54 protein-coding genes and 1 riboswitch (1 of these 55 running past the window's edge) are annotated in these 56157 nt (G+C 61.5%); of the genes, 42 read left to right on the top strand and 12 right to left on the bottom strand.

The annotated features are described in order from the left end of the window. From pseC to ACLSSQ_RS04355, 38 genes are all read left to right on the top strand, one after another. A protein-coding gene (gene pseC / locus ACLSSQ_RS04170) for a UDP-4-amino-4,6-dideoxy-N-acetyl-beta-L-altrosamine transaminase (protein ID WP_416243860.1) crosses the window boundary here: on the top strand, window positions 1-719 show its 3' portion. It extends 445 nt beyond the left edge of the window; the window shows 719 of its 1164 coding nt (coding positions 446-1164); its start codon lies off the left edge, out of view; its stop codon occupies window positions 717-719. Then, a complete protein-coding gene (gene pseF, locus ACLSSQ_RS04175) occupies window positions 716-1417 on the top strand; it encodes a pseudaminic acid cytidylyltransferase (protein WP_416243861.1) in 702 nt (233 codons plus the stop codon). The genes pseC and pseF overlap by 4 nt, the downstream gene beginning before the upstream one ends. A 10-nt stretch (window positions 1418-1427) precedes the next feature. After that, entirely contained in the window at window positions 1428-2036 is a 609-nt protein-coding gene (locus tag ACLSSQ_RS04180; RefSeq protein WP_416243862.1) for a pseudaminic acid biosynthesis-associated methylase, read from the top strand. Between the two features lie 29 nt (window positions 2037-2065). Then, window positions 2066-4189, top strand: a complete 2124-nt coding sequence (pseG, locus tag ACLSSQ_RS04185; RefSeq protein ID WP_416243863.1) for a UDP-2,4-diacetamido-2,4,6-trideoxy-beta-L-altropyranose hydrolase — start codon at window positions 2066-2068, stop codon at window positions 4187-4189. Window positions 4190-4206: 17 nt separating this feature from the next. Beyond that, window positions 4207-5253 carry a pseudaminic acid synthase gene (pseI, locus tag ACLSSQ_RS04190; protein ID WP_416243864.1) on the top strand — a complete coding sequence of 349 codons (1047 nt, stop codon included), beginning with the start codon at window positions 4207-4209 and terminating at the stop codon, window positions 5251-5253. A 24-nt stretch (window positions 5254-5277) separates the two neighbouring features. After that, a complete protein-coding gene (locus ACLSSQ_RS04195; RefSeq protein ID WP_416243865.1) occupies window positions 5278-6258 on the top strand; it encodes a Gfo/Idh/MocA family protein in 981 nt (326 codons plus the stop codon). Between the two features lies 1 nt (window position 6259). Beyond that, window positions 6260-7531, top strand: a complete 1272-nt coding sequence (locus ACLSSQ_RS04200) for a DegT/DnrJ/EryC1/StrS family aminotransferase (RefSeq protein ID WP_416243866.1) — start codon at window positions 6260-6262, stop codon at window positions 7529-7531. A 20-nt stretch (window positions 7532-7551) separates the two neighbouring features. Next, window positions 7552-8448, top strand: coding sequence for a GNAT family N-acetyltransferase (locus ACLSSQ_RS04205; protein ID WP_416243867.1), 897 nt, complete (start codon window positions 7552-7554; stop codon window positions 8446-8448). 1 nt (window position 8449) lies between these two features. After that, window positions 8450-9352 (top strand): hypothetical protein, encoded by a 903-nt coding sequence (locus tag ACLSSQ_RS04210; RefSeq protein WP_416243868.1) that lies wholly within the window; start codon window positions 8450-8452, stop codon window positions 9350-9352. Beyond that, window positions 9352-9972, top strand: a complete 621-nt coding sequence (locus ACLSSQ_RS04215; RefSeq protein WP_416243869.1) for a methyltransferase domain-containing protein — start codon at window positions 9352-9354, stop codon at window positions 9970-9972. The genes ACLSSQ_RS04210 and ACLSSQ_RS04215 overlap by 1 nt, the downstream gene beginning before the upstream one ends. 17 nt (window positions 9973-9989) lie before the next feature. Further along, the gene (locus ACLSSQ_RS04220) at window positions 9990-11399 is read left to right on the top strand and encodes a hypothetical protein (protein ID WP_416243870.1); all 1410 of its coding nucleotides are present in this window, start codon (window positions 9990-9992) and stop codon (window positions 11397-11399) included. 173 nt (window positions 11400-11572) lie between these two features. After that, window positions 11573-12373, top strand: a complete 801-nt coding sequence (locus ACLSSQ_RS04225; RefSeq protein ID WP_416243871.1) for a class I SAM-dependent methyltransferase — start codon at window positions 11573-11575, stop codon at window positions 12371-12373. A gap of 11 nt (window positions 12374-12384) precedes the next feature. Beyond that, window positions 12385-13680 (top strand): hypothetical protein, encoded by a 1296-nt coding sequence (locus ACLSSQ_RS04230; RefSeq protein WP_416243872.1) that lies wholly within the window; start codon window positions 12385-12387, stop codon window positions 13678-13680. A gap of 493 nt (window positions 13681-14173) precedes the next feature. Then, window positions 14174-15355 (top strand): glycosyltransferase, encoded by a 1182-nt coding sequence (locus ACLSSQ_RS04235; protein WP_416243873.1) that lies wholly within the window; start codon window positions 14174-14176, stop codon window positions 15353-15355. Between the two features lie 4 nt (window positions 15356-15359). Then, window positions 15360-16409, top strand: a complete 1050-nt coding sequence (locus ACLSSQ_RS04240; RefSeq protein WP_416243874.1) for a glycosyltransferase — start codon at window positions 15360-15362, stop codon at window positions 16407-16409. Between the two features lie 351 nt (window positions 16410-16760). Then, window positions 16761-17780 (top strand): hypothetical protein, encoded by a 1020-nt coding sequence (locus tag ACLSSQ_RS04245; protein ID WP_416243875.1) that lies wholly within the window; start codon window positions 16761-16763, stop codon window positions 17778-17780. After that, window positions 17780-18961, top strand: coding sequence for a glycosyltransferase family 4 protein (locus tag ACLSSQ_RS04250; protein ID WP_416243876.1), 1182 nt, complete (start codon window positions 17780-17782; stop codon window positions 18959-18961). The genes ACLSSQ_RS04245 and ACLSSQ_RS04250 overlap by 1 nt, the downstream gene beginning before the upstream one ends. After that, a complete protein-coding gene (locus tag ACLSSQ_RS04255) occupies window positions 18954-20198 on the top strand; it encodes a glycosyltransferase family 4 protein (RefSeq protein WP_416243877.1) in 1245 nt (414 codons plus the stop codon). The genes ACLSSQ_RS04250 and ACLSSQ_RS04255 overlap by 8 nt, the downstream gene beginning before the upstream one ends. Beyond that, a complete protein-coding gene (locus ACLSSQ_RS04260) occupies window positions 20195-21049 on the top strand; it encodes a dTDP-4-dehydrorhamnose reductase family protein (RefSeq protein ID WP_416243878.1) in 855 nt (284 codons plus the stop codon). Before ACLSSQ_RS04255 ends, ACLSSQ_RS04260 begins: the two co-directional genes overlap by 4 nt. An 8-nt stretch (window positions 21050-21057) precedes the next feature. Beyond that, complete coding sequence (locus ACLSSQ_RS04265; RefSeq protein WP_416243879.1) at window positions 21058-22068, top strand: polysaccharide biosynthesis protein; 1011 nt, start codon at window positions 21058-21060, stop codon at window positions 22066-22068. Window positions 22069-22072: 4 nt separating this feature from the next. Next, window positions 22073-23194 (top strand): non-hydrolyzing UDP-N-acetylglucosamine 2-epimerase, encoded by a 1122-nt coding sequence (gene wecB, locus ACLSSQ_RS04270; RefSeq protein WP_416243880.1) that lies wholly within the window; start codon window positions 22073-22075, stop codon window positions 23192-23194. 16 nt (window positions 23195-23210) lie between these two features. After that, window positions 23211-24155: a UDP-glucose 4-epimerase family protein gene (locus tag ACLSSQ_RS04275; RefSeq protein WP_416243881.1), complete on the top strand. Its 945-nt coding sequence runs from the start codon at window positions 23211-23213 to the stop codon at window positions 24153-24155. A 38-nt stretch (window positions 24156-24193) separates the two neighbouring features. Continuing rightward, complete coding sequence (locus ACLSSQ_RS04280; RefSeq protein ID WP_416243882.1) at window positions 24194-25621, top strand: mannose-1-phosphate guanylyltransferase/mannose-6-phosphate isomerase; 1428 nt, start codon at window positions 24194-24196, stop codon at window positions 25619-25621. 3 nt (window positions 25622-25624) lie between these two features. Further along, complete coding sequence (fcl, locus tag ACLSSQ_RS04285) at window positions 25625-26617, top strand: GDP-L-fucose synthase (protein ID WP_416243883.1); 993 nt, start codon at window positions 25625-25627, stop codon at window positions 26615-26617. 13 nt (window positions 26618-26630) lie between these two features. Then, the gene (gene gmd, locus ACLSSQ_RS04290) at window positions 26631-27725 is read left to right on the top strand and encodes a GDP-mannose 4,6-dehydratase (protein ID WP_416243884.1); all 1095 of its coding nucleotides are present in this window, start codon (window positions 26631-26633) and stop codon (window positions 27723-27725) included. Window positions 27726-27766: 41 nt separating this feature from the next. After that, complete coding sequence (locus ACLSSQ_RS04295) at window positions 27767-28327, top strand: sugar transferase (protein WP_416243885.1); 561 nt, start codon at window positions 27767-27769, stop codon at window positions 28325-28327. 11 nt (window positions 28328-28338) lie between these two features. Then, complete coding sequence (locus tag ACLSSQ_RS04300; RefSeq protein WP_416243886.1) at window positions 28339-29043, top strand: hypothetical protein; 705 nt, start codon at window positions 28339-28341, stop codon at window positions 29041-29043. Window positions 29044-29134: 91 nt separating this feature from the next. Next, the gene (pyk, locus tag ACLSSQ_RS04305) at window positions 29135-30580 is read left to right on the top strand and encodes a pyruvate kinase (RefSeq protein ID WP_416243887.1); all 1446 of its coding nucleotides are present in this window, start codon (window positions 29135-29137) and stop codon (window positions 30578-30580) included. 74 nt (window positions 30581-30654) lie between these two features. Beyond that, window positions 30655-30851: riboswitch (cobalamin riboswitch) on the top strand. A gap of 44 nt (window positions 30852-30895) precedes the next feature. Then, the gene (gene bluB / locus ACLSSQ_RS04310; protein WP_014235178.1) at window positions 30896-31666 is read left to right on the top strand and encodes a 5,6-dimethylbenzimidazole synthase; all 771 of its coding nucleotides are present in this window, start codon (window positions 30896-30898) and stop codon (window positions 31664-31666) included. A gap of 198 nt (window positions 31667-31864) precedes the next feature. After that, window positions 31865-32929 (top strand): class II fructose-bisphosphate aldolase, encoded by a 1065-nt coding sequence (fba, locus tag ACLSSQ_RS04315; protein WP_130459100.1) that lies wholly within the window; start codon window positions 31865-31867, stop codon window positions 32927-32929. Window positions 32930-32998: 69 nt separating this feature from the next. Further along, window positions 32999-34309 (top strand): DUF3422 family protein, encoded by a 1311-nt coding sequence (locus tag ACLSSQ_RS04320; protein WP_014235176.1) that lies wholly within the window; start codon window positions 32999-33001, stop codon window positions 34307-34309. Window positions 34310-34352: 43 nt separating this feature from the next. Then, window positions 34353-35291 (top strand): phosphoribosylaminoimidazolesuccinocarboxamide synthase, encoded by a 939-nt coding sequence (locus ACLSSQ_RS04325; RefSeq protein ID WP_130459098.1) that lies wholly within the window; start codon window positions 34353-34355, stop codon window positions 35289-35291. A gap of 166 nt (window positions 35292-35457) precedes the next feature. Then, complete coding sequence (locus ACLSSQ_RS04330) at window positions 35458-36228, top strand: DUF2189 domain-containing protein (protein ID WP_130459097.1); 771 nt, start codon at window positions 35458-35460, stop codon at window positions 36226-36228. 111 nt (window positions 36229-36339) lie between these two features. Then, window positions 36340-38421: a M3 family metallopeptidase gene (locus ACLSSQ_RS04335; protein WP_416243888.1), complete on the top strand. Its 2082-nt coding sequence runs from the start codon at window positions 36340-36342 to the stop codon at window positions 38419-38421. A 34-nt stretch (window positions 38422-38455) separates the two neighbouring features. Then, window positions 38456-38965 (top strand): DUF4124 domain-containing protein, encoded by a 510-nt coding sequence (locus tag ACLSSQ_RS04340; RefSeq protein ID WP_416243889.1) that lies wholly within the window; start codon window positions 38456-38458, stop codon window positions 38963-38965. Window positions 38966-38971: 6 nt separating this feature from the next. Next, window positions 38972-39745, top strand: coding sequence for an exodeoxyribonuclease III (xth, locus tag ACLSSQ_RS04345; protein WP_416243890.1), 774 nt, complete (start codon window positions 38972-38974; stop codon window positions 39743-39745). Window positions 39746-39770: 25 nt separating this feature from the next. Then, on the top strand, window positions 39771-40439 hold the full coding sequence (locus tag ACLSSQ_RS04350) for a Crp/Fnr family transcriptional regulator (protein WP_130459093.1): 669 nt from the start codon (window positions 39771-39773) through the stop codon (window positions 40437-40439). Between the two features lie 135 nt (window positions 40440-40574). Further along, a complete protein-coding gene (locus ACLSSQ_RS04355) occupies window positions 40575-40766 on the top strand; it encodes a DUF2892 domain-containing protein (protein ID WP_014235169.1) in 192 nt (63 codons plus the stop codon). Between the two features lie 147 nt (window positions 40767-40913). On the opposite strand, the gene ACLSSQ_RS04360 is transcribed toward ACLSSQ_RS04355, so the two are convergent. The 4 genes from ACLSSQ_RS04360 to ACLSSQ_RS04375 all read right to left on the bottom strand — a co-directional run bounded on the left by ACLSSQ_RS04360 (window position 40914) and on the right by ACLSSQ_RS04375 (window position 45063). Further along, window positions 40914-41921, bottom strand: a complete 1008-nt coding sequence (locus ACLSSQ_RS04360; protein ID WP_416243891.1) for a hypothetical protein — start codon at window positions 41919-41921, stop codon at window positions 40914-40916. Between the two features lie 38 nt (window positions 41922-41959). Next, a complete protein-coding gene (locus tag ACLSSQ_RS04365; protein ID WP_014235167.1) occupies window positions 41960-43588 on the bottom strand; it encodes an NAD(P)/FAD-dependent oxidoreductase in 1629 nt (542 codons plus the stop codon). Between the two features lie 185 nt (window positions 43589-43773). Continuing rightward, the gene (rsmA, locus tag ACLSSQ_RS04370; RefSeq protein ID WP_205230556.1) at window positions 43774-44550 is read right to left on the bottom strand and encodes a 16S rRNA (adenine(1518)-N(6)/adenine(1519)-N(6))-dimethyltransferase RsmA; all 777 of its coding nucleotides are present in this window, start codon (window positions 44548-44550) and stop codon (window positions 43774-43776) included. Window positions 44551-44652: 102 nt separating this feature from the next. Next, the gene (locus ACLSSQ_RS04375; RefSeq protein WP_014235165.1) at window positions 44653-45063 is read right to left on the bottom strand and encodes an HIT family protein; all 411 of its coding nucleotides are present in this window, start codon (window positions 45061-45063) and stop codon (window positions 44653-44655) included. Between the two features lie 85 nt (window positions 45064-45148). Between ACLSSQ_RS04375 and ACLSSQ_RS04380 the strand changes: the two genes are divergently transcribed. Continuing rightward, window positions 45149-46360, top strand: coding sequence for a CaiB/BaiF CoA transferase family protein (locus tag ACLSSQ_RS04380; RefSeq protein ID WP_416243892.1), 1212 nt, complete (start codon window positions 45149-45151; stop codon window positions 46358-46360). 86 nt (window positions 46361-46446) lie between these two features. Here ACLSSQ_RS04380 and ACLSSQ_RS04385 read toward each other — a convergent pair whose 3' ends face one another. Next, entirely contained in the window at window positions 46447-47022 is a 576-nt protein-coding gene (locus tag ACLSSQ_RS04385) for an energy transducer TonB (protein WP_416243893.1), read from the bottom strand. A 115-nt stretch (window positions 47023-47137) separates the two neighbouring features. On the opposite strand from ACLSSQ_RS04385, the gene ACLSSQ_RS04390 reads away from it, so the two are divergent. Next, window positions 47138-48187, top strand: a complete 1050-nt coding sequence (locus ACLSSQ_RS04390) for an ankyrin repeat domain-containing protein (RefSeq protein WP_416243894.1) — start codon at window positions 47138-47140, stop codon at window positions 48185-48187. A 267-nt stretch (window positions 48188-48454) separates the two neighbouring features. Here ACLSSQ_RS04390 and fliD read toward each other — a convergent pair whose 3' ends face one another. The 5 genes from fliD to ACLSSQ_RS04415 form a co-directional block, all read right to left on the bottom strand. Continuing rightward, entirely contained in the window at window positions 48455-49894 is a 1440-nt protein-coding gene (gene fliD, locus ACLSSQ_RS04395; protein ID WP_416243895.1) for a flagellar filament capping protein FliD, read from the bottom strand. A 93-nt stretch (window positions 49895-49987) separates the two neighbouring features. Beyond that, window positions 49988-50890, bottom strand: coding sequence for a M48 family metallopeptidase (locus ACLSSQ_RS04400; protein ID WP_416243896.1), 903 nt, complete (start codon window positions 50888-50890; stop codon window positions 49988-49990). A 9-nt stretch (window positions 50891-50899) separates the two neighbouring features. After that, window positions 50900-51730 carry an SIR2 family NAD-dependent protein deacylase gene (locus ACLSSQ_RS04405; RefSeq protein ID WP_014235159.1) on the bottom strand — a complete coding sequence of 277 codons (831 nt, stop codon included), beginning with the start codon at window positions 51728-51730 and terminating at the stop codon, window positions 50900-50902. A gap of 91 nt (window positions 51731-51821) precedes the next feature. Next, the gene (locus ACLSSQ_RS04410) at window positions 51822-52145 is read right to left on the bottom strand and encodes a DMT family transporter (RefSeq protein WP_014235158.1); all 324 of its coding nucleotides are present in this window, start codon (window positions 52143-52145) and stop codon (window positions 51822-51824) included. A 129-nt stretch (window positions 52146-52274) separates the two neighbouring features. Next, window positions 52275-52967 (bottom strand): Bax inhibitor-1 family protein, encoded by a 693-nt coding sequence (locus ACLSSQ_RS04415; RefSeq protein WP_416243897.1) that lies wholly within the window; start codon window positions 52965-52967, stop codon window positions 52275-52277. A gap of 141 nt (window positions 52968-53108) precedes the next feature. Here ACLSSQ_RS04415 and ACLSSQ_RS04420 point away from each other — a divergent pair, with 141 nt between their 5' ends. Continuing rightward, a complete protein-coding gene (locus ACLSSQ_RS04420; protein ID WP_130459086.1) occupies window positions 53109-53456 on the top strand; it encodes a nucleotide pyrophosphohydrolase in 348 nt (115 codons plus the stop codon). A gap of 83 nt (window positions 53457-53539) precedes the next feature. On the opposite strand, the gene ACLSSQ_RS04425 is transcribed toward ACLSSQ_RS04420, so the two are convergent. Beyond that, the gene (locus ACLSSQ_RS04425; RefSeq protein ID WP_152089749.1) at window positions 53540-54295 is read right to left on the bottom strand and encodes an LrgB family protein; all 756 of its coding nucleotides are present in this window, start codon (window positions 54293-54295) and stop codon (window positions 53540-53542) included. Continuing rightward, a complete protein-coding gene (locus ACLSSQ_RS04430) occupies window positions 54292-54654 on the bottom strand; it encodes a CidA/LrgA family protein (protein WP_416243898.1) in 363 nt (120 codons plus the stop codon). Before ACLSSQ_RS04430 ends, ACLSSQ_RS04425 begins: the two co-directional genes overlap by 4 nt. A 214-nt stretch (window positions 54655-54868) precedes the next feature. Here ACLSSQ_RS04430 and ACLSSQ_RS04435 point away from each other — a divergent pair, with 214 nt between their 5' ends. Then, the gene (locus tag ACLSSQ_RS04435) at window positions 54869-56155 is read left to right on the top strand and encodes a hemolysin family protein (RefSeq protein ID WP_416243899.1); all 1287 of its coding nucleotides are present in this window, start codon (window positions 54869-54871) and stop codon (window positions 56153-56155) included. Window positions 56156-56157: the final 2 nt, after the last annotated feature.

Here is a 56157-nt window from a genome sequence, read left to right on the forward strand (position 1 = left end):
AGTACGGCTTCCGCATCGTGGAAGATGCCTCCCATGCCATCGGTGGCCGCTATCAGGGACAGCCGGTGGGGAGTTGCCGTTTCAGTGACGTTACCGTATTCAGCTTTCACCCGGTGAAGATCATCACGACAGGTGAGGGCGGCATGGCGCTCACTAACGACTCGGTGCTGGCCAATCTCATGCGCCAGTATCGCAGTCATGGCATAACCAGCGATCGTACGGAGATGGCCCCTCGTGATGCTGGAGAAATATGGAACTACCAGCAGATTCGTCTGGGTTACAACTACCGCATGACGGACATCCAGGCAGCCCTGGGACTGAGCCAGATGGGGCGGTTGGACGAGTTTGTCCACGCCCGTCACCGGATTGCCGCAGTCTACGGTCAGGCCTTGTCGGGCCTGCCCATCACTCTGCCGTTTCAGCAAGCGTCTACGTTTTCGAGCTATCACCTCTATCCGATCCGGGTTGACCAAGAACGGTGTGGTAAGGATCAGCGTACGGTTTACCAGCAACTGCACCAGGCTGGCATTAAGGTCAACCTCCACTACATTCCCGTATATCGTCAGCCTTATTTTGAGCGGATGGGCTTCCCAACTGGTTACTGTCCGGAGGCGGAGCGTTACCATCGGGAGACCCTGAGTCTACCTATGTATGCCACATTGACGGTTGACCAACAGAACACTGTGATTGCTGTCTTGAAGGAGATAGTGAATTCATGAGTATCGCCATTATTCCTGCACGGGGCGGAAGCAAGCGCATTCCCCGCAAGAACATCAAGCTTTTTGCCGGAAAGCCGATGATTGCCTACGCGATCGAGGCTGCTCTCGGCTCTGGCCTGTTTGCCCATGTTGTAGTTTCCACCGACGACCCGGAAATCGGGATGATTGCGCGGGAATTGGGGGCCGAAACCCCATTTACCCGTCCCGTCGAGCTTGCGGATGACCATACGCCAACCGTCCCGGTGATCGCCCATGCCGCAAAGGCTTGCGAGGCATTGGGTTGGGCAGCAGAATTCGTCTGCTGCATCTATCCGGGCGTGCCCTTTATTCAGCAGGACGATCTCAAAGCTGCCTTGCAGCTCTTGCTGGAGATACCCGAGGCTGACTATAGCTTTCCGGTCACGGAATTCCCTTCTGCCATCCAGCGGGCGCTGCGGCGTAAGGTTGATGGGTGCATGGCTTCCTTTTCCCCGGAGCATGAACTTGTGCGTACCCAGGATCTGGAGCCGGCCTTCCATGATGCCGGCCAGTTCTACTGGGGGCGACGCTCCGCATGGGAGTGCAACCCTCGCATTCACAACAGTGGAGCTGGCCTGGTGATTCCCAACTGGCGGGTAGTGGATATTGACACTCCGGAAGATTGGGTGCGGGCCGAAACAATTTTCCGATCCTTGACGGCACCAGCTTCTTTAAATTGAAGATGATTTGATGAATGAACAGCAACAGTTTTGGGCCCAGGATTACGCGGAAGAGTACATCCGGAAGAACAGTCAGTTTGATCGCGCCTTGGGGGTTGAAGGATGGAGGAAGATGCTGGCGTCCAGCCAGGACATCCGCTCCGTACTGGAATGCGGCTGCAACATCGGCCGGAACATCGATTTCCTCACGGAAGCCCTTCCCGATGCGACCAAGTCGATCGTCGAAATCAGCAAGCCAGCCTTTGATTATGTGACCCGGAAGCATCATCTGTCCCAGGCTTTCAATGGCCCCATTGAGGCTTCTGCCTTCCCTGAAAAATTCGACCTTGTCTTCACTATCGGGGTGTTGATTCATATTCATCCCGATAATCTTCTGACGGTCATGAAGAAGATGTTCGATTACTCGAACAAGTACATTCTGATTGGGGAGTATTTCAACCGAACTCCGATGATGATCGAGTATCAGGGGCAGAAGGACAAGCTATTCAAGCGCGATTTTGGCAAGCTCTTCATCGAGAACTTTCCGGTGGAACTGGTGGATTATGGTTTCCTGTGGGGCCACCTTTATGACCAGGCAGGGTTCGACGACATTACTTGGTGGCTGTTTAAGAAAAATTAATTGAAGGTTTTCGAATTCAGGTGACACAAATGCATGTGGCTTTCCGGGTTGATGCGTCTCTTTCCATCGGCTCTGGACACGTCATGCGCTGTCTGACGTTGGCCGAGTCGCTGAGGACACATGGCGTTAGTTGTCTGTTTATTTGCAGAGATCATCCCGGAAACTTAGCGCCGTTGATCAGGGAACGGGGTTTTCTCCTTCGTCTTTTGCCATGTGAATCCCATACAGAGGTTGCTTTTTCCGATGCGGATTACTCGACTTGGCTGGGCGCCTCGATTGAAGCGGACGCAGATCAGACGATCCTAGCATTGGAGGGGAGGCGGGTTGGTTGGTTGGTAGTTGACCACTATGCTTTGGATGAGCAATGGGAGTCTCTGTTGAGGCCCTATTGTGACCGTTTGCTGGTCATTGATGACTTACAAGGGCGTCATCATGATTGTGACCTTTATCTCAATCAAAATTTACAACCGGCAACTGCTAAGCCGATAAAGGTACAGCGAGGATTTTCCTTGATTGGTCCGCGATATGCCCTTTTGCAGAGTGAGTACCGCAAATTACATCGACGCACACCTTACCGCTCTGGAAGGGTTCGCCGGGTACTTGTTTATTTTGGTGGGGCTGATTCGTCTAATCTGACCGGCAAGGCACTCTCTACCTTGCTCGAGCTTTGTCCCGCAGAAGTAATGATAGATGTTGTGGTCAATCCATATGGCACGCACTATCACTCAGTTTTGGATTTGGTTTCCTCCGCTCCAAATGTGGTGCTACATCAGTCGTTGCCATCATTGGCATATCTGATGGCAGAGGCTGATCTTGCTATTGGGGCAAGTGGTGCGACTTCGTGGGAGCGATGCTGTTTGGGGTTGCCCAGTGTTGTATTCACATTAGCTGACAATCAGATTCCTATTGCGAGCGAACTGTCCAACCAAGGTTACGTGTATTGGGTCGGCCCCATCGGTTCTATTGACAGTGAAAAATTCAGGGAGATCTTATCAGAACTGCTATATCAGCCGATTCCAGACTCCTGGTCCCGCAGGTGCTCTGAGTTGGTTGATGGAAATGGATGCGAAAGGGTAATTGCAGCTATGGGAATCCCTGTTCACCAGTCGGTGTCTCCTCGGCATGCTGGTCGAGATGATATTCCCGTCATCCGGCATCTAGTGAGTCATTCTGATTGGATCCCATTCAGATCGGATCCTGAAATTTTCCAGGAACTTACTGCCTCGGGCGAGGACTGGATCAATAATGCCTTGCGGTCAGTTGATTTTTGTCATTTTTTGATATTCGAGAATAGTTCTGCCGTTGAGCTTGGAGTTTCGCTTTTGATCAGGCTTCAAGGAAAATGGTACTTAGATGCCTATTTTGATTGCGCACTTGTCGATGAGAGGGCCCAGTCAGAGAGCCTTTCATTGGCACTTGCATTCCTACGAGCCGAAGAGAAGGGGGCGCTTGAGGTGGCATCTGTTTCCCTGGCCGGCTATCCAATTCGGGAAGAGACGGTGGGCGGAGGGGGGCTTGCCCTGAGTATATGTTCAGATTCCGGAAGCTGGATTAACACGAGTATCCCGCGCCTGATTCGGGACTGGATTTGCCGTGGTTATCAGGTTACATGGGTCCATGATGCTAAGGATTTGCCAGGAGGGGAACTGTGCTTCTTCTTGAGCTATAGCCGTATTGTTGGGCAAGAGATCCTCGCTAAATACGCTCATGGATTGGTCGTTCATGCTAGTGATTTACCGAAAGGGCGGGGCTGGTCGCCGACAACATGGCTCATCATCGAGGGGGCAGACAGGATTCCTGTAACGTTGCTGGAAGCAGTTGATTCTGTGGATGCCGGATCTGTATATGACCAGCGTTGGATTCAGCTTGATGGTACAGAACTAGTTGACCAATGGCGTTCCTCGTTGGCGGAAGCATCGGTTGCCCTTTGTGAAGATTTTGTTTCAAGTTATCCGGATTCCTTGTCTTTAGGAAGGTCTCAGCTTGGAGAGGCGACGTATTATCCGCGCCGTAGAGCAGACGATAGTGAGTTGAATATAGACAAGCCGTTAAGGGAGTCAATTAACTTACTGAGAGTAGTCGACAACAAAAGCTACCCGGCGTTTTTCCAGTTCAAAGGCAAACGGTTTTATCTAAGAGTATCTTCTGAATAATTGAGAATAGGAATGCCATGAGTTTTCCAATTGACGGAAGGATGATCGGAGTCGGACAGCCGCCGTACGTAATTGCTGAGCTATCTGCCAATCACAACGGGTCTCTTGAGCGGGCCTTGCAGACGATCGAGACTGCTTGGCGTTGCGGAGCTAGCGCCATCAAGCTGCAAACATACACAGCGGATACCTTGACCATAGACTGCGATGGGCCGGATTTCAGGATTCAGGGCGGGTTGTGGGAGGGCTACAAACTGTATGATCTCTACCAGTGGGCCCATACTCCCTATGAATGGCATCAGGCCATGTTCGACCATGCCAGAAAGCTGGGGATCACGGTCTTCTCCACACCATTTGATGAGACTGCTGTTGATCTCCTGGAAAGTCTGAATGCCCCGGCCTACAAAATTGCTTCCTTTGAGTTGGTGGACCTGCCTCTGATCCGTTATGTGGCCCGGACAGGGAAACCCATGATCATGTCCACCGGTATGGCATCGGAGGCAGAAATCGCGGAAGCAGTGAATGCGGCTCGAGAGTCGGGATGTCGGGATCTTGTTCTGTTGCATTGTATTAGCAGCTATCCCGCCCCCATGGAGCAGGCTAACTTGCGACGTATGCCCCTGCTGGCTCGCCAATTTGCAACCCTTCCCGGCTTGTCCGACCACACTATGGGTACAACGGCTGCCGTAGCCGCGGTGGCACTGGGAGCGTGCGTCATCGAGAAGCACTTCACCCTCAGTCGTAAGGATAAGGGGCCAGACAGCGAATTTTCACTGGAGCCCGAAGAGTTGCAACGTCTTTGTGATGAAAGCCGAGCGGTGTGGAGTGCACTTGGCAATGGGGAAATTGGTCAGCAAAAAGCAGAGGCCGGAAGTTTGGTGTTCAGGCGCTCGATTTATTTCGTCCGAGACCTGCCTGCGGGAAGCGTGGTTACTGAGGCTGACATTCGCAGGATTCGCCCTGGGATGGGATTGCCGCCCAAGCATTTTGAAAGCCTGCTGGGGCGCCGCCTTAAGGTAGCGGTTACCCGGGGGACGGCTACCCGCTGGGATCAGTTTGAGGACTAAGGAGTGGTCGATTCAGAGTGTTCGATGAAGCCGTTTTCAGCCATTGTGGTGGGGCTTGGCCAGATCGGTATGGGGTATGATCGCCACCTGCCTGAAGATACCCATGTCTTGAGCCATGTGCGAGCTCTTCGCCGTCACTCCGCGTTCCACTTGACGGCTGCGGTGGATCCAAATCCGGATCTTCGTCAGCAGTTCTCCGCTGATACCGGCTTGCCGGCGTACGATTGTCTGGAAGCTTTGCCGGGAGCGCTTCGGGCGGACGTGGTTGTGCTGGCCTGTCCGACTGTAGTTCACCCGAGCTCCCTGAATGCGGTGCTGGCCCGAATGTGCCCCCGGGCCGTCCTTTGCGAAAAACCCCTGGCCTTGTCCATCGCTGAAGGCGATGCCATGCGAAAGGCATGCGAACGCGCTGGCGTTGAGCTTTTTGTGAATTTCATTCGTCGTGCCGATCCCGCTGTGCGGGAGGTTCGGGCGAGAATCGAAGATGGTCGGATCGCGGGGCCCCTCAAGGCTGTGGTCTGGTACTCCAAGGGGATGTTGCACAACGGCTCTCATTTTGTGGATCTCATGAGCCATTGGCTCGGCCCCATTTCCGCCGGTCAGATCATTGCTCCTGGCCGACGGGTCGGAGACAATGACGCCGAAGCGGACTTTCTGTTGTCGCATGTGCGAGGAACTTCTCTGTTCTGCGCCGCCAGGGAAGAGTGTTTTTCCCACTACACCGTGGAAATCGTCGCCGCGAATGGTCGTTTGCGTTATGAGCGTGGTGGGGAAATCCTCTGGCAGGGCGTTGAGGCGGATGCGCAGGTTCCCGGATATCACCGCCTGGCACGGGCCGCTCAGCCGATTGCCAACGACATGGACCGCTATCAGCTGAATGTGATGACGGAACTTGCCCGAGCACTGGATGGCGAAAGTCACGGCCTGTGTTCCGGTGAGGAAGCCCTGGTATCCCAGGGGTGGCTGGACCGGCTCTATCGGGAAAGAGATTCAACAAAGGAATGACATGGATGAATTAGCCCTTTTCGGTGGCCCCCCGGCCATCCAGAAACCCTTTCGCAAATACAATCCGCTCGGCCCTGAAGAGGTCGAAGCGGCCAAGGCTGTGATCGAAAGCGGGGTGTTGTCTCAGTTCATTGGGGCTTGGCATGAAGACTTTCTCGGTGGTCCCAAGGTGCGGGAGTTTGAAAGGGCCGCTGCGACGTATTTCGGTGTGAAGCATGCCGTTACGGTCAACTCCTGGACCTCCGGCCTTGTGGCAGCCATAGGTGCCATCGGCATCGAGCCTGGAGACGAAGTCATTGTTACGCCCTGGACCATGAGTGCAACGGCAACAGCCATCTTGCATTGGAATGCCATTCCGGTTTTCGCGGATATCGACCCCGACACCTATAACCTTAGTCCCTCCGCTATTGAACGCTGTATTTCGCCCCATACCCGTGCCATTGTGGTGGCCGACATTTTTGGCCAGTCTGCTGACATGGACGAGATCATGGCGCTGGCAGCCCGACACGGACTGAAAGTGGTTTCTGACACGGCTCAGGCTCCCGGCGCTCTGTACAAAGGCCGTTATGCCGGGACCTGTGCTCATGTGGGGGGCTACAGCCTCAACTATCACAAGCACATCCATACCGGCGAGGGTGGCATCTTGGTAACAGACGATGATGATATCGCCGAGCGTCTGCAGTTGATCCGCAACCATGCGGAAGTGGTGGTTGCGGGAAAAGGGGTGAAAAACATTTCAAATATGATCGGATTTAATTTCCGACTAGGTGAAATTGAGTGTGCAATTGGTATTGAGCAACTAAAAAAACTGAAAGATCTTGTCGCTTCGAGGCAAAGGATTGCAGAAAATATCACGAAAATTTTAGGAGATCTTCCTGGATTAAAAACTCCGGTTGTAATGCCTGACCGGTCTCATGTTTATTACATATATCCGATTCAACTGGATATTGTAGCGTTGGGGGTTTCGCGGGATCGGATTTGTGATGCGTTAGAAGCGGAAGGGGTTTCTGTATACAGAAGGTATCAAAACATCCACCTGCTTCCGATGTACCAGAAAAAACTGGCTTATGGGAATGAAGGATTTCCTTGGAACCAACCGTTCTGCAAACGTGAAATAAGCTATAAAAAAGGTATTTGCCCGATTGCTGAAGCATACAATGACCTGACCTTTATGGGTTTGGGGCTATGTGTTCATGACCTCGGGGATGCCGATGTTGAGGCCATTGGTAAAGCTTTTGTGAAAGTATGGGCGCATATCGGGCGGTTGAGATGATCGGAGAGTACGATATAGACTTGGCCGCTAAAATGAGTGTTGGCTATTCAGACGCTTATTTTGATTACTTTATTCCTTATGGGGTAGTGAATAAGAGCTTCTCTCTTACGTTAGGCGATGGAAAATTACTATGCCCTGTTCTAGATCTGAATGGTGAAATTGGCGGGGGGCGTTTAAGTCTTCTCCCAGTGCCGGCTGTAGTAGGGGAGGTGGGGAAAAAAACGATCAGCAGGCTTTATGGCGATTACATTGATGTGGTGTCGTCTGAGGCCAAAGTTATAACTCTTCGAGTTGATCCGATAGTTGGAATTGACCCGGATTTGCTTTCTTGTTTTTTGAAAGATGGGTTTGATATTCAAAACCAATTCACAACAGTTATTGATCTGAATAATGATTTGGATGTTTTGTGGGGGCGGCTAAGAACTAGATTTAAGGGTCAAATTAATGGTTTTAACAAGTTGTGTGATATAAAAGTGTTGTGCAGGAGTGACCAGGGTTTTGAGGAATGGATAGCGTTATACTCTTTTTTGACATCGCGTGGTGGGGCCACTCCGCCTGACGCAGTGTTTGATAAAATACGTTCGAGCGTTTTGAGTGGAAAAGCAGCGCTTTTTCTTGCGTATCAGGCAGGAACGTTGGTGGCAGGAATTTACGTAATGTTCACTCGTGGAGCGGCGTACTACTTCTCCGGAGGGGTGAATCCGGATTATGAAAAAAAGGCGGCTTATACTCACGGGCTGTTTTGGGCTGCGTTTGGTTTTTTAAAATCGGTAGGTGTTCGATACTTTGAAGTGGGGCCAATTGATTTTCCGCAGTTGGGAAAGTCTGTGTCTGACAAAATTCTTGATATATCTGATTTTAAAATGGGTTTGGGTGGTCGCCTTGTGCCAAACTTAATACTCAAAAAGGAATTCTAGTTTGAATGTCGACCATTTTATGGTTTTTTTGCGTAACAAGCGTATCGCTATTGCTGCGAATGATGCGGGCGGTGCAAATCAGCTATATTGTTTATTAAAGAATAGTTCCGTTCCTGTTGCTAAATCCCTGTTGGATGGTCCTGCTCAGACGATTTTTAGGGATTTGATCCCGGCTGCTAAAACGTATAATCGTTTGGTGCCCTCTTTTTTTGATGGCATTGACTTACTTCTTTCTGCTACGAGCTGGTCATCAAATTTAGAACACCTCGCTCGAAGAGAGGCTAAAAGGAGTGGGGTTTTTTCTGTTTCCATTTTGGATCACTGGGTAAATTACCGGCAGAGATTTTCCTTTTCTGGGGAACAGGTTTTTCCAGATGAACTAATTGTTGTAGATGACTATGCAAAAAAAATAGCTGTTGGTGAATTTCCTGGTATGCCTGTTCACCAGGTTCCGGATTTTTATCTTCAAAGCATTCTCGATGGAGTGGGGAGGAGTAAAGACGGAGCTATATTGTATGTTTTAGAGCCTGCGAGGTCTGATTGGGGCTTGGGTATTCCAGGGGAGTTCCAGGCGCTGGAGTTCTTCCTTTCAAATTATCATTTACTCAGATTCACGGCTGGTGCTCGGGTCTTACTCAGGGCTCATCCATCGGATCCTCCGGGTAAGTATGATTTTATACGCATGAAGCATCCTGAAATAATCATCGAGCCGGATGTTGAAAGTATTCAGTCTTCCATGTCAAAAGCACAATGGGTGATTGGGTGTAATACTTATGCGATGGTAATTGGATGTGGGGCGGGCAGAAATGTATTGTGCTCCTTGCCGCCTTGGGCTCCTAGATGTGTGTTGCCTCATCAAGGAATACGGTATCTGTCAGATTTGATCGTTGGCAAGGAGGAATAATGAGTTCTGGGATTGTTGAAAAAATTAAACGTATTATTTTTGATTTGCAAGACTTTTTTTTTGAAAAATGGCATGGGCTCGAGTTTTCTGGGATTGTCACTCAGCAATCTTTAATTACCAAAGATGTTGAGTCTGTGAAACATGCTACTGCCTATCATGCGGTATGGTGCAGAAATCTTCGGTTTCTTCGCAAGAAGGTATGTGAGCTTGGATATTTTCCTAAGATTTTTGTTGATATCGGTTCGGGAAAAGGTAAGGCTTGTTTGTATTTTTTTTTAAAAGGTTTTTTTGTAAAGTATATTGGGGTTGAGTTTTCTCCTCCTCTCGTGCTTGTCGCTAACCGTAATAAAAAAATATTGAGGGCCGACGCTGTTTCGTTCGTAGAAGGGGACGCGTCGCGTTATTACTTGCCTGACGAAGATTGTTTTGTCTTTTTGTTCAATCCGTTTGGGCCGGTTATATTGCGAGAATTTGTTATGAATAACATCGCACATTTCAAGACTCGTCGTTCAATAATTGCGTATGCGAACGATTTGCATAATGATGTTTTGTTGGAGAGTGGGTTTTCCTTGCTGTTTCGTGACGAAACAAGAAAATTATCTGTATTTTCAATGAAATAAATGGCCGTGGACTCTTGATGTCAAAGCGTATTTTTTTGGTGAGTGCCAACCGAAGCGTCTCAATGCTTGATTCGATGCAGGCTTCGGTTTCAAAAGTATCGATTGCGGGTGCGTTAGTCTACGAGCCATGGGATTATCCAGAGTGGAAGCAAGAAAATACTTCCGTTGATACATGGGGTTGGATGCAGATTGCTACGGAGCGAATTGCTGCCATCTTTGATGTGAAAAATTATGAAAGAGCGCTTGAGCTAATTTTAAAGGACGAAAGAGTTTATTTTCTTTTTGAGCGCCATTTTGGCTGTGGTTGGGATAAAAGTTCTTTCAATAATGTCGGCCGTATTGAAAATGTTGTTTGGAATTCGCTTGCGATAATTGAATTTGCTAGACCGGATGTAATTTTCTTTTCTGCGCCTCCGCATAATCCAATCTCATGGATATTTGGTCGGGTTGCTGAGATAATGGATAAGGAGACGCTCATGCTTAGTGTTTCTCCTTTTTTTCATTTGAAATGGTTGGTGCGAGGGTTAGACCTACAGCAACCGGTTTATGTGAGGCGAAGCCAACAATCGAGTGTGCACAATTCCGTTCTATCTTTTTTTGAGAAAACTAGGAGCACTTACAGGCGTGGTGCGCCACTCTATAGCCGTGCTGCTCTGGGCAATATTTGGAACTGGCGACGAGAACTGATTTATCTTCTGAAGAGTCGTCCGTCAAATTATCAAATAAAGTTAAAACGTCTTTGCCTCAAGTATTCGTTATTCAAGCGATATGAGGCACTGGCAACCCCTTTCAAAATTGAAGGAAATTACTTTGTTTTTTTTATGCATTATCAACCAGAGGGTACGACGCTTCCTTACGGGTTGAGCTTTTGCCAGCAATGGTTGGCGGTCTCGAGGTTGCGGATATCCTTGCCGGAAAATGTCACGTTGGTTGTAAAAGAACATCCGGGAATTTATACGCGAGAACTATTTCGGCCCGCAGTCAGAGACTCCTATCTGTATGAGAATATTAATCGCCTTCCCAACACGGTATTGGCTCCCCTTGGGTATGATTCATTTGATCTAATTGATGGGGCAGTTGGCGTTGCAACAATAACCGGAACGGCGGGTTTTCAGTCTATTATCAGGGGTAAGCCTGCCATTGTTTTTGGATGTGCGCCCTATCGCGGTTTTCCAAATGTCTTCGCTGTCAAGTCCGTGTCAGATATTTGCTATGCCTATGAGTCGATTCGGTCCAATAATGTTGTTTGCGATAATGAAAAAATTGAAGTGGCAGCTGTATCTGTCCAGGAGATCTCCTATGGTGAGGATGATGCTTGTGAGACGGAATGGTTCTCGCCTCGCTACTATGAAAAATGCCTGAATTCCGCTATTCGTGACCTGAATGAAAATGACTGGATGTTCCAAGATTTCATTCTCCCCCTCTGATTGGTCTTAATTGGGTGTTTTTATTGGGTTTTCTATTGATTAGACGCAAAGATCGTCTATTTATTTCAATCCCTATTCTAATGGGCGAAAAATATGGCATCTAGTGTTTTGTCAGTAATGCGTCGTGGAGAGAATGTGGGGTCCGCAGTTTCGAAACTAGAGGTGATCAGGCGATGAAGTACTACGATCGGGAAGGTTCTCGATTACTGCAGGTCAAGCGCAAGGCGACTGCGGATTTCTGGGATCAGAAGTGGACATTGGATGAGGTTGGAACCTTTAATCCCCAGTCGGTCGCTCCGTTCCTGGACCTGACTCGCCGCTACCTCGCTCCAGGTAGTCTGGTTCTTGAAGGAGGGTGTGGTACCGGTGGCAAAGTTGCGGCTCTGGAGTCCGCCGGTTTTCGAACGATTGGAGTTGATTACGCAAAGGAGACCGTTGCCCGCTTAAACAACGCCTGTCCTCAACTCGACATTCGAGAGGGGGATGTGTTTTCCCTCGGCTTTGCTGATGGTCATTTCGATGGCTATTGGTCGTTTGGCGTCATCGAGCATTTCTGGGGCGGCTATCAGTCAATTTTTGACGAAGCCAGGAGAGTTTTGCGTGATAACGGGTACTTTTTTCTAACTGTCCCTTGTATGTCTCCTTTGCGAAGACTGAAAGCGACGCTGGGGTTGTATCCGAGTTGGGGTGGTGGGGAGCGGGAACCGGAAGGGTTTTATCAATTTATGCTACCCCTGGATGAGATTCATGCTGCTTTGGCGAATACCGGATTTCAGGTCTTGGAATCCTCAGTTATTCAGGCAGCGTCAGGAGCAAAACAGGAGTTTGCCGCCTTATGGAAGCTGGCGGAGATTCTTACTAAATTGATGGGGGGGGAAAATGTCCTGTACTCCCATTGGGCTGAAAATATGCTCGGAGGTGCTATTGGGCATATTGCGGTAATTGCTACGCAGTTGAAAAAAACTGATCAATGAGTGTTTCTAGAATGGCGGAAATGGATCCGGCTAAGCGTAATGCTCTGCGCTTGATGAATGAGGCTGGGGTGCCTTATGTGCTCCTTTCCGGATTTTATGGTGACAGTGGTGGGGACCTGGATATTCTCATTCCCATGGACGGGATTGCGGCGTTTTCCCGTTTCTGCCAACAGAAAGAGGTGCTTCAGCAGAGGCGGCCGGCCCAGTTTTCGAACCATTTTTTTTACTTCCTGCATGCACAAGGCCATCGGCCACTGCGCATTCATGTGAAATATGAATGTACGTTCTTCGATGCACGCAAGAATGCTTTCCGGAGTTTTACCGAAGCAAACGGGGTCATAGGGGCTCGGGAACGGTATGAGGATTGGTTTGTGCCTGTGGCTTGGCATCTGATTTTGCTTTATGCAGCGAAATGCGCATTTGTAGAAAAAACAAGCGTGTCTGCTTCTCAGTTGGCGAAACTGTCAGACTTTGTCCTGCGTAATCAAAATAGCCTAACCGATCCGGCTCAGTCGCGATTTATTGAGCAGTTGCTCAAAGCGACGGCCATCGAGGCGCCGAAAGCAGCTTCAGATGCTTTGGCGCACCTGCTTTTGCCTTATTTTCCTTTGGCTCACGCCTCTGCGGTTAGCCGTCCGCTTCGTCTGTGGGATAGGACAGGTTTTCCTGCCTATACCTTGCTGTTTGTGGGGTGTGACGGTTCCGGCAAAAGTTCGTTGCTGCATCTCCTGCGTCATGAACTCGAGTTGCCTGCGGAGCGCCTATATGGTGGTCTTGGGCCTGCAGAGTGGTTGTTCCCCTGGATTGACAGCTTTCGTCATCGGGTGGCGTTGGCCAGCCACGGCATCCGCGAACTTGGGTTTCTCCTGTGGATGCTGGTACTGTTCCCCCTCGAGCTAACTGGACGGGTAATGCGGCGAGCTGGTTTGGCTAAGCATGCGGTCTTGCTGGTAGATCGATTCCCTGAGTTCGCCTTTGTTGGGAAATGGGCTAGGCTGACGGCGAGAATCTACCGCGCGATCTTGCCCAAGCCTTCCATGGTTATTGAAGTGATTGCCCCTATTTCGGTGTTACTAGAGCGGCGGGGCGATGAGCTTGATATGGAAATGGCCGTTGTGAAGTCCAACGAGGCCCGTTTGTTGGCCGCCTATTTTCTGCAGCGCGGCGCCAGAGGTTTGAAGATCGATTCATCCATTCTGAGCTTAGAGGAATCGGTTGCAACCGTTCTACAGCACCTTTGGGCTGATCCTAGATTCGCTGCCCGCATGCTGAAACCAGCGACCTTCCCTCCCTATGCAGTCTCCTAAGTTTTGTACGCTAGTTGGGCGTGTGACCAAGGGGCGAGGCTTCGCTAAGGACATTTTTGCCTTGGAGCCGATACCAGGGGCCTTGTCGGATGGGGGGCGGTTTTATCCTGGGTCGCTAAATGTCGTTCTCGATGGGCCAGTTCGGCTTGATATCGGCAAGGCGATTCCCTTTGCAGGGGGCAAGCGTTATCTCTGGCACGTATCAATAAATGGAGTGGGAACTCCCGTGTTTGCCTATCGCTGGAAAGGGTGCCCTTTACACGTGTTGGAGATTGTTAGTCCCCAGCGGTTAAGAGATTGCTTGGCTTTGGACGACGGAGCCGCACTTGAAGTGGTGTTGTCTTGCGATCAGATTCGACGTGTCGGGTATATGGCGAACATTGCTTGGCATTTGCTTTGGTGGAGACGGGAGTCCTGGTACTACATCAGGGACCGTTATAAGCGTCTGGTTTACCTTTCTCGTTTGAATCGTTTTTGTTCCCAGTAGATGAACTTGTCGCCCAAGGCTGCTCCTTCCGTACTTTTTGTCCTACCTCATCTCGAGTCGGGGGATTTCGAGAAGCTACGCCGAGAGCGTATCAATCGTGAGCTGGCGTTGGTTCGGTGGACGAGGGAGCTGGGCGGAGAGTGTCAGCTTTGTTCTCTCTCTTTTGACTCAGAGCCGGCGTTGGAATGTGGGGGCCAGGAGACGCTTCGTTTTCCGGTAAGCAGTACAAGGAGGGGGCGCTTTTCTTATGTTTCCCCCCAGTTGCTGCATTATGTTCAGGAAAAGCGTCCGGACATCGTAGTTTTCAAGGGAATCGGCTATCGTCTAGCCCGATATTTACTAACGCAGTCCAAAACAACATTTCGCTTAGCGTTCATCGCAGCAGGAGGTATTCGAGACCCGCTTCTGCCTTACGCAGATTACGTTTTGGCGGAAACACCTGCGCAACTCGAATATCTCCGAAATTATCTTCCGCAAGATAGGCTTTCCATTCTGCCAAAGTTGAATCCCTCCTCAAGCGTTTTTGGGATTTGCGACAAGGTTTTTGATGTGGTGAACGTCGGTACCTTCAATCCAAACAAGAATCAGGCTGCGCTCCTGCCTTTGGCCGATCGTTACCGTCTGGCCCTTGTTGGGGATGGGGAATGCTGGGACGGAGTGCGTAGTCAGGCGGCTACTGCGGTCTGTCCGGTCTTCATGCCTGGCAATTTGCCTCGGGAGCAGGTTGGGGGGGTGATTGCCCAGAGCCGCCTGATGGTGCATTCCGCCAAATACGAAGGGCTGCCGCGGGTTGTGATGGAGGCCTTTGCTGCCGGGGTGCCCGTGGTGGCCTCCCGCCGGGCCATGCCAGGGGCTTTTGAACACGGCGTGCAAGGGCTGCTGGTGGAACCCGAGGACTTGTTGGAGGCCGCCCGCTCCCTGCTGGAGGACCCCCCTCGCTTGGCGGCAATGGGGCTGGCTGCAAGTGCCTACGCAGAGCGCTGCTGTTCTGAGCAGGCGGTTTTTACGGAGGTTTCCCGAATGTATGCCAAAGTGATGGAGCGGCCTCCCCTTTATACCGGGAGCTGGTGGCAAAAGGCACATATTCTTGTCCGCTCCGCCCGTATGGGGGGGCTTTCCCGGGCGCGGGAGCTGGCTGTTGCCCTCGGGTTCAAACGTGTTCTGATATGGCTTGGCATGCGAAAATAACCCCATGTCAGAAAAAAATGTAGTTTCCCTGAACGGCCTGCAATACCCCGATAGCAAGAATCCCTATACCCGCCTGTGGCGGGAGTCCTTGGGGCTCCAGGGGGTCGAGTTTTCCGTGGCCTCCCGCCCCCAGGATTTCCTATTGCGGGCCTTGTCCCCCGCTTCCCTGGATCTGGTGCATCTGCACTGGGTGCATCCGGTTAGTCGTAACTTTCTGCTGGGTCTGCTGAAGTTCCTGATGTTTCAGGTAGCACTCCTCTTTTTCTGGCTGCGGGGAGTGAAAATCTACTGGACGGTGCATAATCTGCTGCCTCATGAAAGGCAGCATCTATGGCTGGATCGCCTGAATAACTGGCTGGTGGCCCGCTTCGTTACCGGGGTCTTCGTCCATGGACAGAGCGCGATTCCTTTGGTTAGCCAAACCCTTGCCCTGCCGGAGTCGCGCATCCACTGTGCGATGCATGGCAACTATGCCGGCGTGATGCCCTCTGTCGCCGTGACTGAGGTTGATGTGGAGCCGATGCCGGGACGCCACTTCCTGTACTTCGGCCTGGTGCGCCCCTACAAGGGGGTCTTGGATCTCCTGGGACAGTATGCAGCTATCCCGCTACCCGGATCCCTGACTATTGCGGGTGATCCGCAGGGGGCTGCGATGCGCCAGGCTGTCGAGGCTGCTGCAGCCGGAGATTCCCGGATCGTGCTGCACCTGGGCTATCTGGAGGACGAAGATTTGGCGCACCTGATCCATTCGGCTGACGTCGTAGTCTTGCCGTTTCATGAAGTATTTACTTCCGGCAGTCTGGTCATGGCCCTTACTATGGGCAAGCCGGTGATACTGCCCCGGGTAGGGTTGCTGTCCGAGTATGTGGATGAGGACTGCGCCTTTTTCTACCAGCCCGGGGAAGTCGATGGCCTGGCCGCCGCACTGCAGCGTGCCGCCGCTTGCGACCGAACGGTACTGCACCGGATGGGGCTGGCTGCCGCCCAACGGGCCCAGGCCCTGGATTGGTTTCGGATTGCTGAGGGTATTGCCCGAGTCTACCGCTCGGGTTGATTACGGTTGTTTTAGGTTAAAAAAAGCACAGGGACGGGGACCTTGAAGGCCACCTGACCCGGCGAGGGGGTGAAGTGGAAAAAACGCGACTTCTTGATCGCGGGCGTTGGGTCGTCGCGCTGGTAGTGTTGTCAGGTTTTGGGCCCTATCTGCTTTCTGTGGGGCTACGCCTAGAGCATGTGGTCATTTATGGCCTCTCGGCCATCGCCCTGGCAAACATCTTGCGCTGTCGCACCAGCCCAGTCAGCGCACCAGTGGCGGCTGGCGTACTTTTGCCACTTGCAGTCGCAGCCTTATGGGGGGGGGCTCGTCGCCTGGTGGTCGTTGCCAGCAGAGAATCCGGTGCTGGTCATGGCGTCCCTGGATAACTACCTGCAGCCCATTGCCCTGTATTTGCTGCTCGTCTGGGGGGGCGCGCGGGCCTCTGTGCCTGAGATGCGGACCAGCCTGGTTTTTGGCTATCGCCTCATGTTGCTGGCGTTGGCGCTGAATGCGCTGTTGGCCTTGTCCCACATGTTTGTGGATACTTGGCCTCTGGTACGGTTTTTCGTCCAGGGAGAGTCCGAGCCAATGGGGACCGTCTGGCAACGAGCTGCCCGTTTAGGGCGTTATTGCGGAATTTTCAACCAACCGGTTGAGGCTGGTATTGCCTATGGCCTGGGGCTGTTTGCATGGGGGCAATTGTTTCTGGCCGAGCGGCGACTGAATCTTTCCTTGTTCTACCTGCTAGCCATGCTGCTACTTGGCGGACTACTTTCTGTTTCCAAGGTATTCCTGATGGTGGCAGTTCCGTTATTCGCCTGCTGGGTGCTGATTAATCGTCAGGAATTGCCCCTGAAATGCCTTCAGGCTACCCATGGTTGGTGGGCCATCGGTGTTGTGACGGTTTTCGTGGCGCTTATGGCTTGGCGCTGGCAGGGGGTGAACCGCCTCAAGAAGACCTTGGGACTGGCAGATCAAGTGGGTAGCCGCGGATTCTGGAGTCGGCTGACGGGAAAGCGTTTCGGCGAGGCCGACTCAAATGTCCTGACGGCATTCCGGGAGGTATGGGAAAATGCGCCTTTGCAGGGGTTCGGTTTCGGCCTGCGTCGGGGATTCGACAACGCCTATCTCGAGTTTTTCTACCAGGGGGGCAGCGTAGGCCTCATGCTATATCTGGCAGTCTTGGTCTGGCTGGGGCTCCTGGGGCGCCGAGTCCTTTCATGGAGCAGGTCCGAAGGCTCCATGCTCCTTCTGATCCTGATATTCGTGGTTGTGGCGGGGCTTGGGGCTCCCGTACTTACCATCAACCGCAGTTCTATTTTGCTTTGGCTGCTGTTGATCATGTTTTTGGAGCTTGATGCCCGACGATACCAGGTCGGGAATTCGTAATGACCCCTCCTCGCATCCTCGTTTTTGTCGATTACTTCCTACCTGGCTTTCGTGCCGGGGGGCCCATTCGTACGATCGCCAATATGATCGCCCATCTGGGGGATACTTTTGCCTTTCGGGTGGTGACGAGGGATCGTGATTTGGGGGACGAGGTCCCCTATTCCTCGGTGCAGGTGGATAGTTGGAATGCCGTAGGCAACTCCGAAGTGTTCTACGCGTCGCCGGCGAATGATCGGCTATCTGGGCTGATGCGTCTAATGCGACAGACTCCCCACGATCTTGTCTATCTGAACAGTTATTTTTCCTGGCGTAGCGCCGGTCTTCCCTTGCTGCTCCGTTGGCTGGGGATCGTTCCGTGTAGACCTGTGGTTCTGGCTCCGCGTGGTGAGTTTTCCCCCGGTGCCCTGGCCCTCAAGGCGGGCAAGAAGCGCTTGTACATTCGGCTGGCTGGTTGGCTTGGCCTGTACCGCCAGGTCTGCTGGCAAGCTTCCAGCGAACAGGAAGCGGAGGATATCCGCCGTGCCCTAGGGGACTCCGCATTACGGGTGATGGTGGCCCCCAATTTGCTGCCCCCCCTGGCGCCGGTCGAGGCAGGCTCGACAGCAAAAATACCGGAGATGGTTCTGCCATCCAGCTCAGCTTTGCGGTTAGTTTTCCTCTCCCGGATATCGCCGAAGAAAAATCTGGCCTTCCTGCTTCAGGTCCTGGCAGGGGTGGATTTCCCCATATCGCTGACGATCTACGGCCCGCAGGAGGATATTGCATACTGGCAGCAATGCGAGGCATTGATGGCGGCATTGCCGTCCCATGTGGCAGTGCGCCACGCCGGGGTTTTGTCGCCGGAGCAGGTGCCTGCAGCCCTGGCAGGACATGAACTGTTCGTATTTCCAACCCTGGGCGAGAATTTTGGCCACGTCATTTTTGAGGCGCTTAAAGCAGGCCTACCGGTCTTGCTGAGCGACCAGACGCCGTGGCAATCGACCCCCGACGGTGCAGTGCAGACGCTTCCCCTGGACGCGCTGGCGCCATGGCGTGAGGCCATCCAGGCCCAGGCGGGGTTATCGCCGTCCGAGCGTCAGGTCCGGCGCCAGGCGGCGGCAGCTCTGGCAGACACGATGATGCACAGTTCGGATCGGGTGGCGGCTAATCGCCAGCTTTTCCTAGAGGCGCTTGGTGGCTGACGCTGTCCTGCCTTTGCGTGTCCTGCTGGTCAGCCAGTATTTCTGGCCGGAGGGTTTCTATATCAATGCCGTGGCCCGTCATCTTGCTGCCCGTGGACATCTGGTTGAGGTCCTGACGGGCAAGCCGAACTATCCGGCCGGCCGTTTTTTTCCTGGATACCGGGGAGGCGGATGCCAGGAGGAGACCTACCATGGCGTTCGCGTACATCGCCTGCCCATGTTGGCGCGCGGTCACGGTGCCCTGCGTTTGGCGGCCAATTATCTGTCCTTTGTCTTTTCCGGCCTGCTGTTCGGGCCCTGGCGGCTACGCCGCAAGCCATGCGACGTCATTTTTGTATACGCGCCGTCCCCAATTTTGCAGGCCCTTCCCGCGATTTTCCTGGGATGGCTGAAGCGTCGTCCGGTGGTCCTTTGGGTGCAGGATCTCTGGCCGGAGAGCTTGTCCGCCACCGGCTACATCCGTAATCCTGTGGTACTTTCCCTGGTGGCCCGGGTGGTGCGCTTCATCTATCGCCATGTGGATTTGTTGCTGGTTCAATCCAAGGCCTTCCGCGATGCCGTGGGGCCGATGGCTTCCTCCACCCCGGTGCTTTATTACCCAAATTCGGTGGAGGATGTCTTCGATGGAGAGGCCGCTCAGGCGCCGTTGCCCGTGCCAGGGGTAATGGATGGGTTTTGTATCCTATTTGCCGGGAATATCGGCAGTGCCCAGGCGGTGGAGGTCATCCTGGAGGCGGCCGAGCGGCTGACTGATCTGCCGGAGGTGCGCTTCGTCGTAGTCGGGGATGGAAGTCGGCGCGATTGGATGTTGGCGGAGGTGGCCCGGCGGGGGCTCGGGAATGTGGTGCTGCCCGGACGCTTTCCGGTGGAAAATATGCCAGCCTTCATGGCACGGGCCGAGGCGTTGCTGGTTACACTCTCGGACCGGCCCATTTTCCGCCAAACCGTTCCTAGCAAGGTGCAATCCTATCTGGCGGCTGGTCGCCCCATCCTGGCCTCACTGAACGGTGAAGGCGCCGAACTGGTGGTTGAAGCTGGGGCCGGTCTGTGCTCTCCCGCCGAAGATGGCAGGGGGCTGGCGGAGAATGTACGGCGTCTGTACGCCATGTCACCCGAACAACGGGCGGCATTGGGTGCAAACGGTCGGCGCCATTACGAGCGCCATTTCGCCCTGGATGTATTGATGGATGAACTGGTCGGCCATCTCGGCACGGCAGGAGTATCAGGAAAAAAATGAAAGTATTGGTTCTCGGTGCCAGCGGAATGCTGGGAAACGCCATGGTCAGGGTGTTGGGGAAGCAGCCGGAATGGCAGGTTTTTGGCACGCTGCGTTCGGACGGCGGGCGCCGGTATTTCACCTCCACCGAAAACGATCGCCTGATTTCAGGTGTGGACGTTGAGCAGATCGACTCCCTGGTTAAGGTGTTCTCCCAGGTGCGCCCAGATGTCGTAGTCAACTGTATTGGTTTGGTCAAGCAGTTGGCAGATGCGAAGGATCCCCTCCTTGCCCTACCCATCAATGCCATGCTGCCGCACCGTCTTGAGCGCTTGTGTGAACTGGCAGGAGCCCGCCTGGTGCACATGAGCACCGATTGTGTTTTTTCAGGCCAACGGGGGCGATACGCCGAGACTGACCTGCCGGATGCCATCGACCTGTATGGGCGTTCCAAGTTGCTGGGCGAGGTTTCTGGGAATCGCTCGATTACCTTGCGTACGTCCATCATCGGCCATGAACTGCAGAGTCAGCATGCCCTGATAAACTGGTTCTTGGCTCAGGAGGGCCGCTGTTTCGGGCATCGCAAGGCTATTTTCTCCGGTTTTCCCACCGTGGTTCTGGCCGAAATCATCCGAGACGTCATAATTCCCCGGGATGACCTGGCGGGAGTTTTCCACGTCGCGGCCGAGCCGATTTCCAAATACGACCTGCTGAAAATGGTGGCGGAGACCTATGGAAAAGAGATTGAGATCATTCCGGACGATTCCGTCGTGATTGATCGTTCTTTGGATTCGAGCCGTTTCAACAAGATTACCGGTTTTGTCCCGCCGTCATGGCCTGCCATGATCGCCAAAATGCACGAAAGCAAATAGAGATAGCAATGTTCAAAGACAAGGTACTGATGATCACCGGGGGCACGGGCTCCTTCGGTAATACCGTGCTCAAGCGCTTCCTGACTACGGATGTGCGTGAAATACGCATTTTCAGCCGTGACGAGAAGAAGCAGGAAGAAATGCGTATTGCCATTAACAACCCCAAGCTGAAGTTCTACATCGGGGATGTTCGCGACTACAACAGCATTTACCAAGCCATGAAGGGCGTGGACTACGTTTTCCACGCTGCCGCGCTAAAGCAGGTCCCCTCGTGTGAGTTCTACCCGATGGAGGCGGTACGCACCAACGTTCTGGGCTCCGAGAATGTCATGAATGCGGCCATCGCCCGTGGGGTCTCCCGGGTGGTTATGCTGAGCACCGACAAGGCGGTGTATCCCATCAATGCAATGGGCATCTCCAAGGCCATGATGGAAAAGTTCATGGTGGCCAAGGCCCGCATGCAGGGTGAAGGCGAGACGGTATTATGCGCGACTCGTTACGGCAATGTGATGGCTTCCCGGGGATCGGTCATTCCCCTGTTTGTTTCCCAGTTGAAGGAAGGCAGTCCCCTGACCATCACCGATCCCAACATGACCCGTTTCCTCATGTCCCTGGAGGAGTCGGTGGACCTGGTGCTTTATGCCTTTGCCCACGGACAGCAGGGAGACATTTTTGTCCAGAAGGCACCAGCTTCCACCGTTGCCGATCTGGCCCAGGCCCTGAAGGAACTGTTCAAGATGGACAATCCGGTTCGCGTGATCGGTACCCGTCATGGCGAGAAGCTGTACGAGTCCCTGATTTCGCGGGAGGAAATGGCCAAGGCCGAGGATATGGGCGGTTACTACCGGATACCGGCCGATAATCGTGATTTGAACTATGCGCAGTACTTCAGCGAGGGGGAGGAGAAAATTTCCCACCTGGAGGACTATACCTCCCATAACACCCGTCGGCTTGATGTGGCCGAGGTGAAGGAAGTGCTGCTCAACCTTCAGTACATCAAGGATGAACTCGGTGCTTAAGGTCATGACCATCGTCGGCACCCGGCCGGAACTGATCAAAATGTCCCGGGTGATTGCCGAGTTCGACCGCCACTGCCAGCACGTTCTGGTGCATACCGGCCAGAACTACGATTACGAACTGAACCAGGTGTTTTTTGATGATCTGGGCATCCGCCGCCCAGATCATTTTTTGGAGGCGGTGGGGGAAAACGCCGCCCAGACCATTGCCCGGGTGATCGAAAAGGCCGATGCGGTAATGGCCAGTGAAGCGCCGGACGCGGTCCTGCTCTACGGTGATACCAATTCCTGCTTGTCCGTGATCTCAGCCAAGCGTCGAAAAATTCCCGTTTTCCACATGGAGGCGGGTAATCGCTGCTTCGACCAGCGGGTACCGGAGGAACTGAACCGCAAGGTGCTGGACCACCTCAGCGATATCAACCTGGTTTTGACCGAACACGCCCGTCGCTATCTGATTGCCGAAGGTGTCCGACCGGAAACCATCATCAAGACCGGTTCCCACATGAGGGAGGTGTTGGACCACTACCTGCCAGCGATTCGCTCTTCCGACATCCTTGATCGTCTTGGCCTGACTGGTGGGCGTTACTTCATCGTCAGCGCCCACCGGGAAGAGAATGTGGACAGCCCGGACAATCTGTGGGACATGGTGGACACGCTCAATGCCCTGGCGGCGACCTACGATGTACCGGTCATCGTTTCCACCCACCCCCGGACCCAAAAACGCCTCGATGCTCTGGACCTGGGGGCGCTTGATTCCCGAATCCGTTTCCTTAAGCCCTTTGGCTTCTGCGATTACGTGAAGTTGCAGTTGGAGTCCCTGTGCGTCATCTCGGACAGTGGCACCATCACCGAGGAAGCATCCCTGCTCAACCTACCTGCCATCACCATTCGCAATGCCCATGAGCGTCCGGAGGGCATGGATGTCGGCACCCTGATCATGGCGGGATTGAAGCGGGAGCGTGTACTCGATGCGGTTCGGGTGGTGCTGGCTCAGCATGACCGCTCCCGTCCCTGGGGGCTGTCGGTGTCTGATTACGAGATGCCGTCCGTTTCCAAGCAGGTGCTGCGGGTGGTGATGAGCTACGTGGACTACGTCAACCGCACTGTCTGGTCAAAGGCCAGCGTCTGAGCAGCGGAGGCTTCCCATGGCCAAAGTGCTGGTGACCGGAGCCGACGGATTCGTCGGTCAGGCCCTTTGCAAGCGCCTGTGGCAGGCCGGGTATGTTTGTGTCCGGGCTGTGCGACAGGGGCAGGGAGCGGATGTCGTGGCCGTTGGTGACATCGGTTCCCATACCGACTGGCAAGCGGCGCTGGCCGGTTGCGATACCGTGATTCACCTGGCTGCCCGGGTCCATGTCATGCAGGAAACCTGTGCCGACCCCCTGGCTGCGTTTCGCGAAGTCAACGTGCGGGGTAGTGCCGTGCTAGCCCAGGCGGCAGCACGGGCCGGAGTCCGTCGTTTCATCTATCTCAGTTCGATCAAGGTGCTGGGAGAGTCCACTGCGCCCGGGCAGCCGTTTTCGGCGGAGTCCCCCCCCTGTCCCCAGGATCCCTACGGCATTTCCAAGTGGGAGGCAGAGGAAGTTCTGGCGCAAATTGCAGCCAATAGCGGGATAGAACTGGTGATTATCCGCCCCCCCCTGGTCTATGGCCCAGGGGTGAAAGCCAATTTTCAGGCGCTCATCCGCCTGGTGGCCCGGGGGATTCCCTTGCCCTTCGGTCGGATCCGTGGCAACCGCCGCAGCTTGGTGTATCTCGGTAACCTGGTGGATCTCATCGTGCGCTGTGTTACTCATCCGGGAGCTCCGGGGCACCGTTTCCTGGTTAGTGATGGCGACGACCTTTCTACAGCCCGTTTGCTGGAGATTTTGGCACGGGCCCAGGGATGCCGCCTCCGGCTACTGCCCTTACCAGCTTTCTTCCTTTCTCTGGGCGCTCGCCTGCTGGGGCGGCCTGGTGTGGCAGAGCGACTGCTGGGCAATCTGCAGGTCGACATGGACTTGACCTGCCGCCAGCTGGACTGGTCTCCTCCCTACACAGTGGCTGATGGCATGGCGGCGACAGTGTCCACTTTGCCGGGGTCCTCTTGATATGCTTCTGTCAGTCCTGTTCTGCCGCGGTGAAAAACATGCATGAGCCCCTGATAACGCCGGTCATTCTTTGCGGTGGTTCCGGAACCCGCTTGTGGCCTCTGTCCCGCAAGAGCTTTCCGAAACAGTTCGTTCCCCTTCTGGGCCAGAAGAGCCTTCTGCAGCTCACCCTGGAACGGGTTGCTCATCTCGGTGACTCCGTTCTGGCCGTGGCCGCCGAGGAGCACCGTTTCATGGTCTGTGATGACATGGCCTCGGCCGAGGTGCCCGGTGTCTTGCTCCTGGAGCCGGTGGCTCGCAATACGGCAGCTGCCATGGCGCTGGCCGCATTACAGGTGGCCGGAGACGTGCTGCTGCTGTTCTGTCCTGCGGACCATCACATTCCCGATGTGGATGGCTTTACCCGGACCATCCGGAGCGGCCGTGCTGCAGCCTTGTCCGGGGCACTGGTAACCTTCGGTATCGTGCCTTCCTTCCCCAGCACGGCTTACGGGTATATCCAGCAGGGAGCGTCCCGGGGGGCAGATGGCAGTTTTCGCGCCAGCCGCTTCATCGAGAAGCCGGACGGTGAGTTGGCCAGGCAGTTGCTGCTGGCCGGCGACAATCTCTGGAATGCCGGCATTTTCCTTTGCCGTGCCGATGCCTTGTTGACCGCCTTGCAGCAGCATGCGCCGGATATCCTTGCCGTTTGTCGGGAGGCCATGAGGGCGGCAAAGTCTGAAGTGGCGCCGGGGGGCTACACTTTCATTCGGCCTGAAGCCGAGACATTCGCAGCCTGCCGCTCCCAGAGCATTGATTACGCTGTGATGGAGCGGCACAACGATGTTGCCGTGGTCCCGTTTGCCGGCCAGTGGAGCGACGTGGGCAGCTGGAATGCTGTAGCTGACCTGTTGCCGGCGGATGCGGAGGGTAACCGGGTCGGTGGCCAGGGGCTGGCTCATGCTTCTCACAACACCTTTATTCATGCTCCCCATCGTCCCGTGGTGGCGCTGGGAACGGAAAACCTGCTCATTGTGGATACACCGGATGCCGTCCTGGTGGCACACCGGGATCGGGCCGAACAGGTGCGGGAAGTGGTGGCTCGTCTCGAAGCCAGTCAATGTATCCAAGCCGTTACCCACCGCAAGGTGGCGCGCCCCTGGGGATGGTACGACAGCCTCGACGTTGGCGAGGGGTTCCAGGTCAAGCGTATCGGTGTCAAGGCCGGTGCCAGCCTGAGCTTGCAGAAACATCTCCACCGGGCGGAACACTGGGTGGTGGTGAAGGGCTCCGCCGAGGTCACCTGCGGCGAGCGGGTCTTTCTCCTGGAGGCCAACCAGTCAACCTACATTCCCATCGGCGAGGTCCATCGCTTGCACAATCCCGGTATGGAAGAACTGGAGATCATCGAGATCCAGTCCGGTAACTACCTGGGCGAGGACGACATCGTCCGGCTGCAGGATACCTACGGCCGGGTGAGTGCCTGAACCATGCCCGATACTTCCCGTTTTCCCCTTATCTACATCGCCGGCCATCGAGGCATGGTGGGTGGTGCCATCCTCAGGCATCTGCTGCAGGCCGGCCATCCCGCGGAACGTATACTTACCCGCAGTCATGCAGAACTGGACCTGACGGACCAGACCCAGGTACGTAACTTTTTTGCCCGCGAGCGTCCGGACCAGGTCTATCTGGCTGCGGCCAGGGTAGGGGGCATTCACGCCAACAACACCTATCCGGCTGACTTCATCTATGAAAACCTGATGATTGAGGCCAATGTCATTGATGCCGCCTTTCGCAGCGATGTCAGAAAGCTGCTGTTCCTCGGCTCAAGCTGCATTTACCCAAAATTTGCCGAACAGCCCATCACCGAGGCGGCCCTTTTGACCGGGCCGCTCGAACCTACCAATGAACCCTATGCCGTAGCCAAGATTGCCGGGATCAAGCTGTGTGAAAGCTACAACCGCCAGTACGGCGTAAGTCATGGTGTGGATTTCCGTAGTGTCATGCCGACGAATCTGTATGGCCCCGGGGATAATTACCATCCGGAAAACTCCCATGTCATTCCGGCCCTGATCCGGCGTTTCCATGAAGCCAAGGTTGCCGGGGCTGCCGTCGTTACCGTATGGGGAAGCGGTAGCCCACGACGGGAGTTCCTCTTTGTCGATGACATGGCGGCCGCCAGCGTCCACGTGATGAATCTGCCGCCGACAACCTATGCAGCCCATACCCAGGCCATGCTTAGCCACATCAACGTCGGCTACGGTGAGGATGTAACTATTGCCGAGTTGGCCCATGCCGTGGCGCAGGCAGTAGGTTATGGCGGTGGAGTGGCCTTCGATGCCAGCAAGCCGGATGGTGCCCCCCGAAAACTGATGGACAGTACCCGCCTGCTGACCCTGGGCTGGCAGCCCAGAGTTACGTTGAAAGCCGGTCTGGAACTGGCCTATCAGGATTTTCTGACAACCCAATCACTCCGTTCCTGAAGGAATTGCATACATGGTCGAAAAACAAAAGGTTGCCCTGATTACCGGCGTCACCGGCCAGGACGGCGCCTATCTGGCCGAGTTCCTGCTGAACAAGGGATACATCGTGCATGGCGTGAAACGTCGCACTTCCCTGTTCAATACGGACCGAATCGATCATCTCTACCAGGATCGACACGAGGCAGGGGTGTGCTTTTTTCTGCATCACGGTGATATGACGGATAGCTCCAGCCTGATCCGCATCATCCAACAAACCCAACCCGATGAAATCTACAACCTGGCGGCCCAGAGCCATGTGGCCGTCAGTTTCGAGGAGCCGGAGTACACGGCCAATTCTGACGCAATCGGGGTGCTGCGGCTTCTGGAGGCCATTCGTATCCTGGGGCTGGAAAAAAAGACCCGTTTTTATCAGGCCAGCACCTCCGAGCTCTATGGCTTGGTGCAGGAAATTCCGCAGAAGGAGAGCACGCCCTTCTATCCCCGCAGCCCCTACGCGGTGGCCAAGCTCTACGGCTACTGGATTGTGGTGAATTACCGGGAGGCCTATGGCATTTATGCCTGTAACGGCATCCTTTTCAATCACGAAAGTCCCAATCGGGGCGAAACCTTTGTTACCCGCAAAATTACGCGGGCATTGGCTCGCATCAAGCTGGGGCTGCAGGACTGCCTGTTCCTGGGCAACATGGATGCCAAGCGGGACTGGGGGCATGCCAAGGATTATGTGGAAATGCAGTGGCTGATGCTGCAGCAGGAGAAGCCGGAGGACTTCGTCATTGCCACTGGCGTGCAATACAGCGTACGGGACTTCGTCAATGCGGCTGCTCAGGAGCTGGGCATGCAGATCCGCTGGGAGGGCTGCGGGATTGAAGAGAAGGGCTACGACGTTCACGGCAAGTGCATCGTTGCCGTAGACCCCGCTTATTTCCGTCCGACGGAAGTGGAAACTCTGTTGGGAGATCCTACCAAGGCCAAGGAGAAACTTGGCTGGACGCCGAAGACCAGTTTCGCCGAACTGGTGGCCGAGATGGTGCGCGAAGACTTGAAGAGCGCCGAGCGCGACGAACTGGTCAAGAAGCACGGTTTCAAGGCTCTCAACCATCATGAGTGACGCCGTTCTGATGCTTCTTTCCTGTCGCATGGAATCCTGACGTGAAGCGCCTGTTCGATCTCCTGCTCGGGCTGCTGGCCCTGGCCGTGCTGTTGCTGCCCCTGCTGCTGGTGGCCCTGCTGGTGCGTTTCACCTCCCCCGGGCCGGTCCTTTACTGGAGCGACCGGGTGGGGCGGCATAACCGCATTTTCAAGATGCCCAAGTTCCGCAGCATGCGGGTGGGCACGCCGGCGGTGGCCACCCATCTGCTGACGGACCCCAAGGTCTACCTGACGCCGGTGGGCTCCTTCCTGCGCAAGTCCAGCCTGGACGAGCTGCCCCAGCTGTGGAGCATCCTCAAGGGCGACATGAGTTTCGTCGGTCCCCGGCCGGCCCTGTACAACCAGGACGACCTGATCGCCCTGCGCACCGAGGCCGGCGTGCATGAGCTGGTGCCCGGCCTTACCGGCTGGGCCCAGGTGAACGGGCGGGACGAGCTGCCCATTCCCCAGAAGGTGGCTCTGGATGCGGAATACCTGCGCCGGCGCTCCCTCGCCTTCGATTGCCGCATCATCTGGCTGACCTTCCTCAAGGTGGTGCAGCGGGACGGCGTTTCCCACTGAGGTTGCGGGCGATGCTCTCCCCGCACCAGCCGTTCGACGCCAGCCTGCTGGATGAGGCCGGCCTCAACCTGCAGGCCGTCTTCGACGTGGCGGCCCTGCCGGAGGAGGTTGCCGCCTCCCTGGAGCGGGCAGCCCCGGGCCACGGCCGGCGCCAGCTGATCCTGCTGGGCCACGGCGGCCGCCGCCTGTGGCAGGCGGTGCAGGCCGCCGGGCTGGATTCGGACCATCCCATCGACGACTTCACCATTGCCAGCGTGGGCCGCTGGTTTGCCGCCGTCTGTCCCGGCCGGGACTTCCTCCTGCTCTATCCCGGCGATGCGCCGGTGGGGCTGCAGCAGCTGGGGCGGCTGGCGGGCTGGCACCATCCCTCGCCCTTCATGGTCGGGGTGCGGCAGCAGTGGGGCTCCTGGTATGCCTACCGGGCGGCCCTGCTGGCGGACAGCGACTTCCCGCCGACGCCGCCCCTGCAGGAAACCTCGCCCTGTGCCAGCTGCGCGCCCCGGGTCTGCATTGAGGCCTGCCCGGCCGGCGCCCTGGCCGGCGGCCGTTTCGACCTGGCTGCCTGCGTCGCCTGGCGCCGGCAGCCCGCCTCGCCCTGCCGCCATACCTGCCTGGCCCGGCTGGCCTGCCCGGTGGGCCGGGAGCACCGCTACGAGCCGGCCCAGATCCGCCACACCTATGCCAAATCGCTGGCGGCCATCGAGGCCTACTACTGAAGCGCCCCGCCGCCGGGAAATGGCCTGGGGGCCAGCAACGGCGGGGAGGCTGCGCTAGAATGGCCGGATAGACCAACAACAGGAACCCGCCATGGCCCGCCATACCAAGATCGTCGCCACTCTCGGCCCCGCTTCCACCGATCCCGTCACCCTGGAACGCCTGATCCGCGCCGGCGTGGACGTGGTGCGCATGAACTTCTCCCACGGCACCGCCGAGGACCACATGGCCCGGGCCCGCACCGTGCGCGAGATTTCCGCCAAGGTGGGGCGGCCGGTGGGCATCCTGGGGGACCTGCAGGGACCGAAGATCCGCGTCGGCAAATTCGAGAACGGCAAGATCCAGCTGGAGAGGGGCGACAAGTTCATCCTCGACGCCAACTGTGCCCTGGGAAACCAGGAGCGGGTCGGCCTGGACTACAAGGACCTGCCCCGGGACGTGGAGCCCGGCGCCGTGCTGCTGCTGGACGATGGCCGCATCGTGCTCGACGTGGAGCGGGTGATCGGTGCCGAAATCCACACCGTGGTGCGCCACGCCGGCGAGCTGTCCAACAACAAGGGCATCAACCGCCAGGGCGGCGGCCTTTCCGCCCCGGCCCTGACCGCCAAGGACATGGACGACATCAAGACGGCGGCCCAGATCGGCGTCGATTACATCGCCGTCTCCTTCCCCAAGAGCGCCGCCGACATGTACATGGCGCGCCAGCTGATGCGGGCCGCCGGCAGCCGCGCCCTGACCATCGCCAAGATCGAGCGCACCGAGGCCGTGGCGGCCCTGGATGAAATCCTTGACGCCTCCGACGGCGTCATGGTGGCCCGGGGCGACCTGGCCGTGGAAGTGGGCGATGCCGCCGTGCCGGCCCTGCAGAAGAAGATGATTCGCCACGCCCGGGAGAAGAACAAGCTGGCCATCACCGCCACCCAGATGATGGAATCCATGATCCAGTCGCCGGTGCCGACCCGGGCCGAAGTGTCCGACGTGGCCAATGCGGTGCTGGACGGCACCGACGCGGTGATGCTTTCCGCCGAGACCGCCAGCGGCCGCTATCCGGTGGAAACCGTGGAATCCATGGCCCGGGTCTGCATCGAGGCCGAGCGTTCCGCCGAGGTGACCCTGGACCGGGAATTCCTCGACCGGGTGTTCACCCGCATCGACCAGTCCGTGGCCATGGCCGCCATCTGGACCGCCCACCACCTCAAGGTGAAGGCCATCGCCGCCCTGTCGCAATCCGGTTCCACCGCCCTGTGGATGAGCCGCCTCAACTGCGGCGTGCCGGTCTATGCCCTGACGCCGGATGCGGAGGCCCAGACCAAGATGTCCCTCTACCGGGAAGTGACGCCCCTGCTCATGAGCCAGCAGCATTCGGACCGGGACGTGCTGCTCTACGAAGCCGAGCAGCTGCTGATGCAGAACGGCGCCGTGGCCAAGGGCGACCTTATCGTGCTGACCATCGGCGAGCCCATCGGCACCCCGGGGGGCACCAACACCCTGAAGATCGTCCGCGTCGGCGAGCACCAGATGCCGCCCCTGCGGGCCTGATAGCGCCCTCGCGGGCCTCGGGCCTCGGGCCTGATTCCGCCGCCTCTGTTAAAATTCCCGTCGCCCCGGTCCGCCGGGGCGAATCGTCTCCGGGTGCCCGCAAGGGAGAATCGGGAACGCGGTGCGGCAGGCCTTGGGGCCGCCCATTCCGCGACGTGCCCAACGCTGTGAGGGGGACTGGGCCGGCAGATGCCACTGATCCGCGGATCGGGAAGGCGCCGGCGCAGAGTGATCCCGAGTCAGAAGACCGGCCAGGAGACCCTTTTCGGCACGCACGGCCAGGCGCGCCGCCACCGATCTTCAGAAGGGGACTCCATGAAGACCGACCCCACCGTCAACAAAGTCATCTCCCTCGCCGGCTACCAGAACGAACACGAGTTCTCCGACGCCGCCCGGGACGCCATCTACCACGCCATCTTCTCCCGCCGCGACGTGCGCGGCCAGTTCCTGCCCGACCCGGTGCCCCAGGAGGTGCTGGCCCGGGTCCTCACCGCCGCCCACTTCGCCCCTTCCGTCGGCTACATGCAGCCCTGGAGTTTCCTCCTGGTGCGTGAGGCGGAGACCAAGGCCCGCATCCACGCCGCCTTCCAGCAGGCCAACCAGGAGGCGGCGGAGAAATTCGAGGGCGAGCGCCAGGCCATCTACAAGGAACTGAAGCTGGAGGGCATCCGGGAAGCGCCCATCAACCTGCTCATCACCTGCGACCGGGACCGGGCCGGCCCGGTGGTCATCGGCCGTACCCACATCAAGGCCATGGACCTCTATTCCAGCGTCTGCGCCGTGCAGAACCTGTGGCTGGCGGCCCGCAGCGAAGGCCTGGGGGTGGGCTGGGTCTCCATCTTCCACCAGCAGGCCCTGCGCGACATCCTGGGCCTGCCGCCGCGCATCATCCCGGTGGCCTACCTGTGTCTGGGCTACGTCAGCCACTTCAAGGAAAAGCCGGAGCTGGAAAGCGCCGGCTGGCGCCAGCGCCTGCCCCTGGCCGACCTGGTGTACGACGGCCAGTGGGAAAAGCCGGTGGAGGAGGAACTGCGCCAGGTTCTCAGCGAGCACCAGGCCAGGGCCCAGGAAAAACGCCGCTTCTAGGCATGCCTGCCCGAAGAGGGCCGTGGTTGGGGCGTCTCCGGCGCCCTGGTTGCGGCCTTTGTCTTTCTTTTGCTGCCCGGCGGTCGCAGTACTCGCCCGGGGGGCAAAGCCACGATAAAATCACGGTCTTTCCCGAGCGCCACGACAGCGGGCGCCGATCACGCCAGAACAAACCGCATTGCCCATTGGAGGAACACCATGCCCATCGTATCCATGCGCCAGCTCCTGGACCACGCCGCCGAGAACGGCTACGGTCTGCCCGCCTTCAACGTGAACAACATGGAACAGGTCTGGGCCATCATGGAGGCCGCCAATGAGCTGAACGCCCCGGTGATCATGCAGGCCTCCGCCGGTGCCCGCAAATACGCCGGCGAAGCCTTCCTGCGCCACCAGATCCTTGCCGCCCTGGAAGCCTATCCCCACATTCCCGTGGTGATGCACCAGGACCACGGCCAGTCCCCCGCCGTCTGTATGGCGGCCATCAAGTCCGGCTTCTCCTCCGTGATGATGGACGGCTCCCTGCAGGAAGACGGCAAGAGCGTCGCCTCCTACGACTACAACGTGGCCGTGACCCAGGAAGTGGTGAAGTTCTCCCACGCCATCGGCGTCTCCGTTGAGGCCGAACTGGGCGTGCTCGGTTCCCTGGAAACCATGAAGGCCGACAAGGAAGACGGCCACGGCGCCGAAGGCCACATGACCCGGGAAGACCTGCTCACCGATCCGGACCAGGCCGCCGACTTCGTCGCCCGCACCAACTGCGACGCCCTGGCCATCGCCATCGGCACCAGTCACGGCGCCTACAAGTTCACCAAGAAGCCCACCGGCGACATCCTGGCCATCGACCGCATCAAGGAAATCCACGCCCGCATCCCCAACACCCACCTGGTGATGCACGGCTCCTCCTCCGTGCCCCAGGAACTGCTGGCCGAGATCCGGGAATTCGGCGGCGACATGAAGGAAACCTACGGCGTGCCCGTGGAAGAGATCGTGAACGGCATCAAGCACGGCGTGCGCAAGGTGAACATCGACACCGACATCCGCCTGGCCATGACCGGCGCCGTGCGTCGCTACCTGTTCGAGAACCCCTCCAAGTTCGATCCCCGCGACTTCCTCAAGCCCGCCCGGGAAGCCGCCAAGAAAATCTGCGTCGCCCGCTACCAGGCCTTCGGCTGCGAAGGCCGGGCCGGCCAGATCAAGCCCATCTCCCTGGAGAAGATGGCCGAGCGCTACAAGAAGGGCGAGCTGAACCAGATCGTCAAGTAAGGCGGTCCGCCTTCCCAACCGCTGCCAGGCGCCGGATACTTCTCCGGCGCCCTTTTCTTTTTATCCGCCATGACCCTGCCCCTCGCCGAACACCCGCTGCGCCAGCGCCTCAATGACGAGGTCCACGCCCGCCCGCCCATGGCCCTGGAAGGGCCGGAGTGGATCAGCTACCTGGCGGTGCTGCACGAAGGTACCGAGGCGGCGGCCGAAGAAGCCCATCTGCAGCGCCTCTGCGCCGCCCTGGGGGCCAATCTCTGCCCGGTGATCCAGGGCGACCACTGGGTCATGGACGCGGGCCGCCTGCGCCTCAAGTGGGAGCGGCACAACGAATTTTCCGGCTACACCTTCTTCCTCGCCCGGGAACCCGGCGACGCCCCCGACACCACCGCCATTTCCGCCCTGCCGGCGGACTGGCTGGCGGGCCTGCCCGGCTCGGTGATGGTGGCCACCCATGTGGAATTCCGCTCCGCCGCCGACCTGGACCCGGAAGAACTGCTGGCCGACCTGCACCGCTCCGGCGACTCCTGGGTCGCCACCACGGTGGCCGACGGTGCCGCCTGGGTCGCCTCCGATTTCCAGCTGCACGACGGCTGGAGCCGTTTCCTGGTGCTGGACGAGCGCCTGCGCCACCGCCAGGCCGGGCGCACGGTGCAGCGCCTGCTGGAGATCGAGACCTACCGCATGATGGCCCTGCTGGCCTTCCCCGTGGCCAAGGAGGTGAGCCGCCTGCTGGCCAGGGCCGAGGGCGAGGTGGCCGACCTCATGGACCGCATGGGCGAAGCCCGCGGCCCCGAGGACGAGCGCCTGCTGCTGGCCCGCCTGACCCGGCTGGCGGCGGAGATCGAACGCTCGGTGACCCGCACCGCCTTCCGCTTCGGCGCCGCCGAGGCCTACTACGCCCTGGTGCAGCAGCGGGTGCGGGAACTGCGGGAACACCGCCTCAACGGCTTTCCCCCCATTTCCGAATTCATGGACCGGCGCCTGGCCCCGGCCATCAACACCTGTCTTTCCGTGGCCCGGCGCCAGACCGACCTGTCCACCCGCATCGCGCGCAAGAGCGCCCTGCTGCGCACCCGGGTCGATATCGAACTGGAGCGCCAGAACCAGCAGCTGCTGGGGCAGATGAACCGCCGCGCCAAGCTGCAGCTGCGCCTGCAGGAAACGGTGGAAGGCCTGTCCGTGGTGGCCATCACCTACTACGCCTCCCAGCTGGTCAGCTACCTGGCCAAGGGCCTGTCCAAGACCGTGCTGCCCCACCTGTCGCCGGAAATCGCCTCCGCCGTTTCCATCCCCCTCATCGCCGCCGTCGTGGCCGTCAGCATCCGCCGCATGCGCCGCGCCCTGGCCGCCGAGGAGCTGGAGCAGGGCGAAGGCCACTGATCCTTTATAATCCGTTTTTTCCCCTCTTTTTCGGGACCCTGCCGTGACCGCTCCCCTTTTTGAATCCACCATCACCAGCCTGCCCCTCGTCGCCCGGGGCAAGGTGCGCGACATCTATTCCGTCGATGCCGACCACCTGCTGATCGTTACCACCGACCGGCTCTCCGCCTTCGACGTGATCCTGCCGGACCCCATCCCCGACAAGGGCAAGGTGCTGACCCAGGTGGCCAATTTCTGGTTCGAGAAGCTGGGCCACATCCTGCCCAGCCAGCTCTCCGGCATCGCCCCCGAATCCGTGGTCAAGCCCGAAGAGCGGTCCCAGGTGGAAGGCCGCGCCCTGGTGGTGAAGCGCTTGAAGCCCCTGCCCATCGAGGCCGTGGTGCGCGGTTACCTGATCGGTTCCGGCTGGAAGGACTACCAGGCCACCGGCGCCGTCTGCGGCATCCAGCTGCCCGCCGGCCTGCAGATGGCGGCCAAGCTGCCCGAGCCCATCTTCACCCCGGCCACCAAGGCCGACGTGGGCGACCACGACATCAACATCTCCTACGAGGAATCCAAGGTGCGCTGCGCCGAGCACCTGGCCGCCGACCTGGCGGGCACCGGCAAGACCGGCGCCCAGCTGGCCGAGGAAGCTAAGAACGCCGCCATCGCCCTGTACACCGAGGCTTCCGCCTATGCCCGCACCCGGGGCATCATCATCGCCGACACCAAGTTCGAGTTCGGCATCGACAAGGCCGGTACCCTGCACCTCATCGACGAGGCCCTGACCCCCGATTCCTCCCGCTTCTGGCCCGCCGACGGCTACGCCGAAGGCATCAGCCCCCCCAGCTTCGACAAGCAGTTCGTCCGCGACCACCTGGAAACCCTGACCTGGTGGGACAAGAAGGCTCCCGGTCCGCAGCTGCCGGCCGAGGTGATCGAAAAGACCGCCGCCAAGTATCGCGAAGCCTACGAGCGCCTCACCGGCCAGACCATGGCCTGATCGGGCCGGACTGCCGCGGGCCGCACCGCTTGTGCCGGTCGGCCTGGGCTTCCCCCAAAAGGGGCGGGAGATTCTCCCGCCCCTTTTGTTTTTGCCGGCCGGAAACCCGGACGGGCAGTTGCGGTCCAACCCATGTCCCCGCTCCAACCCTGAGAAGGAGATCATCATGGACATCCTGCACTCCCCCGTTCATCACGACCTGCCCCGGGTGCGCCACGTGGCCTGGTTCCGTCCCTTCCACTGGCTGGCCGGCGGCCTGCGGGACCTCTCCCGGCGGCCCGCCCTGAGCCTCTCCCTGGGCGCCCTGTTCGCCATCGGCGGCCTGTGCATCTTCGCCCTGGCCCAGGGCCGGCCCGAACTGCTGCTGGCGGCCGTCTCCGGCTTCCTCCTGGTAGGGCCTCTGCTGGCCGTGGGCTTCTACGAGATCAGCCGCCGCATCGCCGGCGGCGACCGGCTCGATGCCGCCGCCGTGGCCCATTCCCTGGCCGCCCGCTGGCGCCCCCTGGCCCTCTACGGCCTCTTTCTGGCCGCCATCTACTTCATCTGGGCCCAGCTGACCACGGCCCTGGTGGCCTATCTGCTGGGCAGCGAGTGGATCTGGGGCTTCGAGGAACTGGCCCGGGAAATCTTCCTCTCCGGCCGCCACCCCAACCTGGCCGCCATCTGGACCCTCAGCGGCGCCACCCTGGCCGCGGTGACCTTCCTGCTCTCGGTGGTGACGGCGCCCCTGCTGCTGGACCGGGAGGTGGAGGTGCACCACGCCATGGCCACCAGCATCAACGTGGTAGCGACCAATCTGCCGGCCATGCTGCTGTGGTCCTTCCTTATCGTCAGCCTGACCCTGTTCGGCTTCGTCACCCTGATGGCCGGTCTGGTGCTGATCATGCCACTGCTGGGCCACGCCACCTGGCATGCCTACGCGGACCTTGTAGAATAGGCGCCAGACCCCATCTGCAAGAACAGACGTCCAGTTTCAGCGCCAGCCCACGGGCGGCCCAGGCCGCCCGTTTTTGTTGCCCCTACCGATAACATCTCCAGAGAACAGCCCATGAGCGCCAATCCCCTTCTTGCCACCGTCGGCCAGCCCCGTGCCGTGCTGCCGCCCTTCGACCGCATCGAGCCGGCCCACGTGCGGCCCGCCATCGAGCAGCTGCTGGCCGACAGCCGGGCCCTGGTGGCGCGCCTCACCGCCGCCGCCGTGCCGGCCACCTGGGACGATTTCGCGGCGCCCCTCAACGACGGCATTGAGCACCTCTCCTGGGCCTGGGGCATCGTCGGCCACCTGCACGGCGTCAATGACGTGCCCGAATGGCGCGAGGCCTACAACGACCTGCTGCCGGAGGTGACCCGCTTCTTCAGCGAACTGGGCCAGAACCTGGCCCTTTTCGAGAAGTACAAGGCCCTGGCCGCCTCCCCCGAGTTCGCCGGCCTTTCCCCGGCCCGCAAGAGAATCCTGCACAACGAGATCCGCGACTTCCGCCTTTCCGGCGCCGAGCTGCCGGAAGCGCAGAAGCCCCGCTTCCAGGCCATCCAGGAAGAACTGGCCAGCCTCTCCGCCAAGTTCTCGGAAAACCTGCTGGACGCCACCAACGCCTTCGCCGAATTCGTGACCGACGAGGGCGAACTGGCAGGCCTGCCGGAGGACGTGCAGGCTGCCGCCCGGGCCGCCGCCGAGAGGGATGGAAAGAGCGGGGAGGGCAAGGCCGGCTGGAAATTCACCCTGCACGCCCCCTCCTACATGCCGGTGATGCAGTACGCCGAGAGCCGCCGCCTGCGCCAGGCCATGTACCGGGCCTACGCCACCCGGGCCGCCGAGTTTACCGACGGCAGCAGCAAGGCCGAGTGGGACAACACCCCCCTGATCCGCCGCATCCTGGAACTGCGGGCCGAAGAGGCCAAGATGCTGGGCTTCGACACCTTCGCCCAGGTTTCCCTGGTGCCCAAGATGGCCGACAGTCCGGAACAGGTGCTGGCCTTCCTCAACGACCTGGCGGTGAAGGCCAAGCCTTTTGCCGAGAAGGACCTGGCCGAGCTGAAGGCCTTCGCCAAGGCCGAACTGGGCATGGACGAACTGGAACCCTGGGACATCGGCTGGGCTTCGGAAAAGCTCAAGCAGGCCCGCTACTCCTTCTCCGACGAGGAGGTGAAGCAGTACTTCCCCGAACCCAAGGTGCTGGGCGGCCTGTTCAAGGTCATCGAGTCCCTCTTCAACGTCAAACTGAAGCCCGACGCGGCCCCCGTGTGGCATCCGGACGTGCGTTTCTTCCGCATCGAGACCGCCGCCGGCGAGCTGGTGGGCCAGTTCTACCTGGACCTCTACGCCCGGGAAACCAAGCGGGGCGGCGCCTGGATGGACGAAGCCATCACCCGCCGCGCCACCGCTGCCGGCATCCAGACCCCGGTGGCCTACCTCAACTGCAACTTCCCCGCTCCGGTGGGGAACAAGCCTGCCACCTTCAGCCACGACGACGTCATCACCCTGTTCCACGAGACCGGCCACGGCCTGCACCACCTGCTGACCCGGGTGGAGGAGCTGGGCGTTTCCGGCATCCACGGCGTCGAGTGGGATGCGGTGGAACTGCCCTCCCAGTTCATGGAGAACTACTGCTGGGAGTGGGAAGTGCTGCAGGGCATGACCGGCCACGTGGATTCCGGCGAGCCGTTGCCCCGGGCCCTCTACGACAAGATGCTGGCGGCCAAGAACTTCCACAGCGGCCTCATGACCGTGCGCCAGCTGGAATTCTCCCTCTTCGACCTGCGCATCCACCACGGCTTCGATCCCAAGGGCGAGCAGACCGTGCTGGACGTGCTGAACGAGGTGCGCCGGGAAGTGGCGGTGCTGATTCCCCCTGCCTGGCACCGCTTCCCCAACAGCTTCGGCCACATCTTCGCCGGCGGCTACGCGGCGGGCTACTTCAGCTACAAGTGGGCCGAGGTGCTGTCGGCCGATGCCTACGCCGCCTTCGAGGAGGCCGGCAATCCCTTCGACGGGGCCACCGGCAAGCGCTTCCTGGACGAGATCCTCTCCGTCGGCGGTTCCCGCCCGGCGATCGACTCCTTCAAGGCCTTCCGCGGCCGGGAACCCAGCGTGGATGCCCTGTTGCGGCACAATGGTATGATCCCCGCGTAATCCGGCCCAACACCGCTGTCGGGAGATTTTTGCCATGAAACTGCTGCTGTCCCTGCTCGTCGGCTGCCTGGCCTGGGGTGCCGCCCAGGCCCAGACCACCTACCGCTGGATCGACCCCCAGACCGGCCAGACGGTCTTTTCCGACAAGCCGCCCCCCGCCGGGGTCAAGCAGGTGAGCAAGAAGCAGCTGGGCGCTGCAGCCGAAGGGGAAGAGGGCAGCCTGCCCTACGCCACCCGCCGCGCCGTGGAGAATTTCCCGGTGGTGCTGTACACCAGCAGCGACTGCGTCGAGACCTGCCGCCTCGGGCGGGACCTGCTCAACGCCCGGGGCGTTCCCTTCCGCGAGAAGATGATCGCCACCCCGGAGGATTACGAAGAACTCAAGCGCGTGGCCGGCAGCGAGCCGGCCGTGCCCATTCTCATGGTCGGCAAGCAGACCACCCGGGGCGTGGACAGCGCCGCCTGGAACAATCTGCTGGACCTGGCCGGCTACCCCAAGACGGCCCCCTACGGTTTCAAGCCCCGGGGCGCCCTGGAGAAATAGTTGTCGATGAAGTTTGCCACCTGGAACGTCAATTCCCTCAAGGTCCGCCTGCCCCATCTGCTGGAGTGGCTGGCCAAGGAGGCCCCCGATGTGGTCTGCCTGCAGGAAACCAAGCTGGAGGACCACAACTTCCCCCAGGCCGAGATCGAGGCCGCCGGCTACCAGGTCGCCTTTTCCGGCCAGAAGACCTACAACGGCGTCGCCCTGCTCTCGCGCCAGCCCCTGGCCGAGGTGCAGCGGGGCAATCCCCATTACGACGATCCCCAGAAGCGCCTCATCGCCGCCACGGTGGCCGGCGTGCGGGTGATCTGCGCCTATTTCCCCAACGGCCAGGAAGTGGGCAGCGACAAGTACGCCTACAAGCTGGAATGGCTGGCGGCCCTGGAAAAGTGGCTGGCCGAGGAACTGGCTGCCCATCCCCGACTGGTGCTGGCCGGCGACTTTAATATCGCCCCGGCCGATGCGGACGTGCACGACCCCCAGGCCTGGGCAGGCAAGATACTCTGTTCCGAGCCGGAGCGGGCCGCTTGGCAGCGCCTGCTGGGCCTGGGCCTGAGCGACAGCTTCCGCCTCTTCGAGCAGCCGCCGGCCACCTTCTCCTGGTGGGATTACCGCATGGGCGGCTTCCGCCGCAACCTGGGCCTGCGCATCGACCACCTGCTGCTCTCCGCTCCCCTGGTGGCGGCCTGCAGCGCCGGGCGCATCGACAAGGAGCCCCGCACCTGGGAACGCCCGTCGGACCACGCCCCGGCCATCGCCGAAGTCGGCCCCGTCGCCTGATTCCCCAACCGGACCGCGCCCGACCATGGAACTGACCCCCGCCGGCCTGCTTGCCCTCTATCCCTCCCTGGCGGCCCTGCCGGCAGACCAGCTGGCCGCCCTGTGCCGGCCCGAGGCCCTGCTGCGGCTGCCCGCCGGCACCCAGCTGTTCGCCGAGCGCCAGCCCTGCCAGGGCTTCCCCCTGCTGCTGGAAGGCAGCATCAAGGTGGTGAAGACCGCCGCCAGCGGCCGGGAAATGCTGCTCTACCGGGTGGAGCCGGGAGAATCCTGCATCATCACCTCCAGCTGTCTCCTGGGCCATGCGCCCTATACCGCCCGGGGCGAGGCGGAAACGCCCATCACCCTGCTGATTCTGCCCAGCCCGGTGTTCGACCGGCTGGTGGCGGAGCAGGCCCGCTTCCGCGATTTCGTCTTCCACCTCTTTTCCGAGCGTCTGGCCGAACTGATGCAGCTGGTGGAGGAGGTGGCCTTCCACCGTCTCGACCAGCGCCTGGCCAAGCTGCTGCTGGCCAAGAACGGTGACACCCTGCATGCCACCCACCAGCAGCTGGCGGAAGAGCTGGGCAGCGTGCGGGAAATCGTCAGCCGGCTGCTGAAGGGCTTTGCTGCCCAGGGCCTGGTGGCCCTGGGGCGGGAACAGATCGGCATCCTGGACCGCAACGGTCTCAAGAGCCTGGCCGAGGCCGCCCGCTGAAGGCCGGCGGCCGCCTGGGCCGGCCGTGGCCTGGGCGCCTCCGGGCATCGCTCGTGGGTGTGTGACCCAGGTTACATACGCTTGCCCGGGACCCCGCTATGCTGGGAGGGTCAAAACTCACTGGAGGCAGCAAACATGAAAGCAAACGTTGGCGGTATCGACAAAATCCTGCGCATCGTCGTCGGCCTGGCCCTGATCGCCTGGGCCATCCTGGGCGGCCCGGTGTGGGCCTGGATCGGCGTGGTGCCCCTGGCCACCGGCTTCATGGGCTGGTGCCCGGCCTACACCCTGCTGGGCATCAAGACCTGCCCGATGAAGAAGGACTGAGGGAGCTTTTTCCCGCGGGAGTGGCCGAGGCGGAGCTTTTCTGCGCCGGGGCTCTCCCGGGTTCTCTCCCGTTTTCCCCGACAGGGCGCCGCTGGCGCCCTGTTTGTTTTTGTGGCGGCAGAAAATGGGGAAGGCGGGAGCAGGTGCCTAGAGCAGGCGCAGGGCCGAGTCGAAATCCAGATGGGGCGGCGCCACCTCGGCCCGTGGGATGGCGGCGGCGAAGGTGAGGCGCAGGGGGCGGCCGGGGCGGGCGATTTCCGTCAGGGCCACGGGGGCGGCATTGGCCGCCTGGGGTGCCGTCATCAGGTTCATGGGGTCGAGCCAGAGAACCGTGGGGCGGATGGGCAGGCTCTCCTCGGCCGCCGCCAGGTGGGCCTGCAACTGTTCCAGGGTGGCCTCCAGCCAGCCGCTGCCGCTATGGGCGGCGGCCAGGGCGGCTTCGTTGTCGGCCAGCTGTTGGCGCAGCTGGGCCACGTCCTGGTGGTGGGCGCCTTCTGCTTCCAGGCCGTTGAGGCCGGCCCGGCTCTGGGCCATGAGTGCCAGGCGGTGCCGCAGCAGGCCGTGCTCCGCCTCCAGGGCCCGGCCCCGGGCCTGGCTGGCGGTGATTTCGGCCAGGGCGTCCAGCACCAGGGCTTCCAGCACCATCTCCTGGGTGCGCTGCTGCAGGGCCTGGGGGCTGGCGGAAAAGCCTACCAGGCGGAAGTCCCCGAAGCTGATGCTGTGCCGCTCCACGTCCCGGCGCAGCAGGTCCCCTTCCAGGGCGGTGCCCAGGGTGGTGTGCTGTTGCGGTGTGGCGGCGACGATGCAGTAGATGGTGTCGCCGCAGCCGTCGCCGCCGCTGTCGAGGAATTCCCGCAGGTCCGGGCTGGCATTCACGGTGGCGGTGATGTCCTCGGGGCGGGCGAAGAGGGCCCGCAGCACTGGGCTGGCGGCCCAGCGGGAGGCTTGCAGGGGAAGGCAGTCGGCCTGGCGGGCGGCGATGCTGCGGGCGTAGTCGAGGGCGTGGGCGACGGCCGGGGCAAGGCGCTCCCGGGCGCCGTGCATGGCCTGCAGGCGCGGATCGACGCCGGCCATGACCTGGTGGATGGCCTGTTGCAGGCCGTCGTCCGCCAGGTCGTTGTGGCGGGGGCCGAGCAGCCAGTCGAAAAAGCCCATGGCGTGCGCGTGAGCGGGATGCCGGCGGGCGCGGCCGCTCAGGCGGCGGGCCGGCCCACCATGTCCAGGGCCACGGCTTCGGCCACCTTGATGCCGTCCACCCCGGCGGAGAGGATGCCTCCGGCGTAGCCGGCGCCTTCGCCGGCCGGGTACAGGCCCCGGGTGTTGAGGCTCTGCAGGTCGTCGCCGCGCTTGATGCGGATGGGGGAGGAGGTGCGGGTCTCGACCCCGGTCATGACCGCGTCGGCCATGGCAAAGCCGCGGATCTGCCTGTCGAAGGCCGGCAGGGCCTCGCGCAGGGCCTGCACCACGTAGGAGGGCAGGCACTGGGAGAGATCGGTCCAGTGCACCCCCGGCGTGTAGGAGGGCTCGACCCCGCCCGGGGCGGTGGAGGGGCGCCCGGCGAGGAAGTCGCCGACCCGCTGGGCGGGGGCGGCGTAGGTGCCGCCGCCGGCTTCGAAGGCCTTCGATTCCCAGTGGCGCTGGAAGTCGATGCCGGCCAGGGGATGGCCCGGGTAGTCCGTCTCCGGCGCGATGCCGACGACGATGCCGCTGTTGGCGTTGCGCTCGTTGCGCGAATACTGGCTCATGCCGTTGGTCACCACCCGGCCCGGCTCCGAGGTGGCGGCCACCACGGTGCCGCCGGGGCACATGCAGAAGCTGTAGGCGGAACGGCCGTTGCTGCAGTGGTGCACCAGCTTGTAGTCGGCGGCGCCGAGCAGGGGGTGGCCGGCGAAGGGACCGAAGCGGGCCTTGTCGATGAGGGCCTGGGGATGCTCGATGCGTACGCCGATGGAGAAGGGCTTGGCTTCGATGTAGACGCCCTTGGCGTAGAGCATGTGGAAGGTGTCCCGGGCGCTGTGGCCCACGGCCAGCACCACATGGTCGCTGGGGATGCGCTCGCCGTCGGCCAGCACCACGCCGCGCACCTGGCCGTTGCCGGCGGCATCCCGCTCGATCTCGATTTCCTCGACCCGGCAGCCGAAGCGCACTTCGCCGCCCAGTTCGATGATGTTGGCCCGCATTTTCTCCACCATGCCCACCAGGCGGAAGGTGCCGATGTGGGGCTTGCTGATGTAGAGGATTTCCTCCGGCGCCCCGGCCTTGACGAACTCTTCCAGCACCTTGCGCCCGTGGTGCTGGGGGTCCTTGATCTGGCTGTAGAGCTTGCCGTCGGAGAAGGTGCCGGCGCCGCCCTCGCCGAACTGCACGTTGGAATCCGGGTTCAGCTCGCCCTTGCGCCACAGGCCCCAGGTGTCCTTGGTGCGTTCCCGCACCGCCTTGCCCCGCTCCAGGATGATGGGCTTGAAACCCATCTGGGCCAGCAGCAGGCCGGCGAAGAGGCCGCAGGGGCCGGTGCCGATGACCACGGGCCGGGTCGCCAGCTGGGCCGGGGCCCGGGCGACGAAGCGGTAGGTGGTGTCGGGGGAGGGCATGACGTGCTTGTCGCCGGCCAGGCGCTTGAGCACGGCGGCCTCGTCGCGCACCTCGGCGTCGATGGCGTAGATGAAGACGATGGCGGACTTCTTGCGCGCATCGAAGCTGCGGCGATAGACCGAATAGCCCAGCAGGTCCCCGTCGGCGATGCCCAGGCGCTGGCAGACGGCGCTGCGCAGGTCAGCTTCGGGGTGGTCCAGGGGGAGCTTGATTTCGGTCAGTCGTAGCATGGGATGAATCCGTAACACCGGGGGTGAGCCAAGGCCGCCATTTTACCCGCTTGGCCGGCGGCCCGCCGCGGCGGCAAGGCGGGGAAGGGAGGTCTGGTCAGGGATATGGCCTGGGAGGCAGAAAGGACGGGCCTGCCGGCGATGCCATGCCCGGCAGCCGCATCCCGCCTGCCTCTCCGGGGTGCCTAGTTTTCGGGCTTGACCAGGCTGTTGGCCAGGGCCACGTAGTCGGCCACCGGCACGTCTTCGGCCCGGGCCGTGGGCTTGATGCCGTGGGCTTCGAGCCAGGCTTCGCCGCCCAGTTCCTTGAGGGTGTTGCGCAGCATCTTGCGCCGCTGGGAGAAGGCGGCCTGCACCACCTTTTCCAGCAGGGCCGGGTCCTTCGCCGTGAGTTCCTCCTGGGGCCGGGGAATCAGGCGCACCACGGCCGAATCCACCTTGGGCGCCGGGTCGAAGGATTCGGGCGGCACATCCAGCAGCCAGTCCATGTAGAAGCGGTACTGCAACATCACCGAGAGGCGGCTGTATTCGCTCTCGCCGGGCAGGGCCACCATGCGCTCCACCACTTCCTTCTGCAGCATGAAGTGCATGTCCCGCACCATGGGGGCGAAGCTGGCCAGGTGGAAGAGCAGGGGGGTGGAGATGTTGTAGGGCAGGTTGCCGACGATCTGCAGGTTGGGGCCCAGCTGGCCGAAGTCGAACTCCAGGGCGTCGCCCTCGTGGATGGTCAGCTTGTCCTTGGGGTACTGCTTTTTCAGGCGGGCGATCAGGTCCCGGTCGATTTCCACCACATGCAGGTGGTCCACCCGGGCCATCAGGGGCACGGTGAGGGCGCCCAGGCCGGGGCCGATTTCCACCACCTGGCCGTCCCGGGGCGGATTCACGGCGCCCACGATGTCGGCGACGATTTGCGGGTCCTGCAAAAAGTTCTGGCCGAAGCGCTTGCGGGCGATGTGTTTCATGGGGACTCGATGATTAAAGGGTGGGGAGCTGGGGTCGGTGCCGCCGGACTGCCACGCCGGCGGGCGGGCGACAGGCGAAGGGGGCGTATTTTACCCGCAGCTTCAGTCCGTTACCTTTATTTTTGCCGCCAGGGTCTGCAACTGCTCCAGGCCCGGCTCCTTGCGCGGCCACACCAGACCGACGCCGTCGCCGGCGTGGCGGGGCAGCACGTGCAGGTGCAGGTGGGGCACGGTCTGCCAGCCCTGGGGCCGGTTGGCCTGGAGGATGGTGATGCCTTCGGGGCCGAAGGCGTCCTGCACCGCCAGGGCGATCTTGCGGGCGGCGCGCATGAGGGCGGCGGCGGTTTCCTCGTCGGCGTCGAGCAGGGTCTCGAAGGGCTTCTTGCTCACCACCAGGACGTGGCCCGGATTGACCTGGCCCGCATCCATGAAGGCGAAGACGTGGCCGTCCTCGTACACCTTGGCGCAGGGCAGTTCGCCGTTGATGATGCGGCTGAAAACGGTCTGGTTCATGGCTTCTCCTCGTGACTGTGGCGGGCAGTATAGGCCAGGGGGCGGAGCGGGCATAATGGCGCCTTCCCTTACAGGTTCCGCCCCCATGTCCCCAGCCGCCTCCTGTCCTCCCAAGCCCCTGGCCGGCCTCAAGGTCGTCGAGCTGGGCACCCTCATCGCCGGGCCCTTCGCCTCCCGCCTGCTGGCCGAGTTCGGCGCCGAGGTGGTGAAGATCGAGTCGCCGGACGGCGGCGATCCCCTGCGCAAGTGGCGCAAGCTGTACGAAGGCACCTCCCTGTGGTGGTTCGTCCAGTCCCGCAACAAGCAGTCGGTGACGGTGAACCTGAAGCATCCCCAGGGGCGGGACATCGTGTGCAAGCTGGTAGCGGAGGCGGACATCGTGGTGGAGAACTTCCGCCCCGGGGTCATGGAAAAACTGGGCCTCTCCTGGGAGGAACTTTCCGCCCTCAACCCGGGCCTGGTCATGCTGCGCCTCTCCGGCTTCGGCCAGACCGGGCCTTACAAAGACCAGCCGGGCTTCGGCGCCGTCGGCGAGAGCATGGGCGGCCTGCGCTACATCACCGGCTTTGCCGACCGGCCGCCGGTGCGCACCGGCATTTCCATCGGCGATTCCATTGCCGCCCTGTGGGGCGTCTTCGGCACCCTCATGGCCCTGCGCCACAAGGAGGTGCAAGGGGGCAACGGGCAGGTGGTGGACGTGGCCCTGTACGAGGCCATTTTCGCCATGATGGAATCCCTGGTGCCCGAGTTCGACGTCTTCGGCTTCGTGCGGGAGCGCACCGGCAACATCATGCCCGGCATCACCCCCTCCAACACCCACAAGACCCGGGACGGCAAGTTCGTCACCATCGGCGCCAACGGCGATGCCATCTTCCAGCGCCTGATGCGGGCCCTGGGGCGGGAGGATCTGGCGACCGACCCGGGCCTGGCCGACAACGCCGGCCGGGATGGGCGCCGGGACGAGGTATACGCCCTGATCGACGCCTGGGTGGCGGGCCTGGACGAGGCCGAGCTGCTGGCCAAGCTGGAAGCGGCGGAGGTGCCCGCCTCCCGGGTCTATTCGGTGGCCGACATGTTTGCCGACCCCCAGTTCCTGGCCCGGGAGATGATCCAGTCCGCCCGCCTGCCGGACGGCAAGGACTTCAAGGTGCCGGGCATCGTGCCCAAGCTTTCCGCCACCCCGGGCGGCACCGAATGGCTGGGGCCGGGGCTGGGGGAACATACCGAGGCGGTGCTGACCCGGCTCGGCTACGACGCCGAGGCCATCGCCGCCCTGCGCGAGGCCGGGGCAATCTGAGAGAATAGGGGCCTTGGCTTGCGGCCGTTGCCGCTGCCGCCAGGTACTCCGGCGGCGGTTCCGGCCTGAGCCGGAGGGCGGCCGTTTCAGTCCAGCTTGAAGCGCACCGGCAGGATCGCCTCCCGGGGCGCCCCTTCCGGCAGGGCCTTGAGCTGGCGGGCGGCGCCGACGGCGGCCTGGTCCAGCAGGGGCTGGCCGCTGCTGCGCTCCACCCGGGCCGCCTGCACATTGCCGTTGGCGTCGAGGAACAGCAGCAGCAACACCTCGCCCTGCAGGCCCCGGGCAATGGCCTCGGGCGGATACAGGGGCTGCCGCGCCAGCTGGCTGAAGGCGCTGCGGGCGGCGTTCCCTGCCAGGACCGGGTAACCGTTGAAACTGGCCGGCGGCTCCTTGAAACGGGCCGGCGCCGGTTTGGCCGGGGCCTTTTTCTCGGGCTTGGGCTTGGCGGTCGCAGGTTTCTCCGGTGGCGGCGGCGCTGCTTCTTCCCGGGGCGGTGGCGGCAGCGGTTCCTGGGCGGCAGGCGTTACCGGCGGCGGCCGCAGGTGTGCCTGCAACGGCACGGCGGCCCGGGCCGGCGCCGCCGGAGGCGGCAGCAGCAGGAGCGCGGCGGCATGGAGCGCGAGAGAACAGAGAAGGGCGGCGTGAAACCGGTGGAACCGCATCGGCAGTCGCAGAAGGATCGCAAGGGGCCCGTTGCGGGCCGTGAGCAAAAGCGTCTTTAGACCACAAGCCGGGGGGGCGATGCAAGCGCCTTCGGCGGCACAACGGAAGCGAATGATGAAATTTTCCCCCACCCTTCCCACCTGCAGCCCCCTGGCGACGCCGGTCCGGCGCCTCCTCGCCGCCCTGGCCCTCGGCCTGTGTCTCGGCACGGGTCCGGCCCTGGCCCAGCAGGCGGCAGGCTTCCAGCCGCCCAGCCCGATCAGCTTCGGCGTCGCCCTGGAAATGGGCAACCTGGACCAGGCCCGGGAGTGGCTGGATGCGGGCCTGCCGCCGGACTACCAGGCGGACCGGGTCGGCACCGGCCTGATGATCGGCGCCTGGGAGGGCAATGTGGCCCTGATGGAGCTGTTCCACGCCCGGGGCGCCGACCTCAACGCGGTGAACGACAAGGGCGAGCAGGCCCTGCTGCTGGCGGCCTGGAAGGGCCACCTGAAGGCGGTGCAGTGGCTGCTGGAGCACGGCGCCCAGGTGAACCGGGAGGGGTACGCCTGGTCCGCCCTGCACTACGCCGTCTTCGCCGGCCACGCCGAGGTGGCCGAATATCTGCTGAAGCGGGGTGCCGACGTCAATGCCCAGGCCCCCAACGGCTCCTCGGTGCTGATGATGGCCGCCTACGAAGGCAAGGACGCCCTGGCCGTGCGTCTCATGGAATGGGGCGCCGACCCCAGGCTGCGCAACGAGAACGGCCAGACCGCCCTGGATTGGGCCATGAAATACGACCATCTGAAGGTGGCCCGGGTCATCACCAATCCGGAAGAATTCATCGACGCCGCCAACCGGCCCAAGGCCGATTGGGGCGTGGCCCGCAAGTCGGAAAAGGTGCCGGCGGAAATCCAGCGCCTCTTGGAAGTGCGGCGGGCCATGGAGGCCAAGGGCTACGACCTGTCCCGCATCGACCAGCGCATCTCCGCAGCCCGGGCCCGCTACGCCCGCCTGCCCCCCGGCGCCCGGGACCTGCCGCCGGCCATCGGCCTGGAAATCTCCGCCAGCCGCGCCAATCCCCAGGTGCAGAAGGCCCGCCTGGTGGGCAAATCGGCGGCCCCTGCCGCCGCGAAGAAGCCGGCAGCGGCACGGGGCAAGGCCACCCCGGCGAAGAAGCGCTGATGCGCCGTTCCGCCATGGCAGCCCGCTAAGGGCTGTCTGGCGGACGTCTGCGGGGAGGGGGCTCTGTTCTCTCCTGGTGGCGGCGTTTCCGCTGTCGGCGCTTGTCGCCGCGGCCAGTTCGGCTGTCGACTACCGATGGCGCCTGGCGCCTGGATGATTCGATAGCGCTCCGTCCGCTTCACCCGTCCGTTGCCATGAACGACAAAGGCCGCCCGTGGGCGGCCTTTGTCGTTGGGGCATAAGCCCGGAGCCAGCCCGCTCCCGGTCTCAACTGCTGAACAGGGAGGTCACCGTGGCCGGATTGCTCAGGCCGCCGATCAGCCCCAGGCCGCTCAGGTTGTTGCTGCTGCTGCCGAGCAGGCTGCTCAGCAGGGAGTCGGTGCTGCCGAGGGAGGCGGTCAGGCTGCCCAGGCCGCTGTACTGGCTGAGCCAGTTCTGCTGCTGGTTGAACATGGCGTTGAGCAGATTGCTCTGCAGGTTGGCCGTGCTGAGACCGGCGGTGGTCAGGCTGGGAGCGGCGGACTTGAGCAGGTTGTCCACCGCCAGGGCGCCGTCTTCGCTGACCTGGGCCAGGATGCGATCGGCCACCCCTTCGCCCTTGTCGGTGGAAAAGAGGCTGGCCACCGCGTCCGCATTGCTGCTCAGGGCCGAGCGCAGCTTTTCCGTATCGACGCTGAGGCTGCCGTTGGCATTGCTGCTGATGCCGATGTCCGCGAGCTTCTGGATGTTGCCCGAGCCCGCGGCGGCTCCCGGCGTCAGGGCCTGGCTCAATGTGTTGCGCAGATAGGGGGCCGTCAGGTTGAAGCCGGCGTATTCCCGGGACAGGCTGTTGAGGCCGCTCTGCACGGCGTTGTAGGCCTTGACGAAGTCGGTCACCGCCGACGCCTGATCCGCATTGCCGCCGACCGTGAGATTGGTGGTGCCGGTGGCGTTGAGCTTGAGAGTCAGCCCTTCCACCGAGGTGGTGGCCGTGTTGGTGCCGGAGGTGAAGGCGCTGCCGTTCACCGAGCCCTTGGCGTCCTGGGCCTGCTGGGTCAGCAAAAGGCCGTTGCCGCCCGGCGGGCTGCTGAAAAAGTCGGAAAGGGTGCTGTCGCCGCTGGCGCTGACGGTGAAGGCATTGCCCGCCCCGCTTTCGCCGGAAAGCTGCAACTGGTAGCCGGTGGGGCCGCTGACCACGCTGGCGGAAACCCCGATGTCGGCCCGGTTGATGGCGGCTGCCAGCCCCTTGACGGTGTTGTCGCCACCATCGATATCCACCGACGCGCTACGCCCGTTGGCGAACTGGAAATTGACCGTGGTGTCGGCGCCGCTGCCGATGGCGGTGTATTGGGTGGCCTGGGCGGCGGAGGTGAGCACCTGCTGCTGGGCCAGCTGATCCACCCGCACCGTATAGGCCCCCTGGGCCGTGCCTTCCGCGGCGCTACCCCGGGCCACGGTGGGGGCGGAGGAGGCGACGGAAAGGGAGGAGAAGGCGCCGGGCTTGGTCAGCTTCTCGGCTGCCGTCTGCAGATTGCTGACGGCGCTCAAGGTCTGGCCCAGGCTGGAAACCGTGGTCCAGCTGCTGCCGCTGCCGATGCCGGATACGGAAGAACTCCCCTGGCTGCGGTTGGCAGCTGCGACAGCGCCGAGGGAGGACATACCGCCCAGACCGTATAGGCCATAGGGGTTGTAGTAGGCGTAGATGGAGGTGAGACCGCTGCTGTCCATGGCGTACTCCCGGTAAAAGGCAGGGGGACGCTTTCTTTATAGCACCGGCATGGGGCAATTTCCGTGAAATACGAGACATTTGCCGCAAAATGCCTACTTTTTCTCCGTGGATTTACGGGCGTTCTCGTACAGGGGCATGACCTGGGGCAGGTGGCGGCGGATGTCGCCGATGCGGTCCTTGCCGGCCGGATGGGTGGAGAACCAGGCCAGGTTGCCGCCGCCCCCGGAGGCCTGGCCCATCTTCTGCCACAGGCTGATGCCGGCCCGCGGGTCGTAGCCGGCCCGGGCCGCCAGGTCCAGGCCCACCAGGTCGGCCTCGCTCTCGTCGTCCCGGGAAAATTTCAGGCTCAGCATGTTGCCGCCGAACTGGAACAGGTCGGCATACTGGCCCCGGCCGACGAACTGGCCGAGGAGGCTGGCGCCCAGCTGGGTCAGGCCGCTCTTGGCCGTCTGCTCCCGGGCATGTTCGCGCAGGGCGTGGGCCATTTCGTGGCCCATGACCACGGCGATCTCGTCGTCCGTCAGCTTCAGGCCTTCCACCAGGCCGGTGAAAAAGGCGATCTTGCCGCCGGGCATGCAGAAGGCGTTGATGTCCCGGGAGCCGATCAGGTTCACTTCCCAGCGCCATTGTCCGGCCCGGGGGTTGAAGCGGTCGGCGAAGGGGATCAGGCGCCGGGCGATGGCCTGCAGGCGCCGCGCCTGGGGATGGTCCGCCGGCGCCAGGGCCCGCTGCCGGGCGGCCTGCTGCTTCAGCTGCTCGTATTCCTGGCCGGCCTGGCGCTCGATCTGCTCCGCCGGCACCAGCCGGCGCAGGGCCGAAGGCTTGCCCACGTCGATGCCTTCCTGGGCGGCCAGGGGCGCGGCGTTCAGGGCAGCGAGGAGGAGCAGGGCGAGGCAACGGTGGCGGCTGGGCATGGCGATGGCAGGGAGCAATGACGGCATGGAGTTGGGGGCGGCGGCGCCGGCTTCAAGCCCGGGGTGGCGATGGAGATGCATCAACGGCGGTCAATCGAGAAAGCCGGCGGCCCGCAGTTCCCGGGCCATGGCCTGGAGACCGACGTGGGCGCCCAGGGGCAGGCTGACGCCGCGGTCGGTGCACACCTCCGCTTCGCCGGGATTGATGCGGATCAGGGGGGCGCCGCGCATTTCGCCGAACCAGCGCACCGTGGGGATGGCGGTGCCGGCCCCCAGCTCGATCACCACCGGGCGTTGCACCGTGGCCAGCCAGTTTTCCAGGCGCTGGCGTTGTACTTCGGTGCGGCCGGACTGCCAGTTCCAGTCGCCGAACATGAGCACGTTGGGCCGGGCCAGGGCGCCGCAGTCGGGGCAGCGGGGCAGGGGCGAGCGCAGGCGGCAGCGGGCCTCGTCCACCTCCGGCGCGAAATCCGCCGCCGGCCAGATGTGGCCCCGGCAGTCGTGGAAGCACTGCAGGTGGTGCAGGCTGCCGTGGCATTCGGCCACCTGCAGTTCGTCGAAGCCGGCCTTCTGGAACTGGCCGTCCACGTTGCTGGTGAAGACGAAGGCGCCCCGCTCCAGGCGCTCGGCCATGGCCCGCAGCAGGGCGAAGCCGGCGTGGGGCGTGGTGCGGCGGTAGAGGTTGAGGCGATGGGCGTAGAAGCCCCAGGCCTGCTCCGGGTCCCGCACGAAGGCGTCGGGGCAGGCGATTTCCTCGAACATCAGGCGCTGCAGCCCCAGGGCCGGGTAGGCCCGCCAGAAGCCTTCCGGGCCGCGGAAGTCCGGCAGGCCCGAATCGATGCCCATGCCGGCGCCGGCCGTGATGAGCAGGCCGTCGGCTTCGAGCACGTACTGGGCGGCAGTGGTGATGGGGTCCTGCATGGGCGGACGTACGGGCGTGGCGGAACGTCCAGTGTAATGCCGGCGGCGGCCGCCGCACAGGGGCCGCCGCCGGCCCGGTCCTGCTGCCGCCTCAGCCGGTGGCCAGCTTCATGCCGACCACGCCGGCGATGACCACCGCCATGGCGCCCATCTGGCCGCCGTTGAGCTGGTCGCCGAAGAAGAGGGCGCCGCAGATGGCGACGCCGACGGCACCGAGGCCGGTCCACACCGCGTAGGCGACGCCGGCGGGAATGCCCCGCATGGCCAGGGAGAGCAGGGCCATGTTCACCAGGGTCAGGCCGAGGGAGGCGGCCACGGGCCAGGGGCCGGGATGCTGCTGGATGTATTTGAGGCTCAGGGCCCAGAGGATTTCCGTGACCACCGCCACGGCGAGAATCAGCCAATAGCCGACCATAGCTTGCTCCTGTGCAAGAAGATCGGGCTCAGGGAACGGGACGGGGCGTCTGGAAACCCGGGAGAAGGCGCCGCCGTCCGGGCGCCGCGGCGCCGGGAGGGGCGCGATTATGCCATGGCCGGCGCCGCTTCAGCGATGCAGCAGGTCCAGCAGGTGGAGGAACAGGTTGATGATGTCCAGGTACAGACTGATGGCCAGGTCCAGGGCCTTTTCCCAGTCGTTGCGGGGGCTGCGGGTGAGGCGGTTGAAGTCGAACACCAGGTAGCCGACGAAGACGGCGCAGCCGAACAGGGCCAGCAGGCGTCGCCAGCCGTCGGAGATGGAAAACAGCAGGCGGTAGAGGCCCCCCAGGAGCACCAGGGTGAGGCCGGCGAAGAGGGTGCTGCCGAGAAAGGAAAAGTCGATGCCGGCATAGGCGCCCACCAGGAAGGCGGCGAAAGTGAGCATGGCGGTGAGGGCCAGGACCTTGCCCCCCAGGTTCTCGTCCACCGACACCAGGGCCAGGGCCAGCTCGATGCCCGTCAGCAGCGACCACAGGCAGAAGAGGGGCAGGCCGATGGCCAGGTTGTGCTGGCCGACGAAGAGCAGCAGGAGAAAGACCGCCACATCCACCCCCAGCAGCAGCCAGAACCAGGGGGCGACGGCCTGCCAGTCCAGCTCCAGGTCCAGCTCGCCGGACAGCAGCTGGTTGCCGCCGACCCAGGCCGCCCGGGCGTAGTAGCGCTGGCGCAGCCAGAGGATGAAGAGGAAGGTGCTGGCCCAGGTCAGGGCCAGCTGGATGGTGAGAATGAGGAAGGTCTTGCCGTAGAGGGTGTCGAGCATGGCGGGCGCGCTACGGAGAAAATGCAATTATGCCATTGGCGTTGCGCAATGGCTGCCCAGGCATTCGGCCAGGGGCCGGAGGAGGGCCCAGCCCCACGGCTCCGCTATCATGGCGGCTTCCCATTCCTTGCCCCTGCCGCCATGAGCCAACTGGAAGAACTGCGAGCCGTCGTCCGCCAATTCGTCAGCGAGCGGGGCTGGGATCAACACCACAACCCGAAGAACCTGGCCATCGCCATGACCCTGGAGGCCGGCGAGGTGCTGGAGCATTTCCAGTGGCTGTCCGAGGCCGACAGCTTCAAGCTGACCCCGGAACAGCGGCGGGAAGTGGGGCACGAACTGTCGGACGTACTGATGGGCGTGATCCGGGTCGCCGACCTGCTGGAAATCGACCTGGCCGCGGCCTTCGCCGAAAAGATGGAACTCAACCGCCAGAAATACCCGCCGGAAAAGGTGCAGGGGCGGGCGGTGAAATACACGGAGCTTTAGGAGGGAGGCTCCGGCAGCCAGCAGGGACGGGCATGCCCGCCGTGCCATGGCCGGCAGCCGCATCCCTTCTGGTCCTCAGGGCATCAGGCCAGCCAGCTCTTCACCCACGGCAGCACCACGGGCAGCAGCAGGGCGGTGAGGGCGCCGTTGAGGCCCATGGCCAGGGCGGCGAAGGCGCCGCACTGTTCGCTCACCTGGAAGGCCCGGGCGGTGCCGATGCCGTGGGAGGCGATGCCGATGGCGAAGCCGCGCACGGCGTGATCCTTGATGTTGAGGGCGTCGAACAGGTAGCGGGCGCCCACGGCGCCGAGGATGCCGGTGGTGATGACCAGCACCGCGGTGAGGGACGGCAGGCCGCCGGTGCGTTCGGCAATGCCCATGGCAATGGGCGTGGTCACCGACTTGGGCGCCAGGGACAGCAGGGTGGCCAGGCTGGCGCCGAAGAGCTTGCCCACCGCCATGGCCGAGAGGGCGGCGGTGAGGCAGCCCGCCACCAGGGCGATGAGGATGGGCCAGAACATGGCCTTGACCCGCTTGATCTGGGCGTAGAGGGGAATGGCCAGGGCCACGGTGGCCGGACCGAGGAGGAAGTGCACGAACTGGGCGCCGTCGAAATAGGTCTGGTAGGGCGTGCCGGTGATGGCCAGCAGGGCCACCAGGAAAGCCACCGCCAGCAGCACCGGATTGGCCGCCGGGTGAAACTTTGCCTTGCGGTAGAGGGCGAAGGCGCCCTGGTAGGCCAGCAGGGTGACGGTGAGGCCCAGCAGGGGCGAGGCGGAGAGATAGACCCAGATCTGGGCCAGGGGCGCGCCGAGGGCGGTGGCGAGAGGCGCGCTCATGGCCGGGTCTCCCCGCCGGGGGCGGCGCGACGTGTCAGGGCCTTGAGCAGGAGGCCGGTGAGGGCCAGGGTGACGGCGGTGCTCAGCAGCAGGGAGAGCAGGATGGGCAGCCACTCGTCCTGCAGGCGGTGCAGATGCAGCATGACCCCGGTGCCGGCGGGCACGAACAACAGGGAGAGGTGGGCGAGCAGGTTCTGGGAGGTGTGCTGCAGGTCGTGGCCGGGCCCCTGGCGCAGCACCAGGAAGGCGAACAGCAGCACCATGCCGATGACGGGGCCGGGCACGGCGAGGCCCAGACCGTGGGCGATGACTTCGCCGGCCAGCTGGAACAGCAGGAGTTGGGTGAGGGCGGCAAGCATGGCACCTCCGGGAAATGGGGAAAGGTCGCCAGTGTATTCCTGCCTGTAAATATCTTTAAGACCTTAAAAGTTCTTGGATACGATACTTTTATGTAGGGAATGGTGCTCCGCCAGGCCCGGGCGCCGATGCCGGGCCGGGGTAGAATGACGCTGTTGTGCCCGTCTCCGGCGGCCAACCGGCCCCCAGCAAGGATTGCGGGCACCTGGAGGCATCATGGATATCTGGATTCTGGTTTTTCTCGTATTGAGCAGCGGCCTGCTGTCCCTGGCTGAAATGGCCGTGGGCGCCAGCCGCAATTCCCACCTGGCCATGCTGGCCGAAGAAGGCTCCCTGGGGGCCGGCACGGTGCTGCGCTTCCGCCAGCATCCCAGCCGCCTGCTGGCCACCACCCAGCTGGGCATCACCGCCCTGGCCATGCTTTCCGGCGTCTTCGGCGAATCCCTGTGGGTGCCCCGGGCCGAGGAATGGCTGCGGCAGAGCCTGGGCCTGGGCGACAGCCTGGCCTACGGCCTGGCCCTGGGCGGCGTGGTGACGGTGATCACCTTCTTCACCCTGGTCTTCGGCGAGGTGGTGCCCAAGCGCCTGGCCCTGGCCAAGCCCGAGGCCACGGCGGTGGCCCTGGCCGGTACGGTGGTGTGGCTGCTGCGCCTGTCCCGGCCCCTGGTGTGGATCGTCTCCTGGGTTTCCGACCGCATCCTCGACCTCTTTCCCAGCAAGGGCTCGGCCGAGGCCTCGGCGGCGGACGAGATCCGCTTCCTCATCGAATCCGGGCGCAAGGAAGGGGTGCTGGACCAGACCGAGAGCGAAATCCTGGGCAACGTCTTCCGCCTCGACAACCGCCGGGTCGGCGCCATCATGACCCCGGCCACCGGCATCGCCTACCTGGACCTGACCCTGCCCCGGGAGTCCAACATGAAGGTGCTGCAGGAGCGGGCCGTGTCCCGCTTCCTGGTGTGCAAGGGCGGCCTGGGCAATCCCCTGGGCTTCGTCGAGGGCCGGGAACTGTTGCAGGCCCTGCTGCGGGACGGCAGCCTGGATTTCGGCAAGCTGTCCCCCAACGCGCCCTTCTACGTGCCCAACAGCCTCTCCCTGATCGGCCTGCTGGAATTCTTCAAGGCCAACCAGACCCAGATCGCCCTGGTGGTGAATGAATTTGGCGGCACCGAGGGCCTGGTGACCCTCTCCGATCTCATGGGCACCGTGGTGGGCGACGTCCTCTCCGGCGCCGTCGAGGCGCCCATGGCCCTGCAGCGCAGCGACGGCAGCTGGCTGCTGGACGGCCTGCTGCCCATCGACGAGCTGAAGGAACTGCTGGGCCTGGCCGAGCTGCCGGAAGAGGAGCTGGGCAACTACCACACCGTCGGCGGCTTCGTGGTGTACCAGCTGGGGCGCATCCCCAAGAAGACCGAATCCTTCGAGTGGGCCGGCTGGCGCTTCGAGGTCATGGACATGGAAAAGAACCGGGTGGACGAAGTCCTGGCCAAGCGCCTGGAGCCTTGAAC

Origin of the sequence: Azospira sp. APE16, from assembly GCF_047901315.1 — a bacterium.
In the GTDB taxonomy this organism is placed as follows: domain Bacteria; phylum Pseudomonadota; class Gammaproteobacteria; order Burkholderiales; family Rhodocyclaceae; genus Azospira; species Azospira oryzae.

Bases quoted from the DNA above. Each gene is read 5' to 3' on its own strand.
- pseF (WP_416243861.1), top strand. From the start codon at position 716: ATGAGTATCGCCATTATTCCTGCACGGGGCGGAAGCAAGCGCATTCCC.
- ACLSSQ_RS04180 (WP_416243862.1), top strand. From the start codon at position 1,428: ATGAATGAACAGCAACAGTTTTGGGCCCAGGATTACGCGGAAGAGTAC.
- pseG (WP_416243863.1), top strand. From the start codon at position 2,066: ATGCATGTGGCTTTCCGGGTTGATGCGTCTCTTTCCATCGGCTCTGGA.
- pseI (WP_416243864.1), top strand. From the start codon at position 4,207: ATGAGTTTTCCAATTGACGGAAGGATGATCGGAGTCGGACAGCCGCCG.
- ACLSSQ_RS04195 (WP_416243865.1), top strand. From the start codon at position 5,278: ATGAAGCCGTTTTCAGCCATTGTGGTGGGGCTTGGCCAGATCGGTATG.
- ACLSSQ_RS04200 (WP_416243866.1), top strand. From the start codon at position 6,260: ATGGATGAATTAGCCCTTTTCGGTGGCCCCCCGGCCATCCAGAAACCC.
- ACLSSQ_RS04215 (WP_416243869.1), top strand. From the start codon at position 9,352: ATGAGTTCTGGGATTGTTGAAAAAATTAAACGTATTATTTTTGATTTG.
- ACLSSQ_RS04220 (WP_416243870.1), top strand. From the start codon at position 9,990: ATGTCAAAGCGTATTTTTTTGGTGAGTGCCAACCGAAGCGTCTCAATG.
- ACLSSQ_RS04225 (WP_416243871.1), top strand. From the start codon at position 11,573: ATGAAGTACTACGATCGGGAAGGTTCTCGATTACTGCAGGTCAAGCGC.
- ACLSSQ_RS04230 (WP_416243872.1), top strand. From the start codon at position 12,385: ATGGCGGAAATGGATCCGGCTAAGCGTAATGCTCTGCGCTTGATGAAT.
- ACLSSQ_RS04240 (WP_416243874.1), top strand. From the start codon at position 15,360: ATGTCAGAAAAAAATGTAGTTTCCCTGAACGGCCTGCAATACCCCGAT.
- ACLSSQ_RS04245 (WP_416243875.1), top strand. From the start codon at position 16,761: ATGGCGTCCCTGGATAACTACCTGCAGCCCATTGCCCTGTATTTGCTG.
- ACLSSQ_RS04250 (WP_416243876.1), top strand. From the start codon at position 17,780: ATGACCCCTCCTCGCATCCTCGTTTTTGTCGATTACTTCCTACCTGGC.
- ACLSSQ_RS04260 (WP_416243878.1), top strand. From the start codon at position 20,195: ATGAAAGTATTGGTTCTCGGTGCCAGCGGAATGCTGGGAAACGCCATG.
- ACLSSQ_RS04265 (WP_416243879.1), top strand. From the start codon at position 21,058: ATGTTCAAAGACAAGGTACTGATGATCACCGGGGGCACGGGCTCCTTC.
- wecB (WP_416243880.1), top strand. From the start codon at position 22,073: ATGACCATCGTCGGCACCCGGCCGGAACTGATCAAAATGTCCCGGGTG.
- ACLSSQ_RS04275 (WP_416243881.1), top strand. From the start codon at position 23,211: ATGGCCAAAGTGCTGGTGACCGGAGCCGACGGATTCGTCGGTCAGGCC.
- ACLSSQ_RS04280 (WP_416243882.1), top strand. From the start codon at position 24,194: ATGCATGAGCCCCTGATAACGCCGGTCATTCTTTGCGGTGGTTCCGGA.
- fcl (WP_416243883.1), top strand. From the start codon at position 25,625: ATGCCCGATACTTCCCGTTTTCCCCTTATCTACATCGCCGGCCATCGA.
- gmd (WP_416243884.1), top strand. From the start codon at position 26,631: ATGGTCGAAAAACAAAAGGTTGCCCTGATTACCGGCGTCACCGGCCAG.
- ACLSSQ_RS04300 (WP_416243886.1), top strand. From the start codon at position 28,339: ATGCTCTCCCCGCACCAGCCGTTCGACGCCAGCCTGCTGGATGAGGCC.
- pyk (WP_416243887.1), top strand. From the start codon at position 29,135: ATGGCCCGCCATACCAAGATCGTCGCCACTCTCGGCCCCGCTTCCACC.
- bluB (WP_014235178.1), top strand. From the start codon at position 30,896: ATGAAGACCGACCCCACCGTCAACAAAGTCATCTCCCTCGCCGGCTAC.
- fba (WP_130459100.1), top strand. From the start codon at position 31,865: ATGCCCATCGTATCCATGCGCCAGCTCCTGGACCACGCCGCCGAGAAC.
- ACLSSQ_RS04320 (WP_014235176.1), top strand. From the start codon at position 32,999: ATGACCCTGCCCCTCGCCGAACACCCGCTGCGCCAGCGCCTCAATGAC.
- ACLSSQ_RS04330 (WP_130459097.1), top strand. From the start codon at position 35,458: ATGGACATCCTGCACTCCCCCGTTCATCACGACCTGCCCCGGGTGCGC.
- ACLSSQ_RS04335 (WP_416243888.1), top strand. From the start codon at position 36,340: ATGAGCGCCAATCCCCTTCTTGCCACCGTCGGCCAGCCCCGTGCCGTG.
- ACLSSQ_RS04340 (WP_416243889.1), top strand. From the start codon at position 38,456: ATGAAACTGCTGCTGTCCCTGCTCGTCGGCTGCCTGGCCTGGGGTGCC.
- xth (WP_416243890.1), top strand. From the start codon at position 38,972: ATGAAGTTTGCCACCTGGAACGTCAATTCCCTCAAGGTCCGCCTGCCC.
- ACLSSQ_RS04350 (WP_130459093.1), top strand. From the start codon at position 39,771: ATGGAACTGACCCCCGCCGGCCTGCTTGCCCTCTATCCCTCCCTGGCG.
- ACLSSQ_RS04355 (WP_014235169.1), top strand. From the start codon at position 40,575: ATGAAAGCAAACGTTGGCGGTATCGACAAAATCCTGCGCATCGTCGTC.
- ACLSSQ_RS04360 (WP_416243891.1), bottom strand. From the start codon at position 41,921: ATGGGCTTTTTCGACTGGCTGCTCGGCCCCCGCCACAACGACCTGGCG.
- ACLSSQ_RS04365 (WP_014235167.1), bottom strand. From the start codon at position 43,588: ATGCTACGACTGACCGAAATCAAGCTCCCCCTGGACCACCCCGAAGCT.
- rsmA (WP_205230556.1), bottom strand. From the start codon at position 44,550: ATGAAACACATCGCCCGCAAGCGCTTCGGCCAGAACTTTTTGCAGGAC.
- ACLSSQ_RS04375 (WP_014235165.1), bottom strand. From the start codon at position 45,063: ATGAACCAGACCGTTTTCAGCCGCATCATCAACGGCGAACTGCCCTGC.
- ACLSSQ_RS04380 (WP_416243892.1), top strand. From the start codon at position 45,149: ATGTCCCCAGCCGCCTCCTGTCCTCCCAAGCCCCTGGCCGGCCTCAAG.
- ACLSSQ_RS04385 (WP_416243893.1), bottom strand. From the start codon at position 47,022: ATGCGGTTCCACCGGTTTCACGCCGCCCTTCTCTGTTCTCTCGCGCTC.
- ACLSSQ_RS04390 (WP_416243894.1), top strand. From the start codon at position 47,138: ATGAAATTTTCCCCCACCCTTCCCACCTGCAGCCCCCTGGCGACGCCG.
- fliD (WP_416243895.1), bottom strand. From the start codon at position 49,894: ATGGACAGCAGCGGTCTCACCTCCATCTACGCCTACTACAACCCCTAT.
- ACLSSQ_RS04400 (WP_416243896.1), bottom strand. From the start codon at position 50,890: ATGCATCTCCATCGCCACCCCGGGCTTGAAGCCGGCGCCGCCGCCCCC.
- ACLSSQ_RS04405 (WP_014235159.1), bottom strand. From the start codon at position 51,730: ATGCAGGACCCCATCACCACTGCCGCCCAGTACGTGCTCGAAGCCGAC.
- ACLSSQ_RS04410 (WP_014235158.1), bottom strand. From the start codon at position 52,145: ATGGTCGGCTATTGGCTGATTCTCGCCGTGGCGGTGGTCACGGAAATC.
- ACLSSQ_RS04415 (WP_416243897.1), bottom strand. From the start codon at position 52,967: ATGCTCGACACCCTCTACGGCAAGACCTTCCTCATTCTCACCATCCAG.
- ACLSSQ_RS04420 (WP_130459086.1), top strand. From the start codon at position 53,109: ATGAGCCAACTGGAAGAACTGCGAGCCGTCGTCCGCCAATTCGTCAGC.
- ACLSSQ_RS04425 (WP_152089749.1), bottom strand. From the start codon at position 54,295: ATGAGCGCGCCTCTCGCCACCGCCCTCGGCGCGCCCCTGGCCCAGATC.
- ACLSSQ_RS04430 (WP_416243898.1), bottom strand. From the start codon at position 54,654: ATGCTTGCCGCCCTCACCCAACTCCTGCTGTTCCAGCTGGCCGGCGAA.
- ACLSSQ_RS04435 (WP_416243899.1), top strand. From the start codon at position 54,869: ATGGATATCTGGATTCTGGTTTTTCTCGTATTGAGCAGCGGCCTGCTG.